The following is a 57,671-nucleotide window of genomic DNA, read 5'->3' on the forward strand; positions in this document are numbered from 1 at the left end:
AAGCAATTAACGTGAGAAATAAAAATTTTTTCCAACTCTGGAATTATTTCAATCATATCCTTACTTTCCAATTCTAAGTCTTCAATAAAACTTTTTTCTTCTCCAATATTTTTATCATCTAAGATACTCTACCTAACTTCAACCTACCGACTTTTATCATTATTCTTCATCTTCAAATAATTCATACAAATCTCTTAATATTTCGGCTTTATCACCTGATGAATTCTTCATACATTCTGCTATTTTTTGTTTACATTGCAGCCAAATATCCTCGTCAATTTCCCCTTCAATCTCCTCAATAGCTATAAAAGCTTGTCTGCTAACTTCAAACCCACCAGTTACAACTAAGTCAACTAAAAGTGGCAGATAATCTCCAAGATAAGGGCTAAATTCTGATAGCACATAAATTAATGTCCCTCGGTGATTGATTGTTTTGGGAGCTACAAGCAATTGTGCAATTACAGGTATTGCTCTTTTATCTTTAAAATCTAAAAGTGCAAGCGCAACCTCATTTCTAATTCTATGATTTTCTGTTGTTTTAAGAAGATTTCTTAAGTATGGGACGACCCATTCAGAATGTGATTCAAGCAACTTTTTAATAGCAGGAATCATAGCTATACTAAGAAATATCGATATCACGAAATTCCCAAAATATATCTTTTTCTTCAGGAGTCGGATCGGGTAGATGATAAAACTCGCTATTTTCTGTCGAAATATATTCTTTGTACCCAGAGTGTTCCACAATATATTCCTGACCGGGTATTACATGAGAAATCGGTAGCCAAATGCTTCCCTCGATTGCAGGATTTTTTCCTCGAAATCCAATTGTTAAAAAAGGTAAAGTCAAGTTTGACTCATTTCTAACTAGTATTCTTACATCTCCATCATTGCTAAATCCAATTTTTCGCCATTTTATCTTTTTTCTTGCTTCAACTATTTCAAGTTCTTTATCATTAAATGAATAAGGATTATTTTTTATTCTGTCCCATTCCAAATCTGTATAAAAATTGCGAGCATCTTCACATCTTTTCACGATCCAGTTATAAAAACTATCAGCTATTTTTTCAAGATTACATTCTTCATCATCTCCAAGAACTGGTAATTCGCTTTTGGGTGACGTGCAAGTAGATTTGAAGAAAGCTCGTGAATCATCAAAGTGTCCAACCATGAGGAGCTTTTCACCATTTGGAAAAGTTATTTCTTCAGGGGGACAAAGTACACCTACTTCATAGTAGCTTCTTTTCTTATAAAGTTTGACGCTTCCAAATTTCGAAACAAATTCCAAATATGAATCAGGAAGGTACGGATATTTTTTTTGCAGAGCACGCAACTCGTCGTCTTCCAAACCTGAACCTAAGGAATGAATTGTTTTAACTTTATATATTAAATACTTCTTCCTCTAGCCATTCGTACACAGATATTACCTCCATACTTAACTACTGATAATTTTCCAAGGTAGATAAATCATATTTAACAGATAAGACTCACCTAAACAGTACGATATTGCACAAATTGCTTACACAGGATTTGAATGGACTGAAATATCAATCAGTAAATACAGAAAAATCATCCAAGTGGTTTGCTACACCTTCTAGAAGTTTTCCAATCTTTGCGACGTCAGCTTTTTCTCCCTTTTTGAGTATTTTTACTACTCCTTTGAGAGCAGAACCCAATGCTGGAACGAAACCGATACCATTCAGAGAAGGAAATTGTGTTGCGATCTTCATTTAGTAGATCTGAGTCCCAGAGTTGATTCATGTACCTATTCAAGGAATATTGCACTTAATTATCAATATTGTTGAGAATATTGCATTCTTATTGATTCTTGCGTTTACCCTATCAAGAAAGATTTAAAAAAACTGGTTCGGGAGAAGGCTAATTCTAAAATTCTCGATGTCTTATTATGTGTTGTTTTTCCTTTTCTACTCCTTGAGAGTTTTCTTCAAAAAATTCAAAACTATACTTAAGATTATTAGCTTCTAAAGTAGCTGCTATTTTTTCTAGTAGACTCTGTACCTTATCTAAACCACCTTGATGTAAACCACTAACTAGATAATCATAATTGCCCTGCGTATATTCTTTTGTTTTAGCAATATCATCTTGAATAAAAATATCGAAATCAGCATCTTCTATATATAATTCACTCATGTTCTCAAGACTATAATCGCAGTTTTGAAAAAGTTGTTTAAAAATACTATCCAACTGATTCATATTTGTATTGGCAATTATTCCACACATGTGCACATCAGCCATATTTACTTCACCTCCAAAAATGGTTTGAGGTCAAAATCGCCTCCTTTTGTCATAATGGAAATCGCTTCAACATTAAGTTCTCCATATTTCATACTTATATTTTTTCTCGCTGCTTTAAGTGGTTTGAGAATATCAGATTTTGAGCTAATAATTTAGACTTATCCTGTTGTGATTTTTCTGGAGTGTTAGCTTGCTTGGGCGATAAGTTCTGCACCATCTGTGGGTTCTAAAGCATCGGACTTGAGACTTACATCCCCTTGTTCTTTTAAATTTTCTTGCTCGCTCTCAAGTGGACTTTCCTTAGAACGACTGTTCAAAACAGATTTCAAAAAAACTGGTTCAGGAATTTCTTCAGGAATTTCTACAGGAATCTGCTGCTCTGGTGGAGTAAAGCCACGGGATGAGAATAAAGAAGACTTGGGTTTTGAACTATTCCCCCATGTTGACGACTTTCGTCTGACGAATTCTCCATCCACTTTTTTACTCCCACCAAATAAATTCCTGTTCTAACATACAGTAATTCTGTTGGTATTAAGCATGAAGTTGCTTGCAAGTAAATGTGAATTTTGTTGAAAGGCTCGTAATTTGTAATTGTACTTAAGCGATCGCACCCTAGCTTTGAATCGTTTCCAGAATCTGATGCTGAGTCTCATCTAAAACTAGATAGATAAATGAGAAATTTATAAATAGGGCTGTTAAAGTCGAACCGGAAACTATTAAAGGCATTATCAATTTTTAAAATTTGATATTCCATAAATGAGGCATGATATCAGCGAAATCATCACAGTAATGAATGATGGTACTAATCGACTGTTTAGAACTCACTAATAATAATTAAACTTTAAATAGGCGCATTCCATTAAAAGTAACCAACAAGGAACTTCCCGTATCAGCTAAAACTGCAACCGCTAAACCCACAAAACCAAAACTTCCTAATAGCAAAAATAAAGCTTTCGTAATTAAAGAGAAAATAATATTTTGCTGGATAACTGAAACAGTCTTACGACTCAAACTAATTGCATAAGCAAGTCGTCTCAAATCATCTGCGACTAAAACTACATCTGCTGTCTCTAGTGCAATATCCGTACGACCTATCGCAAAACTTATGTCTGCAGATGCTAAAGCAGGAGCATCATTAATCCCATCTCCTACCATTCCTACAATTCCCTGTTCTTGTAATCTTTGTATTTCTAGAAGTTTATCTTTCGGTAGTAATTCGGCTCGATAGTCAAAAATTCCTAGTTGTTCTACCATCTGTTGAGCAACAGATTTAGAATCTCCCGTTAGTATCACTACTTCTTTTGGTCCTGCTGTCTCAATTAACCTTACTGCTTCCCTTGCTTCCAAGCGCAAACCATCTGCTAAAGTAATGATGCCAATTAAGCCTCCCTTTGTCCCAACTAATACAGGAGTTTGACCGAGGTTGCTAATTTCAGCAAGAAGCGAACTCACCTCGGGAGGAATATTGGTAAATAAGCGACGATTACCCACCATGTAAAATTCTTGGTTGAGATGGGGTAACAAATGGTTTTTACCTAAAAGAGAAGCAACTTGAGGATCTTGAACGCCACAATCTAATTTATCGCTCAATTTTGCTTGAATACCTTTCCCTGGTATCGCAACAAATTCATGGGGTGTTTGCAAAGTTAATCCTTGTTTTTTGGCTTCAGCAATAATTGCTTTAGCTAGGGGATGTTCCGATCTCTGTTCTAAACTTGCAGCAATTTGCAGTATTGAGCTTCTTTCTTGTTCTCCCAAACTATAAATGTTTAGTACTTTTGGTAAACCTTCTGTCAGAGTACCAGTTTTGTCAAAAGCGAGAATATCAATTTTTCCTGCGGTTTCTAAACTGTTACCACCTTTAAATAAAATTCCTTTACGAGTAGCAGCACCAATAGCACTAACAATAGAAACAGGAGTAGAAATAACTAAAGCACAAGGACAAGCAATCACTAACAGTACTAAGGCATGATAAATCCAAACCTTCATATCCTGGGAAAAAAACACAGTAGGGATAATTGCGATCGCTATAGCTAAAAGAATTACTAATGGTGTATAAATTGAGGCGAATTTGTCCACCCATTGTTGACTTCTGGCGCGACTTCCTTGAGCTTCTTCAACCAAATGAATAATCCGTGCCATGGTGGTTTCATTTGATTTACGAGTGGTCTTAACTTCTAAGTATCCGGTTTGGTTCAAAGTTCCACCAAACACATCATCACCAGCTTCTTTATCTACTGGAACTGATTCTCCTGTAATTGGGGATTGATCGACAGCACTAATTCCGTAAATAACCTTACCATCAAGAGCAATTCTTTGACCCGGACGAACCGTAATAATTTCACCGACCTCAATACTGGAAATGGGAACATTTACTTCTTCATCACCACGTTTAATTGTTGCTATCGGTGGTGTTAAGTCCATTAAATCCCTAATTGCGTTGCGAGTACGTCCCAAGGTGAAGCTTTGTAGTGTTGTTCCTAAAGAAAATAGAAACACTACCATTGCTCCTTCCAAGAAATCCCCCAGCAAGCAAGCACCAACTCCAGAAATCATCATTAGTAGGTTGATATCAGCTCGACGGGATTTGAGTGAAATCAAACCTGCACGGGCGATCGGGAATCCCGCTAAAACTATTCCTATGCAGTAAAAGCTGGTTTGGATCCATGCAGATAACCCCATACTATGGGCAATAAATCCTAGGACTAAACCTGTTCCCGACAAAATCACCCTTTGTCCTCGGCGGGTTGTAAGCCAAAACTTCCAGGGACTAGACAGTGAATCTATTTTACTTTTTTGATTTTTTATCTTGGCTGATTCAGTTGTAGATGGAGAATTTTCTTTGCGAAAAATTGATTCAATTTGGTAACCCAAGGCTTCTACACGGCGAAAAATATCTTTTTGGGTAATTTTTTCTGGGTTGTAGGTCATATTAAGCTTACCGTTACCAAAATTGAGAGCAACCTCATTTACACCTGTTAGTTGATGTAAATTTGACTGAACTGTTTGAGCACAACTAGGACAATCCATCCCATGAACTCGTGCTTCTATAGCCTCAATCTTTGAAGCTTGCTGCATATAAATAAATTCTCCAGTTGAATCCAATAATACTTGCTTAATAGCCAAACCTAAACCGAAAACCCGATCAAAAATTACTTGGATACAGCGTTAGCATCACAAAATTTTAACGCGAATACAGAAAAATATTAATATCATTAATTACTCATATCATTCAATCGGTGAGATAACATTCAAAATAACAAGTGATAAAAACGATTATCATGTCGAATGCATTTAATGTTGTCAAAAATACATTATCTACTATGGAATTAACGGAGAGTTCAGATTTTTAAATTAAAATTTATTTTGAGGGTGAACACTGTATTTAAATTAGTATTCTAAGTTTTTTATTTATATATAGTTTTTTGATTTTCGATTTTTGGTTTTTGGTACTGAGAGTGCTACAAAAGAATAAATTTAGACAATATGATTCCAGTCAAGAAAGGATTTAATCTATTAAGCAGTTTCCAAAAAATCGCCACGCCAGTATAATCACTCGAAGTGATGAGCCGTTAGTCATATTCGTTTATTTTTATTGCTAAAGTAGATTTGCTAGAACCAGCACAACCCATCATAATAGCCACTCTCTTTGTCGGCTGGTACTTCATTTAATAGGTGATTGACAGTAGTTGATTCTTAGGTCTTTTTGAAGATTTTCGTAAGGTATTTCGGGGTTAAAGTTTTTCGGAATTAAAATGTAAGTTATAAAGTAGCTCAATATCAAAGCTATAAGTTTCTATAATATCTACTTTCTAGTCGAATAACACTTGCAGTTGACTAATATTTCATCCCTGGAGAAAACATATGCAATCTGAAGATAAATTTGCTTTACTAATCATTGGTCTTCCCATCGCAGGGTTACTCTATTCTGGATTAGGAATAGCTTTAATGGTAAATAGCTCTACCGTAAGACATTATCCTTTAATTTCTGGAGGAATCTTTGTTCTAATTCCGTTTCTTACTGCTGTATTTCTTTGGACTCGAGCTTCTGCTAAAGCCTACAAAAAATAGAGTTTTTGTTTTCCTGCACTGTCAATTATCGTAGTGTTTTCATATAGCACTACGTACAGTTGCATTGCAAAAATAGGATTAAAATATTGAAAGTATAAAATTCCTTATTTAAAATTTATTTTTTAAGCAGCAATTCCAAACAAATAATTAATAAATTTTATTTGACCCAAGATATTTCTTTTTTTAATTCCCTTCACCTTACAGCAGCCACTATACCTGCATCACAATTACAACTCACTCAAGGTTACATCACTATCTCTAATTCTTGTCACACAACCTTTTTATATATAGTAATCCTGATTGAAATGTGAGAAAACACATAAAGAATAAAGACGTATGTACAAGGGTTTCAGCGATTTTATTTTTCATGAATGATTTCGGATTGCTATATCTATTTTGCAACGTTAAAGCGTCGCCACTTCAGTGGTGAAAAATATACTTTTTTTTGGTAATCGCGCGTATCAATATATACTTTTGTCTTGGTAAAAATTTATTGTTCCTCTTTCTAAAATAACGAACCTTTTCAGTAAACCCTAATTATGGGATTTTACTAATCAACTTCTCAGGAAAATCTCATTTATTTATCAAGTATTTCTCAGATTACTAAGCCAAATTAAAGACAATTAAACTTTTTAAGAAAATAACTCAAAGAAAATTAATGCGTCATGTTACTTCTGTTTTTGGTAAAAATATTTTCGCAGCTTACTAATAAACCACAGGTGGTTTAGAACATTCTAAATATTTTATACGGAGATAAGTCGCATCATCTGAGATGTGCTTTTAGTCCTATAGTTCACATATTCGCTATAGATTTAATACATATGACTCTTACAATATTTGATTGTCATGAGACTTTTTAGTGAAATAACTAATACCTAATAAAAGCACTGTAAGACAGCAAGCACATGACAATACTCCTTACACTCGCCATTGTTGTCTTGGCATTAATTTTATTTGTTGCGGAATGGTTACCATCAGACATCGTTGCTATTATTACTACACTACTTCTAACAATTTTTGGTTTAGTAACCCCTGAAGAAAGTATAAGTGGTTTCAGCAACTCTGCTACTATTACTGTGATGGCAATGTTTATTCTTAGTGCTGGAATCGGACGCACCGGAGCCATTCAAATTGTTAGCGAACTCTTACTAAGGTGGGGTGGTAAACGTCCCAGTCAACAAATTTTTACTTTGGGGCTGATAGTGGGTCCAACAACAGCATTTATTAACAATACTGCCGTTGTTGCCGTATTCTTACCTATTGTTGAAGAATGGTGTAGAAGACAAAGGATTTCAGTCTCTAAGTTATTAATTCCGTTATCATTTGCTGCTATTTTGGGTGGTATGATCACGGCGATCGGAACTTCTACGAATGTTTTAGCGAGTGGTTTAGCTCAGCAACTAGGATATAGATCGTTCAACTTATTCGAGTTTACTAAGTTGGGGTTAGTCACATTTACTGTTGGTCTGATTTATTTAGCCCTTGTAGCACCTCGACTATTACCAAACCGTAAAAAACATACTGATGAGATTTTCAACCAAAAACAGGGTATAAAGGATTATGTTAGTGAAATTTTAATCCCACCTGGTTCTAGTTTAGTGGGAGAAACCTTAAATTCCAGTATTCTCAAACATAAACTTGATGTAGATGTATTAGAAATTATTGCCGATGATACCCATCTCAGTCAGCCTTTAGAAAATAAAAAACTACAAGCCTGTTCAGTACTTTTAGTTAGGAGTAGTCGAGAAGATTTACTGAAGATTAAAGATGAAGAGGGTATAGAAATTCTGCCCGAATTTATCCGAAATAAAAAGTTTTTACAGACACAACTGACCTCGGAAGATGAAGGTATAGCAGAAATTCTAATTACTTCTAATTCCAACCTTATTGGTTCGACTGTTAAAGAAATTAATTTTCGTCAACGCTATAACGTTACAGTATTAGCAGTCCATCGTGGAGAAGAAACTACTCGAGAGCGTCTCACCCAAATCCGATTAAAGTTTGGTGATGTCCTCTTGGTACAAGGTCCAAAACCAAGTCTTTTGGGTTTGCAAATCAATCGAAACTTATTGGTTCTGACCCAGCGAAATTTGGAAACACTCAGACGTGATAAAGCCTCCATAGCAATTGGTATTGGTTTAGGAGTTGTTGTTGTAGCCGCATTTAATTGGTTACCTATTCTTATTAGTTCTCTGGTTGGTGTGGTATTGATGGTTTTAACAGGTTGTCTCAAACCCAGAGAAATATATGATGCAGTACGTTGGGACATTATCTTTCTGCTTGCTGGGTTAATACCCTTGGGTATCGCAATGGATCGCTCTGGTGCGACCCAATGGTTAGCGAATAATCTAGTTGCAATTGGGGGAAATCTTTCGGGTTACTGGATACTGACATTTTTCTTTATCATTACTTCTATCCTCACGGAAATGATTTCCAATAACGCCGCAGTAGTTTTAATGTTACCCATTGCAGCTAATGTTGCAGAAAAACTAAGCTTCAATCCTTTTGCTTTTATGCTCGCTGTTGTTTTTGCAGCATCTAACAGCTTTATCACACCAATTGGTTATCAAACCAACACAATGGTTTACGGAGCAGGTGGATATAAATTTACTGATTTCATGCGTGTTGGAACCCCACTAAACCTATTAATGACAGTAGTTGTACCACCATTGATTATCTTCTTCTACGGTTTGTAAAAGGGTTTGCGATATCGTAACTCTTGATTTGAATTCTTGACTCATATTTTCTATTCAAATTCTGCACTTGCACAAATCTATGTTCTATCAAACAATTTTCAATTTAATTAATCGTTCTCCTCCTGTTTTGATTCCTTCACATACGGTTAACTTAATCTCTAGAAGAGATTAGACCAAATCCAATTTTTAAAACCCCTTTATATTTTTTGGGATTTCCCCCCATACTTCCCACACCTCCCACACTTCCCTCTCTCATTCTTAAAAGGGGTAATTAGCCCGGACTTAGTATTAAACCTCTCACCTCTCAGTTAAAATTTTTGAACTCAATAGTAGGAGTAATAACATGTCTCAAATCGAAGCTTTAATTCAACCCCACGGTGGTAAGCTTATTAATTGCCGCTTGCAAGGAGAAGCAAGAGAAGAAACTCTGTCGAGAGCAAAAAAATTACCAATTCTTACCCTCTCTACACGCAATCTTGCTGACCTAGAGTGTATCGCTACAGGAGTTTATAGCCCTTTAAATGGCTTTGTTGAAGAAGAGGAATATAATTCCATTGTTAAAGATATGCGCTTAAGTAATGGTTTAGCATGGAGTATTCCTGTTACTTTGCAAATTCCTGAATCTGTAGCAGATAAATACAAATTAAATTCTGAAATTGCTTTAGCTCATCCCAATGGAGATATACTTGCAGTGATGAATGTTACTAGCAAGTTCAAGCCCGACCAAAATTTTGAAGCACGGCAAATTTATCGGACTAATGACAATGCACATCCCGGCGTACGAGCTATGTTCAAGGAAGGGGAAATTTACCTTGGAGGTCCAATTCAACTAATCCAAGCAATTCCTCAGATGGATTTTCTAAATTATCGTCTTATTCCAGAAGACACTAGAGCAGAGTTTGCAAAACGTGAATGGAATAGTGTCGTAGCATTTCAAACTAGAAATCCTATCCACCGCGCCCATGAATACATCACCAAAATTGCTCTAGAGGTTGTTGATGGATTGTTCATTAATCCCTTGGTCGGTCAAACAAAATCTGATGACATTCCAGCTCGGGTACGGATGCAATGTTATCAGGTTCTAATGGAAAAATATTATCCACAAAACCGCGTATTCTTGGGTGTATTCCCCGCAGCTATGCGCTATGCAGGACCTAGAGAAGCAATTATGCACGCGATCGCTCGTCAGAACTACGGTTGTACCCACTTTATCATTGGACGCGACCATGCAGGAGTTGGTGACTACTATGGTACTTACGATGCACAGCACATATTTGATGAATTTACCCAAGATGAATTAAATATTACTCCTTTAAAATTTGAACATGCTTTCTATTGCACTCGTACCCAGTCAATGGCTACAGCCAAAACCAGTCCTAGCACAAAGGGAGAAAGGATACACCTATCTGGAACAAAAGTACGGGAAATGTTGAGAAATGGTCAAACCCCACCACCAGAATTTTCTCGTCCAGAGGTTGCAGAAATTTTAGTTTCTTCAATGAAGCTAGCCACAGTTTAATTTTACTCGCCCATGTATGGGGTGCATCTCAATACCTGTAGGTAAGAAATCAAACAACAAAATCTATTCCTAAAAAAGAGAGGAGAATCATGAGTTTAGCTGATACTATTTCTATCATCGAATCAGACATTACCCAATTACAATCCGAATACTCACAGAAAAGTCCTCAAGATATTCTTGCATTTGCTCTCAAGCAGTTCGATAACATTACTATTTCCTTTAGCGGTGCAGAAGATGTAGTGTTGATAGATATGGCATCAAAAATCAAAAGAGATATTCAAGTATTCTCAATTGATACGGGTCGTTTACATCCCGAAACCTACCGATTTATTGATCGAGTTAGAAAACAATATCGAATAAAGATAGATGTAATTTCCCCTAATACTGCGGAAGTTGAAGCATTAGTTAAAGAAAAGGGATTATTTAGTTTTTATGAGGACGGTCACAAAGAATGTTGTGCAATTCGGAAAGTTAAGCCACTACGTCGTAAACTTGCAACCATCGATGCTTGGATTACTGGACAGCGTAAAGACCAAAACCCTGCAACCAGAAATAGTGTTCCGGTAATTCAAGTAGATACTGCTTTCTCTACAGAGGAGAAGACATTAATTAAATTCAATCCCCTTGCAAATTGGACTTCTGCTCAAGTGTGGGAATATATCCGGAAAAATAACGTTCCCTACAATAAACTACACAATCAAGGTTTTATTAGTATTGGTTGCGAACCTTGTACCAGAGCAGTTTTACCCAATCAACACGAGCGTCTCGGTCGTTGGTGGTGGGAAGAAGCTGCTGATAAGGAGTGTGGTTTCCACGAAATAAATTTGACTCAAAATAATGCTTAGCTTGCTTCAAGAGACTACCAATCAAACAATAAATAAATAACTTTTAGAGACGTAGCACTGCTATGTCTCTACAAAGGAATCTGATTCCTAATTGTAATTATAAGTATTTCAAATTCATCTCGATTTATCTCAAATTCATCTCCAAACTACTTCAAAAGTATCTCAAAATTATGGTTATTAAATTAGTTCAAAAAATTAAATTAGATGGTAATCCCTGTCGTAAATCTGCAAAAATTTTAAACAGCCTGCATGAATTAAATTTAATAGACAAAATAGATGCAATTATCTCAGCAGATGAGCGTAATCCACATAATAATGAAGGATTTATTTTAGCTAGTCAATATCAAGTATCATCTGCACCTTTTTTTATTGTTGAGAATGATGAAGGCGAACCAAAGATTTATACCGCATATTATCGCTTCATGAAAGATATTTTCAATATCTCAATTCCTGAGAAGGAAGAAATCTCAGAAATTATGGCTCAAAATCCAGAGTTAGATTATATCTAAGCTTAATTGAGACGTTAAATAATATATTGACTCGAATAATATATTAAGTCTCTATATATTTAAAGCAAAAAAATATCCAAATTGAAATGATTAATAGCATTTACTTATAACCTTCATAATGGATAATCCACCTCAAAAGTTTCAAGTCAAATTAACCAAAATATTTCCAATTTCTAGCATAATACCAGGTTTATTATTAACTGGTGGAATTGCTATTCTTGCAGAATCTCTAAAAAAACTACCATCACTTTCACTATTTAGTTCCCTAATCGTAGCAATCCTGTTAGGAATTATAGTTAAAAATACAATTGGAGTTCCTCAAATTTTTCGTCCGGGAATTACCTTTTCTTTAAAACGTATTTTGCGATTGGCTATTATTCTCCTAGGATTGCGATTAAGTTTACCTCAAATACTTGCAGTTGGCCCCATTGGTTTAGTAATTGTTGTAGCAACCTTAGTCAGCACATTTGTTTTTACTTGTTGGTTTGGGAGACAAATTGGAGTCAATCCAAAACTAACAAAATTAATTGCTGCGGGTACTTCTATTTGCGGTGCTTCTGCTATAGTAGCCACAAATGGTGTAGTAGAAAGTAAAGATAAAGATGCGGCTTATGCTGTGGCAATAGTAACAATTTTCGGTACTATTTCCATGTTAGTTTATCCTTTATTATCTGGTTTACTTCAAGTCACACCCGAACAATTTGGAATTTGGTGTGGTGTTTCCATTCATGAAACAGCTCAGGTAATTGCAGCAGCATTTCAAGGTGGACAAACTAGTGGTGAGCTAGCAACTGTTGCTAAATTATCGAGAGTTATATTTTTAGCTCCAGTTGTTTTAACGTTGGGAATTTTATCACCACCTGCAAATAATTCATCAAAAGAAGGTAAGTCGAGAAAATTACCGATACCTTGGTTTGTATTTGGATTTATTGCTCTAATGCTACTCAATAGTGCAAATATATTTCCTGATAGCTTCAAAAAATCAGTGACTGAATTTAACCACTTACTACTAACAATTTCAATGGCGGGAATGGGTTTGAAAACTAGCATTATTGATATTAAACAAAGCGGCTTAAAACCTCTTTATCTAGGTGCTATTTCATGGTTATTTATTTCTATTCTCAGTTTTGGTATGATTGAGGCTTTTTATTAATCTAGTGTAACGTTTTCTGAGCTAAGATTGCTTTAAATTCAAGGTAAAATTATCATCCCACCTTATTTTTTAATTATTGGAGGTTTGCAATGAAGAAAATTTTATGGAGTATTGCTGCATTGGGCTTATTGGTTCTTCCTGCTTATGCTACTCAAGGGATTAGAGAAAATTCAAAAAATGAAATAGCTAGGAATAATAAAGCTACTCAAGAAATTCGGGAAAATACTAATAAAAATGAGATAGCCAGAACTCATAGACATGGTGCAAGAAGAGATGGAATTGTAAGATTCAAGAGTAATTATAGTGTAGAAGAAACAGTCAAACGCTTTCAATCCATCGCCAAAGAACAGGGTTTAAATATTGTTACCACAGTTAATCATCAAGCTGGAGCCGAATCTGTTGGTTTAGAATTAAGACCAACTCAAGTAATCATATTTGGTAATCCTCGTGCTGGTACTCCACTGATGCAGTGCAATCAAACTGCAGGAATCGATCTACCACAAAAAGCACTTATTTGGGAAGACGAACAAGGACAAGTATGGCTTGGTTACAACAGTCCAAGATATTTATTTATTCGTCACAGATTGAGAGGTTGCGGTGAAGAAGCATTAGAAAGAATCGGTAATGCTTTAAAAATGTTAGCCCAGAGAGTAACCCAGTAATATTGTGTTCGCTTAGTTACTTTTCATTAAGTACGCAGGGGGAAGAGAGGAGGGTGCAGATTGAGAGAGGATTTCCAGTTTTTTACACATGTGCAGGAATCATAAATAATTTACCGAACATGATATAAAAACTGTAGAATCTCTACAAATACGCAGGATACAATTTGCATGTCTGCTCAATAAACTTCCCTTTGATAATGTTTTGATGAAATAATATTAGGTAATAGGGAACTGGAAATAGAGAATAGGGAAAAAATATACGAATTTCATCTTTTTGCATGGATAATTTCTGCACTGTAATCATGTAGATTATTTTTATCCTAGATTAGGATGACATAGCTTATACGAATGATTTATTGTTGTTATTTATACGAAAATATAACTTCCTAAGTTTCCCAACAATGTGATGTTTTGAAGGTTTTGTTACCTCCAAATTATAAACTAACACCACCATCCAACGCTTTTAAAACACTTAAGAGAAACGCGCTTACACTATGGGGTGGAAAAATTATCCCATAATTCTTTAAAACTTTTATTAAAATGTCATCCAAGTAGACAAATATGTCTACTAAAATTAGACTAAATAATTGAACGATACCAAATAATTAAGCTAAATTATTATTATTCTGCATTCATAAAAGCAACTAAAGTCTCACGAGCGTATTCTGCTCCTTCGGGATTACCTTCAATACTTGCCATTAAAATTGAACCACTAACTAAAAGTAAATACTGTTGAGAAAAAACTTCAGGTTTAGGAATACCAGCTTCGAGAGCAAGTTTAAAAATGTAAGTTCGCATTGATTGTCTGACAGTCGCGCAAATTTGCTTCACAGAATGGGAAGTATTTGCAAGCTCCACAGCGGCTTTAATAAAAGGACATCCCTTAAAATCAGGACTTACATACCATTCACGTAAAACATCAAAGCTTGTTAATATTTTTTCTCTAGGACTACTCGCTCTTTGGTCAAGAGTTTCTTCAAACCATTTCAGCCATCGTTTGGCTTGAAAGCGCATCACTTCGATAATCAATTCGTCTTTTGATGGAAAATATCGATAAAATGTGCGTCTAGCAACATCTGAATTTGCAATTACCTCATTGATACTAACTTGATTGAAGCCTTTGCACTCAAACAATTCCGCTGCTGCAATCAAAATTTTATCCCGTGGCTCCCGTTTTTTCAGAGAACCCAGCGAAATGGAATGATTCTGTTGATATTCATAATTATTGTCACCACTCATAAATCAATCATGTAGACTGTGGTGTCTACTTTGTAGTATCTTAAAATGCAGCCTTATGTATTTATCAAACTAAGGCTTCCGAGATTTAACCGTATATAAAGTGTTTCATTTTTGTCTGTATTTGACAATAGTCTACAGAATTAAGAACCAGGGAGCGAGGGATGATAAAAGAAAAGCGGCTTGAAATCGGATTGTTTGTCATGCGTTTAAGCCTTGGAATCTTGTTTTTAGCTTTAGTGATGCAAAAATTTATACTAACTAAAGCAACACAAGGTATGTTAGAAGGATTTCATTCTTTTGAGTTATCGATCGCTGCATGTTATCTACTATATTTTGTTGCAGTGATTTTGATATTAATCTTCCTTGCTGGTTTATATAAAACATTTTCTTACGGTACTTTGTTAGGTATGCAGTTAGTATCAGTTATTTCTATGCACAGGGAAATGTTCGATCCTAACAAGCATCATTATGTTTTATCTTGGGAAAGTATTCCAGTAATAGGAGCTTTGACTGCATTATTTTTATTGCGGGATAAAGATTATTTTTTAACTTTCCAGCAGATAGCAAACAATAAACTAGATTCATTAAATAATAATTCTTGGAAGTACCAACAAAGAACTTTAGAAATTTTGTCATCTCTGAGTCATCGTACGGGTGACTTGAAAGTCTATTTAAAAGAGATTGCAAAAGGAGTTAGTGAATTAATTAGTGTTGATTCTTCTGCAATTACTATTTGTCAACAAGGTTTTGGTCAGTTATTAGCTAGTAATATCGAACATCATGAGGATAAGAGAACTCATTCGCTACACGGTCAATTAACTGGTACTGTTGTTAATACTGGTCAATCCTTGGTCGTTGAAGATACAGAAAATTGTACCGAATATGGTGAAGCTCCACCAGGATGTCGTGCATATTTGGGAATACCTTTACGTACACCTCAAGGGGAAGTAATAGGTACAATTTGTTCTTTTCATCAAAAACCTCGTAATTTTTCTACTCTAGAAATCGAGATTGTTGAACTCTTTGCAGAACGAGCTGCAACAGCAATTGATAATCACTATCTTTATCAACAACAAAGACAATTTAATCAATTTTTGGAAAAAGAAGTAAATCTCAAAACAGAAGAGTTACAAGCCACTCAAACTAAACTTATTGAACGGGAAAATTTGGCTGCGATCGGTGAATTTGCAGCTTCGATTGTTCACGAAATTCGTAATCCCCTTTCCACAATAAATTTAGTTTTAGAGTATTTTAGTAAATCTGATTTATCTGAACAGCTGAGAAAGCGGTTAAATTTGGCATTAGATGAGGCAAAGCGTTTAGAAAAATTATTAAAAGAGATATTACTTTATGCAAAGCCACAAATCTTAGATATTTCAGAAATTAATATTAATAAATGTATTCAAAAAGTATTAGAATTACAGCGAAATTTGCCAGATACAATCAATAAAAGCATTGAATTTGAGTATGGGAACGTCGAAGTCAGCATACAGGGTGATGAAGATAAAATTAAACAAGTATTAATTAATATTATACAGAATGCTTGCGAAGCAGTAGTCTCTGGAGAAAAAGTTAAATTACAAGTAAACATTAACCCAAGATTGCAAGAAGTTTGCATTCAAGTTCGCAATGGTGGAGAACCTATACCACCCCACATATTACCATTGTTGACTCAACCATTCTTTTCCACAAAATCTTCTGGGACTGGATTAGGACTTGCAATTACTAAAAGGATTATAGAAGCACATAACGGAGAATTGTCTATCGAATCTAATGCTGAGGAAGGGACTTTAGTAACAGTAAGATTACCGCTATTTTTAGCATAAAAGTATCAATTAATTATCAAAAATATTTTAAATAGCCTGTTTTGATTTATTGTTTAATTTTATTTATTTGATTTTGGTTGTTTGATTTTGTAAATTAAACCAGCAAATAGAGATATTTGAAAATGTGGAGATTAGGTTGTGAGCGAACATATCCTTCTGGTTGAAGATGAAGTCAATCTCGCTGAATTTTTAGAAATGGAGTTAACTTCTGAAGGTTATATCGTCAGTGTTGCTCATGATGGGGTAACAGGATTAATGTTAGCACGAAAATCAAATCCAGATTTAGCAATTTTAGATTGGATGCTCCCCAGCTTAACTGGGTTAGAACTTTGTCGTCGTTTGCGAGCAACAAAAACTAAAATTCCGATTATTTTACTCACAGCTAAACATGAAGTAAGTTCTCGGGTTATGGGTTTGGATGCAGGAGCTGATGACTATCTCATAAAACCTTTCAAACTTGAAGAACTTTTGGCGAGAATTCGCGCTCATTTACGTCGAAGCGTAGAAAAAGATAAACGTCATTTATTAATATTTGAAGATTTAATTTTGAACCGTAAAACTCATGAAGTGTTTCGCGGTAATCGAGCAATAGAATTAACTGTAAAAGAGTTTGACTTACTAGAATATTTGATGAGCAACCCCCATCAAATATTTACTAGAAACCAAATTTTAGAACAAGTTTGGGGTTACGACTTTGTTGCTGATTCCAATGTGATTGAGGTATATGTACGTTATCTGCGTCTTAAACTTGAAAAAAATGATGAGAAACGTCTAATCCATACAGTTAGGGGCATAGGATATGTATTAGATGTCTCCAAGCATTGAGAACATCAGTCTGATGGGATTTTATTCGCAAAAAATTCTTCCTTATCTTCACGTAATATGAAGCACAATTTGTGAGAAGCCATTTTTGCTGCAATATAGCTCTCTAACACCCACACTACCATTGAAGTGAGATCCGATACTCTAAGTAAGTAGGCGAGAAAAAAGTAAACTATGTAAATAAATATAAAATATCTGTATTTGGCTTGTAATAGCGCTTTAGCGCTAAAGTGCTACTACAAACAAGTTATTATTTTCTTACTAACACACTTAAATCTATTAGGTACGAATTGAGAAAATTTATGCCCAATTCCCTGAATTTGATATGTCTCCAAAAATTGGATTATCTAGGTAGATTATTTACAAAGTCGATTTGTGCACACAACTAATATCTAGTTGATAGTGATTGCAAAAATCTGACTACTGCTGTTGCAAAAAATTTTAAGTGAATTTATGAAACATAATCCATAAAAGAGCACTGGGAACAACACCACAATCTTTGTTAATCAAAATTAGCAACCTAGTCAACACTATGTAAACAAAAATTAATAATATGTGATAATAGTTACATGAAAATCAAGTCTACTTGTTATATATTTATTCTTGTTGATAATAGTTGTCGTTAAACCATTGTTTAAATCAGATTACTAAATCAGATGCTACGTATACAGCAAGTAGGCGCAATGTAATTGCGTTGAACTTGAAACTAAATCTCAAATATGAAATCTCTAAGATAAAATCTCGAAAACTTCGGGGTATCTGGAGTAACGATGACCGGGAGTGACAGTATATATATCTTGTTTGGGATTATCAAAGGTGACTAATTAACTGGGACATTGGCTAGAGTTAAGAATTTGCGCGTGTGAAGATCCTGCATGTAAAATCTCTACAAATTGACCGGATAAGGCTAATTGTTTTACTGGAGATGTAGCTAATTATGCGAAAGTTTTTTTTGTTGGGGTTAGTGACTGTTGTCACCGGAGTTGGTATATGGGGATGTTCGCAAGGTGTTAATGAGAATTCAAAAACTCTCGTTGTTTATTCTGGTAGAAACAAAAAGCTGGTTGGTCCTTTAATTGAACAAGCGAAAGAGGATTTAAATCTAAATATTGAAGTACGTTACGGTAAAACCTCTCAACTGGCGATCGCACTTTTAGAAGAAGGTGATAATAGTCGTGCAGATGTCTTTTTTGGACAGGATGCTGGTGCTTTAGGGGCTTTGGAAAAAAACCAAAAAACTCTACCAATCGAGTCGAAAATACTAGAGCAAGTAGATTCTCGTTTTCGTTCGCCGGAAGGAAATTGGTTAGGGGTTTCTGGAAGAGCTCGTACTGTTGATTACAATACTAAATTGGTCAAAGAAAGTGATTTACCAAAATCGATTTGGGACTTAACTCAACCCAAATGGCGTGGTAAAGTTGCTTGGGCACCTACTAATGGTTCTTTTCAATCATTTGTAACTGCAATGCGGGCAATTGAAGGTGAAGAAAAAACATTAGAATGGCTTAAAGCGATGAAAGCCAATGATGTGAAAAAGTATGGCAATAATGTAGCAATTGTTAAAGCTTTGGGAAGAGGTGAAGTTCATTTGGGGTTGGTCAATCACTATTATTTACCCCGCTTCAAGAAAGAAAATCCTGATTTTCCGGTAGCTCACCACTATACCAATAAAGATGCAGGTGCAATGGTGAACGTTGCTGGGGTAGCAATGATGAAGACTACCGACCAAAAGGAAGATGTGCAAAAATTTATCAACTATATGGTTAGTTCAAAAGCACAAAACTACTTTGCTTCCAAAACCAATGAGTATCCTTTAAGTGAAGGAGTAGACGCACCTACTTTGCAAGTATCCCTCAAAGAACTTGACCCTCCAGAGATTGATTTGACTAAATTATCTAGTTTAGAAGAAACTTTGAAGCTGCTACAAAAAGCTGGAGTTGTTTAATTGGGTAATTAGTGATGTATTATAATGACAATTATATTCATTAGAATATCTAATGTTTATAGGGTGTGTTAAGCATAAGTTTTAACGCAAATCTTCTTGGTAAGCCTCTTTATAGGGGCAAGTGAAAAATGATGGTTTTGCATAATTAGTTGTTTAATTTTTGTGATTCCTTTATTTGTCTGACCCCTGTAAAGTTTAAGGCAATTTTTGCACAGTAAACTTGCTGTGATGGAAAATTGTGCGCCTATTTAGATGATGACTTTTTTGAACTCCTGAATTCTATTTGTATCCGAAATTGATTTACCGTCGAGTCCAATACAAGCCTGATGAACAAAGGGAAATTTACCCGAAAAATATATCAATTAAGTATTGGAATCAACTAAGTAGAGACCTAGGATGTGATATCTCTACGAATCAATTTAACTACCTGAGACATATAGTTTTTAATGGAGTCAGCAGTCTATGAGAAACATAAGACGGAAGTTTGTTTCCCTTGGATTAGCAGCCGTTGCAACTGGTTTGAGTTTTGCTAGTTGGGGTTTGGGTACAGAAACAGCTCAAGCACGTCGCAAAACTTTGGTAATTTATTCCGGTAGAAGCGAGAAGTTAATTGGTCCGTTAATTAAGCAGGCTAGAAAAGATTTAAATTTAGATATTAAAGTACGCTACGGTAAAACAGCTCAGTTAGCGATCGCGCTTTTGGAAGAAGGTAGAAATAGCCGCGCAGATTTATTCTTCGCTCAAGATGCTGGAGCTTTAGGTGCAATAGAAAGAAGAGGGCGTACTTTACCTATCTCATTCCGACAATTGAATAAAGTACCTGCTCGTTTCCGTTCCCCAAGAGGAAACTGGATGGGAATTTCCGGACGTGCTCGTACTATTGACTACAACACTAAGTTAGTTAAAAAAAGCCAATTACCAAAATCAATTTGGGAATTAACTAAACCCAAATGGCGTGGTAAAGTCGGCTGGGCTCCTACAAATGCTTCATTCCAGTCATTTGTAACTGGTATGCGAGTAATGTATGGCGACAAAAAGACATTAAAATGGCTCAAAGCTATGAAAGCTAATGGCACCAAAAAATACCCCAAAAATACTCCTATTGTTAAAGCATTAGGACGTGGTGAAATTCACCTCGGGTTGGTAAACCATTACTATTTAGCTCGGTTCCAAAAAACCAATCCTAAGTTCCCTGTTGCTCATCACTATACCCGCAGAGATCCAGGTGCAATGATCAATGTGGCTGGAGTATCAGTCCTGAGGACTACCGATCAAAGAAGAGACGCGGAAAGATTTATCAACTATCTACTCAGTCGTAAATCTCAACAATACTTTTCTTCTAAAACCAAAGAGTACCCCCTACGTAAAGGGATTGCATCTCCCAAAGGACAAGTACCTTTGTATCGACTCAGAGCGCCAAGAATCAACCTAACCAAATTACACACTCTCGAAGCAACCTTGAAGTTATTACAAAAAGCAGGAGTTATCTAAATGTCAAAAGCGGTTCGCCCCCCATTATTTCTCACAATAGCGGCGGTGGTGGTGGCGACCGCCATCGCCCTACCCCTAGTCTATTTAACGATCCGCACGGCATTTATTGGTGGGGAAGATTTATGGGAGTTAATTACTCGCCCCCGCAATTTAATGATTCTGGTCAATAGTGTCACCATGATGGCGATTGTGGCATTATTATCTGCAATTATTTCGATACCTTTGGCATTTTTAACGGTACGGACAGACTTACCTGCTCGGCGGTTTTGGTTAATAATGACAACATTACCATTAGCTGTTCCTAGCTATGTGGGTAGTTTTGCCTTGATTGCTGCTTTTGCACCCCGGGGAAGTTTTCTGCAGTTATTACTACAACCTTTTGGTGTAGAAGAATTGCCTTCTATATATGGTTGGCCGGGGACAATGTTAGCATTAACTTTGTTTACCTACCCATACATGTTACTGAGCATACGTTCTGCTTTGCAAGGTTTAGACCCTTCATTGGAAGAAGCTGCTCGTAGTATGGGTTATAACAGCAGACAAGCTTTCTTCCGAGTAATATTACCGCAACTAAACCCATCTTTAATTGCTGGGGGGTTATTAGTTGCTTTATATGCTTTGCGAGACTTTGGGACGCCATCCCTAATGCAGTTTGATACTTTTACACAAGCGATTTTTGTCCAGTACCAAGCCAGTTTTGACCGTGACTCAGCAGCAGCTTTATCTTTAGTATTGGTTGCAATTGTATTATTTATGTTGTGGCTGGAAAATCGCACCCGTTCCCGTGCAGGTTACTACACCCGGGGTTCAGCATCTTTGCGTCCAGCGAAAATGGTTAAACTGGGAAAATGGAAATTACCAGCCCTGATTTTTTGTGGAATCATAACTTTTTTGGGCGTATTACTACCTATAATTATCACTGCATTTTGGTTGATTCAGGGATTAAGCACAAATTATGAATTTATCGATCTGCTTTCACCAGCCCTAAATTCAATTACTGCAGCAGGACTAGCTGCAATTATTACCACACTGTTTGCTCTACCAATTGCCATACTGTCAATACGCTTTCCCTCAAAAGTTATCGCCATTATTGAACGTTCTACCTATGTATCTTTTGGGGTCCCTGGCATTGTAGTTGCCTTGTCTTTGGTGTTTTTCGGTGCTAATTACTTGCCCATACTGTACCAAACCTTACCAATGTTGCTCTTCGCTTACTTGGTGTTGTTTTTGCAACAATCAGTGGGAGGAGTACGTACTTCCTTGTTGCAAGTAAATCCCCAAGTAGAAGAAGCAGCACGTAGTTTGGGAAATTCACCTTTGCAAACTTTGAAAAAAGTTACGATTCCCCTAGTTAGCCCAGGTATTTTAAGTGGTGCAGTATTGGTCTTTTTAACTGCAATGAAAGAACTACCTGCAACCATGCTATTAGCACCAATAGGTTTTGATACCCTAGCAATGGAAATTTGGAAAGCTACGGAAAATGTTGACTTTGCTGATGCTGCTGCTGGATCCCTAACAATATTATTGGTATCAATGATTTCGACTTTCGTTGTCCTATCTCAAGAGAAAGTCAAAAGTAAAGCAAAGGTGTAAAACTATCTTGGAAATTATTATTTTGGAAGCAGAAAATAAGGAATTTCAATTTTTATTCTACTCCCCAATCTTTAGTTCCTAATCGCCAATCATGGAAAAAGTAATTCTAGAGTTAAAAAATATAACCAAAAGATTTTCTGAAAATCCGATCCCTGCTGTTAATGATGTATCTTTAACATTGCAACAGGGCGATATTTTAGCACTGCTAGGTCCTTCTGGTTGTGGTAAAACAACATTATTGCGAATGATTGGTGGTTTTGAGGAAGCATCCCAAGACGGAACAATAGAAATTGACGGACAAATAGTTTGCAGTTCTGATACTTGGATTGCGCCAGAAAAACGCGATATCGGGATCGTTTTTCAAGATTATGCACTTTTTCCCCATCTGACTGTTGCTCAAAATGTTGCTTTTGGTTTGAAAAATCTCAATAAGGAGCAAGTACAAAAGCGAGTGACGGAAGTTTTAGATTTAGTCAGCCTAAAAAACTTAGAGGAACGTTACCCCTACGAACTTTCTGGAGGACAACAGCAACGTGTAGCCCTTGCTCGGGCTTTAGCACCCCAACCAAAGCTGATGCTTTTGGATGAACCCTTATGTAATCTTGATATCCAAGTTAGATTAAGATTGCGACAAGAAATCCGGGACATTCTTAAAGCTGCAGGAACTTCAGCAATTTTTGTCACTCACGATCAAGAAGAAGCTCTTGCAATTTCTGATGTTGTTGGCGTCATGCGTCAAGGAAACTTGGAACAACTTGGTACTCCGGAAGAAATTTATACATGTCCGGCATCACGATTTGTTGCAGAGTTCGTTACCCAAGCAAATTTTCTACCCGCTACCCGTAAAGGCGAACTTTGGGAAACAGAAATTGGTTCTTTTCCTGTAGAAAGAGGTCAAATCCAAGATTCTGTAGCAGACACAGGAGAATTAATGATTCGTCAAGAAGATTTAATTTTGAAAGCAACCCCAGATGCTTCGGTAAATATTCGCAGTCGAAGATTTTTGGGACGGGAATACCGTTATTGCTTAGAAACTCTTTCTGGTAGAGAAATTCACGCGCGGACATTAACCCATACAGTTTTACCGGAAGGTGCATCGGTAGAACTTGCGATCGCGGATAATGCTGTACAAATATTTCCAGATTAGATTTCTCCAAATTACATTTTTGAGCTTCACATCCTCCCCATCCGTTTACTAAATTAATTCGGGTGGGGATATTAAAAAGCTTCTTCATTTGAGATTCGGCTTTAACCAGCAAATCATAATACCAATTTGGAAAAATAATGAGACAGATAGATTTCTGTAGAGACGTTGCAGAGGCTAACGCCGACGCCGCAGGCTCTGCAACGTCTCTACCGGAGAATCTGTTGCAATGATTTATCGAATTGGTATAACTTTCTTGAGCAGGTACACCAGAGTTATCATCGACAAATAAGTCACAATTCCTCTCATTATCAGTGCTGTACCAGAAAGATTCTTGTGTCATTTATTGATTGAAAATTCCCTGACCAGGAGTCAGAATATTTTTGGGATCGAGGGATACTTTTTGCCGTCGAAATTTATTCCAGCTTCGAGCAAAGTGTTCTATCCAGTCTTGTGGGCTGAATGGAAATGCGCTAATGCGGTAGCTCTTACCTCCTTGGTCTCGTGCTTGTTCAAATAAGGAGCGATTGGCAGCCACCATTGCTTGAACAGTATTTGGATCATCGGATGGAGCAGTGCGAAGAATACTGAAAAGATAAATGATCTCCTCAGACGGAACTTTAATAAAGGGACGGGTTAACTTACTGCGCAGAAATGGATACAACAAAATTGGTCCATTTACATCTGTGGATTTTAGATTTTGCAGCACTTGGTGAATATAAGATTCCACTTTTGAATTAGGAATGAAAAGATCTAGCCAAGGATGAGGAAACTGCCAAACACCACTTTCTTGTAAAGCAGCGACAAGCGGTGCTAGGCGATTTTGCCAGTCGAAATAACTAAATTCATCAATAGTCGTTCCACCATCAGGACTCAAGCCATCTAGCAATGAATCGCTGGGAGCTTGGGGTGGGGTATAGTAACTGGCAGCCTCTAAGAGATAGGTCCAGCCTGTTGTAGATGAAGGGTTTGCAATTACTTGCCCTTCGAGATAGTTAAATCGACCATCTGTGACAGCTTGATTTTGGTCTGCGATGTACTGTTGCAGACTTGTATAAGAAAGTTGATAAACTCTGGCATGGGTAGGAGCCCCAATTAGAGGTAGAGTTGTTTGGGTGATAATGCCAAATTGACCTAGACCTCCAATAAGTGAATTAAATAAACTAGGCTTTTTGTTTAGGGAAGATACAGTTGAAACACCTTTGCCAAGTATTGCTTGCACTTCTAATACGTTGTCGGCAAACAAACCAAACTTTTGTGTATGCCCTCCAATACCACCAACCTGTAAAAGCCCTCCTACAGATAGTCCAAGGTAATCAGGAAACACCTTAGGAGTTAATCCTTGAGCTAAAGTTGCCTTCAAAAGATCCAGTATCAGTACACCTGGTTCCACAATGACTTGTGTGGAACTAATGTGATGAATCTTATTTAAGGTTTTGGAGTCAATGACCACACCAGCATCAACTTGAGCTTGACCATAAGTGGTGTGTCCTTGTCCTCGCATTGCAACTTTGATTCCAAATCTGTTGGCGTAACGAATTATTTTTGCAATATCCCTTTTAGAACCTGGTTGTAATACCGCCATGGGGGTTTTTTTAATGATATGACCGAAATCATCAGCTACAGCAGCTAAAGATTCAGGGTCGAGTAAAAGTTGACCATCTAAATTAGGAATGGTGATTGAACTGGTAGATTGGGCTTGTACGTCAGTAATCCATAATTTCTCTACCGGGTCAAATGCTATGACACCAATAGTTGCCGTTGTTCCTATTAGTATGTCTCGACGCTTAATCCTTCCAGTATTCATGTTTAATAAAGTCTTAATACTAAAATAGTTTTAAAAAATTCCAACAAACAGGCGTGTAACTCGATCAAAAATCTGCCTGGATTGTAAATTTACCAAATCTCCAATTTCAAGAATTTTCCATGTAACTTAATGAAAGAAATGAGGTAGTAATTTCCATGTAGTGAAACCTAAATATTAATTACTTAGTAAGTTGGTAATTTGAAAGAATGTACTTATGAATTTGCTAAACCTTGACTTCGATAAAATGCCACTAAGGATTGGAGCATTATGTGGTTTCATAATCGCTGTTGGAATTTTGTCAACCGGTCAAAATATTTTTGCAACATAAGCAAATACATTTTATACAAGCTTTTCAATAGATATCAGCTAAAAATGGATAAACTTCGACCGCAGCGCGTAGCGATCGCAGTTAATTTAATCATAATTATAGTTAATAAGTATATAAACTCATTTACATTTATTAATAAAAATTCGCTATACTCTGAAATGTAAATTAACAAATTATGTTTTCTCCACTTTGGAGTCGCTATTATGCAAGATACAACCAAAACCGCAACTTCCGAACCCGGTAATAATGCTTGGCGTTGGGGCTTTACTCCCCAAGCTGAAACTTGGAATGGTCGTTTGGCAATGCTAGGCTTTTTAGCTGCTGCTTTGATTGAAGTATTCTCTGGTCAAGGTTTTCTCCACTTCTGGGGTATTCTGTAAGTCTTAATTTCTATAAGTCTTAACTCAGACAATATCAGACAGTAGATGAAGGGTAGTGTTTAATTATAATTACCTTTCATCTATTTACAAATATCCCTAAGAAGTTTAATTATTATTTTGCTACAAAATAACATAAGAAAGCACAACTTGTAGAATTGTTTTATAGATCGCTTTGATAGGCTTTTATTGCAAGGGTACTGAACACAGCAGTCAGTAAAAAACTCCATAGCAAAGCTTTCAAGAGTTCAACTGTCACCGACCACCAGAGGAAAGAGTACGAAGCGCCTGAACTGCAGAAGAAACCGGATTAAATTCTACAAAGCCCTGAAGCCATTCTGGAAAACCTTCTTTTGGTACATAACCGATACTCAAGAAAGTAAGAAGCAGCAACCAAGGAATCATCACATCTTGAATCGCCTCTGCAGTTATTGCGTACTGTAGGTATTACTTTTAAGCGCGAAGCGCAGGCTACGCCAACAAAAATCAAATATGAGTCCTATATGTTGTCAATAAAAGATTGTGAATAAATATCTTTATTATAGGAATTAGTTTTTTATTTTGTTGCAACTATTGAAGAGTCTAAAATTATTATCGTCAGAAATTCCTATTAATAATTTGATAACTTCAATCATCTTTATGTTACCTTAAACAAATAATGTTGGTTCTAATGGAAATTAGCCATTAGAGGTAACGGGGAAAGTTTGGTGTAATTCCAACACTGTCCCGCAGCTGTGATGAGGTCAGTTAAATGAAATCTTGTTTCATTTAATCTCTAGATCAAAATCTCTGAGTCAGAATGCCCGCCAACAAAAACATAACTTAGCTACAGTCTACGAGGTATAGATGGAAGCCCAACATACTATGTTTGTCTGCACCACCTGCGCCAGTGTATGGGAAGATGGAAAACGCATCGGTGAAAGTGGTGGCGAAAAATTATTTCAGCAATTGCAACGAGAACATCAAAACTGGGAACTAAAAGGAAGCTTTGCGATCGCACCAGTTAAATGCATGAGTGCATGTAACCGCTCCTGTACAATTTCTTTTGCTTTTCCAGGGAAGTCAACATATCTTTTCGGTGACCTTTCCTCTGAGCTATCAGAACAAGAAGTTGCAGGAGTGTTTGAATGTGCTAGCAAATATTACGCTCATACAGAAGGTTTGTTACCTTGGGCACAGAGGTCTGAACCTCTTAAGAAAGGTATTTTAGCAAAAATTCCAGCGCCAGTAGTAACAGCGGTCGAGGAAGCTGAAATGAGCGTAACAGCATAATTTATTTTTGATTTATTCTGCCGGTTCGTAGTTACGCTCTAGTGCTCTAGGGTAAATCCTAAGTAAATGAGTACTGTCTACCCTAGAGATAGTTGCAGCTGTTAACTGCATATGAAAAGCTGATAGCAGCTATGAACCGAATCTGAAATGAATATTCCCCGAATAGAAACCAAACGATTAATATTGCGCGGTTTTCAAGAAAAAGATCTCGATCCATACACCGAGATGTGCAATGACTCCGATGTGATGCGTTATATCGGTACAGGAATAACTCTATCTCGAGCGGAAGCTTGGCGCAATATGGCAATGATTATTGGTCATTGGTACCTACGGGGTTATGGTTTGTGGGCTGTAGAAGAACGTCAAACCGGAGAAATGATCGGTAGGATTGGTTGTTGGAATCCCGAAGGCTGGGTTGATTTTGAAGTTGGTTGGATGCTACGTAAAGCTTATTGGGGTAAAGGTTTTGCCACAGAAGCCGCTCGAGTTGTAATGGACTATGCTTTTACAAGTTTGCATCAGCCTCGAGTTATCAGTTTAATTCTTCCTGAAAATCTGGCTTCTCAACGCTTAGCTCTAAGACTAGGGGAAAAATTGGAAGGAAACACAGAAATATTAGGCAATAAAGTCAGAATTTACGGAATTTCCCGAGAAAAATGGCAAGCGATTAAAAGTAAGAATTAAGAAGTAAGAATTAAGAAGTAAGAATTCAAAAGTCAAAAATCTTTCTTCTCTTGATATCTCATGAGAACCCAGTCTCTGGAGTTCTGGGTTTATTTCTTCGATCAACAATCAATGACCAATTACCAATTACCAATTACCAATGACTATTTAACCAATTGTTCAGAAATTTTATCTGTTTTTGCAGCCATCACAAAATCATTTTGATGGAGACCACCAATATCATGGGTCCACCAAGTTACTGTGACTTTACCCCACTCAGTCAGTAAAGCTGGGTGATGTCCTTGATTTTCTGCTTCCTCACCAACTTTTTGAGTAAAAGCCAAAGCTTTCATAAAATTAGAAAACTTATAGCACTTTTCTAAACGTTTTTCTCCATCTTGTTCTTTTATTTCCCAATCTGTTACTTGTGCTTGATATTGTTTTATTTCTTCGTCATTTAACTTGGAACTATTTCCCGAACAAGCAACACATTTTTGTTGTGAGAGATCTGCCATTGTTTTAACCTCGATTTACTACCTAGTGAGATTGGGTATCTCACTTTGAGAATTTATACTTTTACGATTGATTCTGCAATCTCTCTGTAGTCACAAATTAGCGACTGCTTACCAGTAAGAAGGGATAAAATATTTGTCAGCTTTCGGTTCAGAAGCCAAAAAAATTATCCATAAAAATGGATAATTAATCTTACGGTTATAGGATTTGATTTACTTATAATCTAGCTATAAGTTTATCAACTATATTTTTATATTCCATTTGTTCGCGTGCGTAATCGTTTTTTAAAGCAATGAATTTTATAAAGTTGTGATAGCACCTACGGATATTATCCTGTGCTACAAAATTGGAATACTTCCCTTTACTCCCAAGAAAATATTATGCAACACAAGTGGCTGATTGACTTGAAGTTAATGTTAGACTTGCGACGCTATATTTGGCACAAGTAATTTTTTCTGTTGCATTACAAGCGGCTTGTAAAGTTATACTTTTGAAATCATCTTTTACCAACTTTGCTTTAAAAGTATGTAGGGATTCATCTGGCTTTTCAAAACTTAGTCTAGCTTGGAAAATACAACCATCGGGACTTTCTTTTAAGATTTTAGCTTCAACTTTGTAATTGAACCAGTCCCACCCATGAACAAGCATTAATTCTCTTTCTAAAACTTGAATTGGTCTTGGCAAAAATCCCCAACCTCGATAAACTTTAATTAAATTTTCAATCTCGCCACTACGGGTCAAAATAGATTGAAATGAATTTAAGTCAAGTTTGCCATAGTATCTACCATCGGGTAGATCTATCATAGTTGGTGCAAACCTATGTCCTCCAAAATGGCTTGATTTCCAAATTCTCACATTTTTCAAGCCCATTTCGGTAATTTTATTCGATGCATGGAAGTAAAATCGACCACCATACCTCGCACAACATTTGTCATGGCTACCATGAGTACAAATGAGAAAATCTCGGGTGATATCCGTACTTACTTCATATCTGGAAGGTTTTCCCTTTAACCATTTTTTTATGGTTGTTGCCGCTTGCTCAATATTTTCTAATTTAAATTCTCGTTTGCTGTAACCGTTCCCTAAACCTTTATTACTTTCATAAATTAAAAGCGTAGTAGAATCTACTTTATGGGATATATTATTAGCAATCAGCAAAAATCGAATTGGTAGTTCGGCTTTCTTACATTCTTTAACTAAAACACTTAAATTCTCAGGTACCCATTTAGAATGAAAAGCTGATGACATCCAAGGCTGAGGACATTCAATCAAAATATAAGTTTGATTATTGGTTGCAGTTCCAATCAGTTCTTCTCCTTGTTTTCGTGAATTATCAGCACAAAAGAAATTGCTCATTTTTACCCTTTGAAATTGAATAAGTTATGTCTAAACAAACAAAAAATTAAAAATTCACTACAAATCTGACTAATTATAGTATCCTTAGATTATGTAATTAACTTCAGGCAAATAGGGTAGAATTACATAATTTATTGACCAAAATTACTTAAAAAATTCACTACCAATAAGCGTTCCTCCTGCATACTTTTAGGGAAAAGGATAGAAGGTTATTTAAATACAATTTTTCTAAATAATTAGTATTAGGTTTTTTTTTGAAATAATACTCATAAAATGTTCTTTTGATAAAGCAGATTATTTGCTTCAATAGATGCTTGACAGAAAATTTATTGGGTTTGTGCATAACAGCCTTTTGACAATCGGTCAACCCAATACTTGGGGTATCTGAATTTTCGTCCTTTCGGTATAACCCTTATCTTCCAAGTGCTAACGCTAATTTTCTTTAAAAAGAGAAAATACGTTAAACTCAAAAAAGTAATGTGGAGATTTGAAGGGGCAACACCAAAATAATGAGCCCAAGTTTCTATTACCATCATAACTAAATCTTTCATAAATTAGATATTTTTCTCAATTAACGTTGTGGCTGTTTATCCACTTCATCATCTATTTGTGCCTTATTATCACTGGCTGCTTTTATTAGGGTTACAAAACAGCATTTATTTAAGTGATATTATTTAATGCTAGTTTTTGTCAACTGTATCGCGAATGATTCTTGGTTTAATTTGTACGTAGGTTATACTTTTCAAAGTTGATAGTAAAAATTTTCAATTATTTACCGATCCTGGGTCTTTTATATATCCAAAGCTTTTGAGTAAAAATGCCTAATGGTGCAACAATTAGAGTGAATAGAACGCTCACTCAAAAAATATTATCCTTCTAAATTCGTCTTACCCCCTGAAACTCTATTGATAATTATTATCAATTTTTTCTGCCAAGAACCTGGTAAATTAAAAATTCCTATGGAATTTAGCAGTATTGATAATTTCTAGCTTTTAATGCTGCAATATCGATTTTTTGTTGTAAAAGGCTAAATTACTTAAAAAATCGATTGTTAACTTGGGTGTTCACCTCCTTTCTTATGCTAATTTATGGAGTATTTGGCAAGTATAGTAGATGAGAAAGATTGTTTTAGTTATATATTCAACTTTTTAGTCATTCTGACATTGATACCCAAAACCGGAATTAATACTAGTAAAGTCTTTACTAGGTATCAACCATATGACCGAAAATAATGGGATACAAGCCCCGTCCTTAAGCGGACAGCTTTATATTTCTTCCAAATTCTTCTATTAACTCGCTAACACTAATACCACGCCTACTTGCTTCTTCCTTCATGTTTCCCCAAACAGAATGAAAAGTATGGTTAGCCCATATTTGCTAATCAACAGAAAATCTTAGTTTCAGTCCAAGAAATTAGTCTTATTCCTATAAGAAGTTACCCAATTGAGTGAAAGGGGGAGTGTGGGAAGAGAAGGAGGCGTTTTTGTGGGAAATCACCTCGATCGCTAAGAAGAAATTCAAAAAATATAGTTTAATTTAATATCCTAGTTGCGCAATCTATGTAGGAAAGCATAAAAAAATGTATGGGTCGTCAAAAATGCACCTATACAGATACATGGGTTCAAAATCTTAGTAAAAAGACGCCAGTAACAAAATCGGCTTTCTTGTGGCTACCATGTTTCATAAATTGTCTAACTTACCCAGTTTATACATTACAAGTTGTGTTCTTGTTAAAAAAAAATTTATTGAGAACACACAAAATAATAAGATGCTAGCTCAAGGAACTATGGTTACCACATCAAGATATTGGAATATTTGCGTCATTAGCCCTCCAATGTATGAAAAAAGTAGAGTGAGAGGTGGTTATAAAGATGTCAAGCTAAATTTAGCAGAAGAATTCTTTAAAGTTCAGTTTCCGGACTTAGCTGTCTTAGAAAATCTTCCTAGTGAAGATGAAAGATATGTCCAAAGGATTTTGTGGCAAATTTTCTATCATGGCGAGACTATTAGAGAGCGCGCTTTAGCCGGATTATGTCTCAGGTGCTATATATCCCAGAATATCTTAATTGCTTGTCGTAAAATCGCAGCTTATAAGCCCGGAAATGAAAGACCGTTTACGTACGTCGATTTACTCCCATTCGTCCTCAACGATGATGGTAAGACCCTCATCGTTTTGGACAGAGATGGGAAAAATCAAATCATGTTAGGTGCTAATGGGGAATCTCGCTTACTGGAAAAGGAAGGAAGGTTTTTTAGTGTTGAGATTATTCGAACATATAATCCCGAACTGAGCAAAAGTCAAAAGCTAGATAATTGGGTAATGAGACGGACTCCCCAGTGTCTTGAATTGAAGAAATATCTGTGGAGTTTTGGATATCGTACTCCTAGTGATTGGGCATTACTATGTAGGGATATTCCTAAGACCCTTGAGCCTCTTTTAGAGGTTAGCGATCGCAAGATTGTAGAAGTTTTTCATGCTGTTTATCGTCGCGACAGACTAAACTCGGGAAAGCAAGGATTATCTTCAGAACCGACAACAAAACAATTGCAGGAAATGATCCATTTACTGGGTCGTCAGGATCTTGTTTTTTCTACCCAAATACTTATTTATAATCTCAGAAGAATCGCGGATATTTTACGTCAAGATAAGCTTTCCAAAGAAACAGGAAGTCCGAGAACAGAATCAACGGAAATACCTGAGTATTCGGGTAATAATTTTATGCTTAATCCAAGTAATTATATACCCAACCCAAATTTACCACCTTCTTATAGTAACGATCCTGAAAAAATGGAATATCAGGATTTGCAAAATCTCTGTTCTGACTTAGCTATAGAAGTTTTATCTCAAGCAATCGCCCAAAAAATTGAGCAGAAAAAATTATCTTTAGCAAAAAGAAAAAAATACGCCTATTTTGCAGAAAAATTCCCGGAAGGACTACGGCTATATTACCAAGAAAAAAATCCTCGCAACTTAGGTGAAATTGCAAAATTATGGGGTATTGAATGGCATAAAGCCCGCAGAATTTTTAATTTAAGAGAACTTTTGACTGATATTCAATATTTAAGTGAGGAAATTTTTATGAATAAAATTATCCAACAACAGATAGATTCGCGTTTACAATTGGTATCCCAAGACCCAGATTATCTTAAGGAGGTGGCTGAGGCAATTAGAGGTTTTATCTACGATCTCGCTTTTGAAGAAGCATTTTCTGAAATTTTTACCCCTAAAAACCAAAGTAGAAATAGTTTATTTGCCCAATTGTTACGACAGTATCTCGACAATTCCAGATATTAATTGATAATCAATTAATTAATATTATTAACCACCAAAGAAGATTCATTTACTGTATATGAGAAATAAGGAAAGGAATATGATAAAATCATCGTTACCAATTCCCAGAAAACTAGCATCGCGACTAAAAATTATTGGTTTAGAACCAGAGGATTTTGAGAAAGCGAGAGAAATAAGTCAGGAAGTTAATGACGAACGATGTCGATGGCAAACTTATTTAAATGCATTAGCCTTATTAGGCTTTGCTGAATGGTTACAAGGGCAAATTCCAAATGTAAAAATAAATTCAGATAAATGCTCAGTATTACAACCTGAATGTACAACTAGCAGTAATACTATTTATCACCTACAAGTCGGTGCTTTTAAATTATGTTTAATCGTTGTTTATGAATTAAAGCATGAGTCTTTGAAGATAGCTCATGAATCAATTCAAGAAGTTAATCTAGCTTCACAATTTTATGTGTTAATTGAAGTTTTAGAGGAACAAGAAGAACTAATAGTTCATGGATTTATACGTTACGACGAAATTGCAAAATACCATCAATCGCTCCAGGGAGAATTAGAGGGAGTAAATTATGGTAAAGATTTCAGTGTACCCCTCTCTTGCTTCGATCCGGAGGTAAATAATCTGTTGCTATATACCCGGTTTTTGAAAGTAAATGCGATTCCTTTACCGGGGTATGGGCATAGTATAATAGATGCCACAAACAAGAAAATCAAGTCTTTGGTTGATATTGGTAAATGGTTGGGCGGAATTTTTGATGAAGGTTGGCAATCTTTAGAGGATTTTTACCCTCCTAGTTTATATTGGGAGGAACGTAAATCTTTATCTTGGGGACCTGCTCGAAGTAAATTCAAAAGTACTCAAAATCTTGAAATAACAGGGAGTAAAAAATACGATTTAGGGCTGAAATTAAAAAATAAAAAAGTCGCTTTAGTGATTCGCGTAAAACCTGATGATGAACTTAAAGATGAGAAAGATGTAATCGTACAGGTTTGTCCTGATGAGGTGCAGCAATATCTCCCACAAAACTTGAAGCTCAAAGTCATACTTAACCCAGATACTGAAAACTCAGACACTGAAGAAGTAATTGCAAGAAGTTCTGATAATTTTATTCAACTAGAGTTTAATGAATCTCCAGGGAAACAATTCAAAGTTGAAATTAGTTATGAAGAACTGGCTATAGTCGAGCAATTTGTGTTGTAACAATTACTTTTAAGTCAATTATATTAATTTGTAAGGATTGGTAATGGATAATTGGTGGTAACGCATGACCGATCCCAATCAAAAGCTGTAGTAGATCGCAAATAAGTGAGGTAAAGTTAAGCCCCAAAGGTAGAGATCGAGTGGGTTCAAAGAGTGTTCTACTCCTGACTCCTGATTACTGTTAGCAAAGCGGGGCGCGACCTAGCGTAAGCGTACTGTAAGTATTGCGCATAATTTAGCGGTAAAAGTTAACTTCACCACATAAATATCGCTCGTTCTCATTGACATCAGGATTGTTTCGCAGATACCCACGTATTAAGTTACATCCTTCGTCAATCAAATCTACTAGATCGAAGTTCCATAGCATCACTTTACCGTGACTTGATGAAGAAACAATTGTTTTGCCGTCGGGAGAGAAGCTGACGCTACGAACCCAACTGTCATTTCCTTTTAGGGCTTTGATTTCCCGACCGGTCTTTGCATCCCACAGTCGCAACTTACGGTCAGCAGATCCAGAGGCAATAATATTACCATCTGGGGAAAAGCTGACGCTGATTACCTTGTCGGAATGTCCTCTGAGGGTTTTAATTTCTTTACCTGTGTGGGTGTCCCAAAGTTTTATTGTGTTATCAACCGCTCCAGAGGCTAAGATTTTACCGTCGGGGGAAAAGCTAAGACTTCTAACTTCCCCTGAATGTCCTTTGAGGATATGAATTTCCCTTCTAGTGGAAAGATTCCAAACTCTAATGGTATTTTCATTAGAATTAAATGCGATAGTCTCACTGTCTGGGGAAAATTCTAGTGTTCTTACCCTTGTAGCTTGACTTTTATCGTTCTTAATTTGTTCCGGAATTAAAAGATTCCATATTTTGATGGTTCCATCCCTATTCCATATCGTTACGCTACCATCATCTGTACCAGAAGCAATCATTTTTCCGTTGGGGGAAAAGTTAACAGTATTTACTCCGCTAGCATGTTTTAAGGTTCTAATTTCTTTACCTGTAGAACTATTCCATAGCCTCACGGTGCGATCGCAAGATGCAGAAGCAATTATTTTTCCGTCGCTGGAGTAATCAATATCATTGATGGAACTGGAATGAAGCTTGATGTTTTCTTTTCTTCCCCCACTTTCAACATCCCGCAGTTTGACGCTACCATCACGGGAGGCAGATATAATATTTTTTCCGTCAGATGAGAAATTAACACTGGTAATTGTTCTATGGTGTCCTCTAAGACTTCGTATCTGCTTTCCTGTGGAGGTATCCCATAATTTTACTGTTTTATCCTTGGACCCAGAAACTATGGTTTTACTGTCTGGGGAAAAACTAAGGGTAGTAACTGAACGAGAATGTCCCCCAAGAATTTGAATGTTTTCTCCTGTGTTCGAATTCCAAAGCTTAATGTTATTATCTGTCGAACCAGAGGCGAGGATTTTACCGTTGGGGGAAAAACTGAGGCTGGTAACTGGGTGAGAATGTCTTTTAATCGTTCTGATATTTCTTCCCGTATTGGGATCCCACAGTTGGATTGTGCCATTTTGTGAACCCGAAGCAACAATTTTCCCATTGGGGGAAAAACTGACACTACCAATTCGGTGAGAATCTCCAGTCAAAGTTTTAATTACTTCGCCTGTGTTAGGGTTCCAGAGTTTAATAGTTTGGTCAACAGAACCGGAAGCAATTATTTTGCTGTTGGGGGAAAAGCTAATGCTGCTTACTTCTCCTGAATGTCCTTTCAGGGTTTGAATTTGTTTTCCTGTATCGGTGTCCCAAATTTTTATGATATTTTCGTCAGAAATTGAGGCAATAATTTTCCCATTGGGGGAAAATCTAATTTCTCTAATGGGGCGGTCATGGGCTTTTAGAGTCCGAATTTCTTTCCCCGTAATCATTTCCCAGATTTTAATTATGCCCTGTTCTGTTCCAGAAGCAACTATTTTTCCCAATCCTTGGGAAGTTTCTACATCGACGGGAGATAAGCTAAAACCTCTAATTTCACCGGAATGACCTTTGAGGGTATGAATTTCTTCTCCTGTGTTCCGGTTCCAAATTTTCAGCATCCCTGCACGAGAACCGGACGCAATACCTTGAGCTAATCCCTGTGGTGTTGAAATGTTGATGGGAGAAAAACTGACACTAATAACTTCATATTCATGTTTTTTAAATTTTTTTCTTTTTTTAAGAATATTATTGTCAATAGTATTCCAAATCCTGATTGTACCGTCAATGGAACCAGAGGCAATAGTTTTACCATCGGGGGAAAAACTGGTGCTTCTGACTCGATTGGAATGTCCTTTAAAAGTCCTAATATTTTCCCAATTTTTAGTATCCCACAGTTTGAGAGTATAGTCATTGGAACCAGAAGCAATGGTCTTACCATCAGGTGAAAAGCTAACGCTATTAATTGCACCCCTATGATGTTTAAGGGTTTGAATTACTGTACCGGTATCAACTTCCCAAACTTTGATTGTGCGATCGCTCGAACCAGAAACAATTAATTGACCATTGGGAGAAAAGTTGGCATCAATTACTCCCCCCCTATGACCTTCCAGGGTTTTAATTTCTCTTCCTGTGGCTACATCCCAAAGTTTTATCGTGCTGTCACTCGAACCCGAAGCTAGTTTTTGACCATCGCTTGAGAAATTAACACTATAAACTTCATGTAAATGACCAGTGAGGGTTCTAATTTCTTCTCCTGTATCCACATCCCATAGCTTGACAGTAGCATCACTAGAACCCGAAGCAATAATTTTACCGTCTGGGGAGAAAGCAACACTAATAACTCTTGATGAATGACCGGTAAAAGTCTGGATCGTTTCTCCGGTTTCAACATCCCAAAGTTTAATTGTACTGTCAGCAGAACCAGAAACAATTGTTTTACTGTCTGGGGAAAAAGCAACATCAATTACCGCACTTTTATGACCAGAGAGAGTTTTGATTTCTTCTCCCGTATTCGGATTCCAAAGCTTGATGGTGAAATCTCCAGAGCCAGAAGCAATTAAATTCCCATCAGATGAAAAGTTAACACTAATAATATCCCTTAAGTGTCCCTTAAGGGTTTTAATTTGATACCCATAAACGGTTTGATTTAATGTGGATATTACCTGCATGCGGGTTTCAGAGGGGATCCACGGTTTCAAGATATTTTGCTGGAGTAATTTACCTGCTTTGATTGCTTCCGTTAAAGCTGCTTCGTGGTCATTCTGAGTGAATAACTTTTCCGCAATACTGCTTATTTTCTCAACTTCAGCATCAGTCCTACGAATTTCACTGATACCAGCAAAGGTGGAAACTAACATCAAACCACTAACCAATCCAGAAATAGTCAGGTGTCGTCCGCGTTTGTGTTTGCGTCGTTCTTTATTTCTTTGTCTGACACTAGCACAGATAAAATCTTGCTCTACTAACGTCAATTCCTCAGGACGTTGTTTTAACCAATCTTGAGCGACCGCCAATCGAGTACCTTGTAATAAGGCTTCTGGATCGTACTTTTTATTTTCCCATTGGCGTACTTCCGGTTTCAAACGTTCTTGCCAAATTCGAAACTCACGGTTGCGTTCGATCCAATCCCGTAAGGTCCCCCACTCCCGAATCAAGGCTTCATGGATAATTTCTACGGTTTCAACTTGATTTGTTTTATCCCATCCAGTTACTACTAAACGGCGATCAGCTAAGCATTTGACTAGATTCCAGTTATTTTCTCCTACTTCTGCACGAGTCGCCATCCGTTTGGTATCTTCCGTACCCTCCCCAGGACGTAGCAATTGAATAAATATCCGTTCGGCTTGTTGTTTTTCTGCAACAGATAGGGGCTGTAATACTGAATCTGCATATTTGGCTAGGGCTTTATCTAAACCACCAATTTCCCCATAAGCGCGATGAGTAAGATACCATTTATTTGGTTTTTGCCAAAGTTGCGTCAGGGTGAACTCCAACAAAGGTAAACGCCCTGGCTGCTTTCCTAGATCGTCAATTAACTTACTAGTTAACCCTTGTTCTAATTCTACCTTCATTTTTTCTGCCGGTTTTTCTATTGCTACCCGCAATTCAGAAGGTTTCATGGGGGTAAGTAACATTGGTGGGTATGTCTGCAAATTTTCACCCATTGGTTGATAATCCAGTACTTTCCCCATGAAATCAGCCCTGAGGGTGAACACTAAAGTAAAACCTGGAGTAAATTTAATTGCATAAAGTAATGTATTTAAAAACTTTTGACGCTGTTCTTGTGCAGCCAAAGTATATATTTCTTCAAATTGATCGGCAATTAATACTAAGCGTTCCAATGGGCTGGAGGTACTAGAATTGACGATGTTTTCCACAATTTTGCGTAATTTTTTCTCATCGTCATGCAGATCGATTTCCAATGCCAATTCCTTTAACCTATAACTGTTTCCTGTGGTGGTGTCCTCCTCTTTACTATGTTCTGGCTCTTGGGATTTATAGTGGGCGCTCAGAGCTACAGCTAGTGCATCAAAAGGATTTTTCCCCGGGCGAAAAGATACAATCTTCACTCGATGGTTATTTTTCAACTGAGGGACTAAACCCGCAAACACAACAGAAGATTTACCACTTCCAGAAGCCCCAACTACAGGAACTAAAGGTTTATTCAACACAGCTTTAACTAAATCTGCGATAAACCGATCTCTACCAAAGAATAATCCTGCATCTTCTTCTCGAAAAGCAGATAGACCCTTATAGGGAGAATCGGGAAGTTTACCGGTAAGTCCACCCAAATCTTCCCAGGTCGGTGGTGGTTCTGTAGTATTTTGACAGATAATCGGTAACCAGTTTACTCCTGGAAGTTGGTTTTTAGTATCTTCAATATCTTTAAGTTCTTGGAGTTTGATCCTTGCATCTCGCATGGAAGCAAATAAAGACTTACCCCGAGCAAAAGAAACCAGAAAATACTCGAGAAAATATTGAGCAATTTTATCTGGAACGGCTTCCCGCCAAACAATAATGTAAGGTAATTTCAAATCTGACAGTTGTTCGGCTAAACCAAGTCCATCGCAAGAATTGAAAATTGCTAATTTCAAACCTTTGGTATTCGATGCACCCGTAGGACTGATCGCTTCACGGAAAGTATTCCTAATTTCTGCAATACTTAAATTTTCTCGCTGATTAATTTCAATAGAAGCTACCTGATTTTTTCGATCCGTTTGACTATGGCCACTATAAAATAGAATATCGCAGGGTTCATCCCATAGCTGAATTAATTCTGGACGTTTTGGTTGTGAGAGCAAAATTAATTCTGCTCCCCGTGGCTTTAACTTTTCAATTAGTTTTTTATCGGTATCGATATCTATATTGCGACCATCACCAAAAATGCTGGTAATCCTAACTCTTCTAAATACTTCCTCATGTTTCTGGCTTGTAATTTTATGTTCTGATTCATTTAAATATAAAGCAACTTCTACACAGTAATTGCCTGGAAAATAGTCCCATTCTCGCCAGGGTAACCGATGCAAAATATCCTTGGTTAATTGAGATGTAATATCCTGAGTATTGATATTAAGTATAGTTTCTGAATCGAAATTTAATTCAATTAATGATTTTAATTGTAATTTTAGATTTGAAAGCCAATCATTTAATTGAAAACGTAAATCTTCGGCAAGTTGATCGCATTCTTGATATTCGTCAAACCAGGAAAAGTTAGTAGTTTGCTTAAGCTTAAAACCCATTCTCACAGGATTAACTAAGCTGGTGTAGCTGTTTTTCCATTTTTGATATGATACAGGGATTTCAGGTGCTGGAGGGAGTTGAATTTGTCGTGTGGTAGATTCGCTATTACTACTAATTATCTTTACAATGTTAATATTGTTACTAAAACCTCGTTCAAAACAACCATCACCAAACTTTAAACTTACTAAGTTTTGCATTTTTACATCCCTACTATCATTAATTTTGCACAAATCTTACTTTCGTCCCAAAGGTAGAATGTATTATCAGTGCAAGTTTGTTTTTTTACGTTTGTTTTTGTTAAAATAACTCGTCAGTGTTTGAATTATCACCAATAAATAAAGAATAGAATTTTAATTTATTATCCTAATATAGAACAGCTGTTTATTTACTTACTTTATGTTAACTATAGATAAAATATAATCTCCATCTAGTTGTAAAAATTAGACATGAATTAAACAAAAAGGAAAAGATAGTGACCTACACAATAAACTAAAAACTCAAGAGGGTAAATTATCTATCTCCAAACAAATGCAAGTGTATACAAATTTAGCCATTGAAAGACAAATCTAATTTAATGCTGCAGATAAATCAAATATTAATCTTATATCTCTGAAAAATATTACTAAATATTTAGATAAATAGAGACAAAATATCATAAATAAAGAAGGAAGAAGGTCAATTAGTTGGGGTTTTAAACCCACTTAGCTCAAGGAAGAAAGTATTTGGATGCGCCCGCAAGGCGTTCACGTAGTGCATACAAACGATTGTGGTATTTTTATTAAGTTTAATTCTTTTTACTAACGTAACCCTGGGCTAATATATTCCTTCTTCCTTTCGCCGTTTGCACGCAGCAAGCTGTTCACGTAGTGCGTCCAAACACGCAGTGCGTCCAAAGGCAGATAAACAAAGCTCGTATCCCTAATCCTAAAGTCGAAAATATCAAGTCAACATCGGAACCAAAAAAAAGCGCAGTGAATATGAGAAAAAAGGATTTAAAGTATAGTAATCTTATTTGCCAGTATTCTTGGTTAAGTAAATAAGGACTAAAATTTTCAACTAACTAAAATTTTCAACTAACTAAAATTTTCAACTAACTAAAATTTTCAACTAACTAAAATTTTCAACTAGATTAAGATTGTCAGTCTAAATCTCAAATTCTAAATCCCAAATACTTAAGATAAATCAAGATATAGGAAGATTTAATTAATAGGATTATATTATATGACGATAGTCGCTACTTTTCTAGATAGTCGTTTATGTCAGAATATGAATCTGGTGTAAATTCATCCACTTCCGAGCAAAAGGGAAATTTTTTTGTTGTCGGTATTGGTGCATCAGCAGGTGGACTCCGCGCCCTAGAGGAGTTCTTCGAGCATATGCCAACGGACAGCGGAGCTGCTTTTGTAGTAGTTCAGCACCTGTCACCAGACTTCAAAAGTTTGATGAAGGAATTACTAGAGCGACGTACCCGTATGGAAATATATCGGGTAACAGAAGGAATGAAATTGCAAAGGAATTCAGTGTATTTGATTCCTCCGGGTAAAAATTTAGTCTTAAAAAATGGAAAGCTACATTTATTAGAGCAAGAAGAGCGCAACCGTCACGGACTGAACTTTCCCATCGATATTTTCTTAGAATCTTTGGCTAAAAACTATGGGGAAAGAGGGATTGGTGTGATTTTGTCGGGGACTGGTAGCGACGGAACAAAGGGTTTAAGGGCAATTAATGAAGCAGGAGGGTTTGCAATGGTACAAGAACCCACAACTGCTGAATTTGATGGCATGCCTCGAACAGCCATCGCTACGGGAGTAGTAGATAGAATTTTATCACCCCAAAAATTAGCTCAGACGATCTATCAGTTGGTACAATCGCCTAATTCGCCAGATAAAAGTGATACTAACCCAGTAGGATTGTTCAAACCCCATAACTTGGAACGTATTGCCAATATTTTGGCACAGCACGAGCAAACCGATTTTTCTCATTACAAAACTAGTACTCTCTCTCGACGGATCCACCGCCGCTATTTGATAAGTGGTTGTAACAATCTAGATGAGTTTATTCATCTGTTAGAAAACTCCTCCCAAGAACGGGCAATTTTACGGCACGATTTGCTGATCAGCGTAACTCAATTTTTTCGCGATCCACTGGCGTGGAATTTTTTGGAAACTGAGGTGATTCCCCAATTAATAGCTAAAGCCAATCCTCAAGAAGAGTTACGTTGTTGGGTGACTGCTTGTGCAACTGGGGAAGAAGCCTATTCTCTGGCAATGTTGCTTGATGAAGCGGTTACTAAATCCAATAAACCAGTAAGATTTAAAATTTTCGCCACTGATATCGATAAGACAGCATTAGAAAAAGCTACCCAGGGTATTTATCCCCAAAGCATTAGTAACGACATTAATCCCCAACGATTGGAACGTTATTTTTTGCGGAAGGATAATTGTTTACAAGTAATTCGTAAACTAAGAGAAAAATTATTATTTGCACCCCACGATATTACTAAGGATGCCGGGTTTACCCGGATGAATTTAATTAGCTGTCGCAATGTATTGATATATTTGCAGTCAGATTTACAGCAACAAGTATTACGCAATCTTCATTTTTCTTTGGTATCTAAAGGAGTTTTATTTCTGGGAGAAGCAGAAACTTTAGGTCACATCGAACCAGAATTTCAGCACCTAGATAAAAAAAACAAAATTTATCAAAAACGGCGAGATGTCAAACTGAATATACCCATTAGGGGTGTTGAAAAAATATCCCGTCAACTACTTACTTATGTTCCATCAAAAAACCAATCGGAAAATCATCTCGAACCGATTTTGGATAGAACCTTGAGCGCTTTTTTAGAGAAATACAAGGCTACCTGTTTTTTAGTAGATCGCGAACATAAGATGTTTCATTCCTTTACCAATGATGGTATTAACGTTCTGAAGGTACCTTCTGGGAAAACGACAACTGATATTACTAAAATGATCGTTCGCGATCTACAATTGCCTTTAATTACAGCTCTTCATCGTGCAAAGCGAGAGCGATCGCCAGTATCTTATACGGGTATTAAAATAGAATTAGAAAATCGGGAATGTAGCCTGAAACTGGAGGTCACTTATCATGAAAGCAATAAATTAGCCTCGGATTTTTTTTCCATTGTCATTCAGGAAGATGAAGTCTTCCATCAACCTTCAGGAGAGAGGTTTGAGGCTGATGCTGAAGCTTCCCAAAGAATTATAGAATTAGAGTATGAGCTACAGCAAACCCGTGAGAATCTGCAAGCAGTAATTGAAGAACTAGAAACTACTAACGAAGAACAGCAGGCTACCAATGAAGAGTTGACAGCTTCTAATGAGGAGTTGCAAAGCACTAATGAAGAGCTACATTCAGTGAATGAAGAACTATATACGGTTAATGCAGAATATCAATCAAAAATCGGCGAATTAACTGAATTGAATAATGATATTGATAATTTGCTGCGGAGCACGAATATCGGGGTGGTATTCTTAGATCGAGATTTAAAAATTCGTAAGTTTACTCCCGCAGCTACTGTTGCTATTAATTTAGTTGAAGCAGATATTAATCGTCCCCTAAAACACATTACCCATAATCTTAACTGCCCTAATCTGCTCGAATTACTCAAAGCAGTCATTGAAAGCCAAAAAGGTTTAGATAAAGAAGTTAAGTTAGTGGAAGAGGATTTTTATTTATTGATGCGAATTAATCCCTATCTGCTCGAAGATGGTCATTTAGATGGGGTAGTAATTTCTTTCATTGATGTTGACGAACTCAAAACCATTCAGCAACAAATTTACTTAGTTAATGAAGAACTCAAAGAATCTCAACTACAATTACGTCAACTCAATCAAAAATTAGAACAAAGAGTAGAAGAACGGACTCAAGCTCTACAAAAATCAGAAGTGAGATTAAGAGCAATTTTAGCTACAACTTCTTCGATGGTTTATCTCAAGAATACCCAAGGGCGATATTTACTAGTTAATCGACAGTATTTGGAATTACTGAATCTAACCGAAGAACAAATTTTAGGTAGTAGTACTCGCGATATTTTTCCCGAGCAGATTGCTGATGTGTTAAACGCTAACGACCGGCAAGTTTTAGCTGACAAATCAGTTTTACAATTTGAAGAAGAAATTCCTGTGGCTGACGGTAGCCTTCGCACCTATATTTCTAATAAAGCACCTTTAATTGATAATAATGGCGAAGTTTATGCTATTTGTGGGATTTCTACGGATATCAGCGAACAAAAACATACCGAATTAGAATTAAGGGAAGGGGCAGCCAGAGAAAGAACTTTGCTTAGTTTAGTTGAAAAAATCCGCCAAACTCTAGATTTAGACGAAATATTCCAGACTACAACCACAAAAATACGAGAAACTTTAAAATGCGATCGCGTTGCCCTGTATCAATTTAACTCTAATTATGGTGGGGAGTTTGTTACCGAATCAATGGCTAATGGTTGCATTCCCCTTATAGGAGGAGATCTATTACAAAACCCTTGGAATGATACCTATTTGCAAGAAACCGCAGGGGGTAGATATAAGAATCACGAAACTTGTGCTATTGATAATATTGATGAAGCCGATTTTAGCGATTGTCACCGCGAAATTTACCAACAATTACAAGTAAAAGCCTTTTGCATTGCTCCTGTTTTTCAAGGCGATACACTTTGGGGATTGCTCGCGGCTTATCAAAACACATATCCCCGTCAGTGGAAAGATGGAGAAGTTCGTCTGCTAACTCAAACTGGTATTCAATTAGGTATCTCCATCGCTCAGGTCGATCTATTTACCCAAATTCAAAACCAATCCTTACAATTACAACAAGCCAAAGAAACAGCGGAAGCGGCGAATCAAGCTAAAAGCGCTTTCATTGCTCATACTAGTCATGAATTACGAACTCCTCTGAATGCAATTTTGGGATTTGCCCAAATTCTCCAACAAGAAATAGGTTTTAATGCAAAACAGCAACGAGGAATTGAGGTGATTCAGCGTTCTGGTCAACATTTGCTGACTTTGATTAATGACATTCTCTATATTGCCAAAATTGAAGCAGGAAAACTCAATTTAGAATCAACAGATTTTATTCTGTCTTCGTTTTTAAATAATTTAGAAGCAATGATTCGTATTCGTTGTCAGCAAAAGGGAATTGAATTTGAGCATCTTATTCTTTCGGATTTACCCCCAATAGTACGAGGAGATGAAACTCGTTTGCGTCAACTCCTACTCAATCTTCTGAGTAATGCAGTTAAATTTACCCCTAGAGGAAAAGTCACTTTTAGCGTCGGCTATGTTCGAGATTTTACTAAAGACAACCGGGATGCGATCGAGACAGATAACGCTGATAAAATTCGTTTTCATATTGCAGATACAGGAATAGGTATTCCCTCAGATAAGTTAACAGAAATCTTTTTACCTTTCCAGCAATTAGACCATCATCAATCATCTCAAGAAGGTACAGGACTTGGTTTGAGCATCAGTCAAAGTATTGCCGAACAGATGGGTAGTAAAATTTACGTTACCAGCACTTTTGGAGAAGGAAGCGAATTTTGGTTTGACATAAATTTTGCTCATGGGCAATATTCTGTAGAGTCGCTAGCAGATAAGACTAATAATCTTAAGATTACTGGCTATCAAGGAGCAAAGCGTAAAATTTTAATCGTAGATGATTTAGATAATAATCTAGAAGTTTTAGTTAGTTTTTTGACACCTCTGGGCTTTGAAGTCATCCAAGGGAGTTCGGGAACTGAGGCGATTGCTAAAACCGAAAAGCATCAGCCAGACTTAATCATTTTAGATTTGATAATGCCTGAAATGGATGGTTGGGAAGTAACCCGAATCCTGAGACAAGAATCAGCTTGGCAGGGTTTACCCATTATTATGGTTTCTGCCAGTACCCTTTCTGCCGATGAATCCCAATGTTACCAAGCAGGAGCAAATGCTTTCCTCGCAAAACCTTTAAATTTTGAAGAATTACTGAGACTTTTAGAACATTATCTCAAGCTTGAGTGGACAACTCAGGATGGTTTAACGCGGTCGCTCCTTAGTTCAAAAACTTCTAGTTCGGAAACTTCCAGTTCAAAAACTTCTAATTCGGAAACTTCTAATTCAAAAACTTCTAATTCAAAAACTTCTAATTCGGAAACTTCTAGTTCAAAAACTTCTAGTTTGGAAACTTCCCAAATAAAAGCTAGCAACGATTCGGAATCGATAGTTATCCCTACAACACCAGAATTGAAACAACTGTTGGAACTGACAATGGAAGGAGATATCCGAGAGGTATTATCCCAAATAGAACAATGGGAACAAAATCAATCTCAATTGATGCCTTCAATCCAACAAATACGACATTTAGCCCAAACTTGTCAGCTGAGAAAACTCAAAGAATTACTCAAACAATATCTCAAACGGTAGTAAGTAGGTTAGCAAGAAAAATCATAACTTATTTGTAATAGCGTTTTGGCGCTAAAGCGCTACTACGAGCCAAATACAAACATTTTATATTTATTTACATAGTTTACTTTTTCTCGCCTACTTACTTAAATTATTTTATTCAAATTTTGCATAAACTAAGTCTCTAATCAACGGCGTCCTTAAACCAACATATTTTGAGAGAGTTTGACTATCTTCTGGACTAAGAGAAGATACTTTTTCAACTTCATCAATTAATTTTTGGATTAATTCACTATCCGAAAGCTTCAAAAGACTTCCAGGATTTGATGTCTCTACGAAAGCCCAGATCATACGGATAATCTTTATGTCTACATCCATTTGTGTAACAAGGAGCAATATAAATATAATAAGCTCAAATCTTAAGAAATACTTAAGAAAGTGTCATTACTTAAATTATCGTGCGTATGAATTAAGCCTTAATATACTAAAGATATAAAGTATCATCTATCTAGAGATATAATTTACATTGCAGCATTATAAAAGCAAGACTTGTTCTAGGTACAGCTGTAGAGCATCCTGATAAGATTTAGGTGAAGAAGCTCCTGGAAAATTTTGAATCAGATCGAACTACTCAATCGAATAACTCGCAAAATCAGACAGTCCCTAGAGTCGCAAGACATCTTAGATGCGGCAGTAACAGAAGTTCGAGATTTTCTCAAAACTGACCGAGTGAAAATCTATAAATTCGATGAAGACGGTAACGGTCAAGTAATTGCTGAATCTATAAATGGCGATCACCTCCCATCGCTCAAAGGGTTGCATTTTCCTGCAGGAGATATTCCACCTCGGGCACGAGAACTATTTCTTAAGGCAAGAGTTCGTTCTATAGTTGATTTGGAAGAACAACAAATATGTCTAAGTCAACCAGATAGGCTTCCATCTACAGCTACCGACGAATTAACGGTAGAACAAGTGCGTCAATCTTTTCTTGACAATCTACTGCAACGTCCTGTAGATCCCTGTCATGTGGAATATCTCACGCTGATGGGTGTTAAGTCCAGTCTAGTGGTTCCCCTGGTATGTAACGAGGAACTTTGGGGCTTACTCATTGCTCATCACCGTCGTGCTAAAGCTCTTTCTAAGAGCCATCTAAAAATTATCCAAATTGTCAGCGAACAGCTAGAAATGGCGATCACTCAAGCCAATTTATTTAATAAGGTTCAACAAAAAGCCCAACGAGAAGCTTTAATTAATCAAATTTCTCAACTCCTACATTCTCCCTTAGAAAACGACAAAATTTTACCTACGGTACTATCAAAAATAGTTCCTGCAATTGGTGGAACAGGGGGTTTATTATGTATGAATGGTGCCGAAAAATCGGAAATTAGCTTCTACCAATATGGTTCTTTACCAAACCTTTCTACATCCGATTGGTTACAACTGCAAGGTTTAGCTCTGAACGACACAAAAGTCAGAGTAATTGATAATATTGAAGAACAAAAATTAATTAAAACTTTATTACCTGCTCTTAAAAAAAATAAACTCCGTAGTTTACTTTTAATGACCCTACGTTACAAGCAAGAAACTTTGGGCAATCTAGCTATTTTTCGTCGGTCGATAGATACGGAAAAACTGTGGGCAGGTAATTATCAAGATGATGAACGACAACAACGTCCCCGTCAATCCTTTGCAGAGTGGAAAGAACTCACCCAAGGAAAAGCTCAACCTTGGAAGCTACATGAGATGGAATTGATTGAGTCCCTCGGTAACAACTTGGGCATAGCAGTCATGCAAGATCGACTTTACCGTCAGGAACGAAAGCAGCGCTTGTTAGTAGAAATGCAAAACCAAGAGCTAGAAAATGCTCGTAGGGAAGCAGAAAAAGCAAGTAGTCTCAAATCTGCATTTTTATCTTCTTCAAGTCACGAATTACGGACTCCCCTCGCTTCAGTTCTTAACTACCTTAAACTTCTCAAAGAAGGCTTCTATGATAATGAAGAAGAATTATTAGAGTACATTGAAACTGCTCATACTTGGGCAGAAAATCTTCACTACATTGTTAATAATATCCTTGATATTGCCAAAATTGAAGCAGGAAAAATGGAAGCCGATCTGGAAATAGTTGAACTTAAACCCTTATTAAAGGAACAATATAAACTTTTTCAATCTGAGACTATACGACAAGGTATTGAATTGACCGTGGACTGTCAAGTAATAAGTGTTTGTGCTGATAAAATCAAGCTAAAACAGGTTTTGGGCAACCTTTTAAATAACGCTTTTAAATTTACTCAGCAAGGAGAAATTAACCTCAAGGCTATTAGCAAAAGTGAAACTACATCTTCGAAGGAAAAGTCTTTAGTAGAAATTTCTTTAGCCGATACGGGTATTGGCATTGAACCCGACAAACAAACTAATATTTTTGATGCCTTTGTTCAGGAAGATAGCTCAATCCACAGACGTTATGGGGGTACAGGTCTGGGGCTAACCATCTGCAAAGAATTAGTAGAACTCATGGGAGGTGAGATTTTACTCTTCAGTGAAGGTAGAAATCGAGGAACAACAATAACTGTTACCTTACCGCGAGCAGAAGAATAAGCAACCCACGGCTAAAAGTCTGTGGGCTTCAGCCCAGTTTAAAGAAGTTAGTCGGGATAATATTTAACTGTCCTTCCTGCTGAGAACCAATCACCGGACTTCCGGGCTGGCTTACGAACAGCCCCAAAGCTGCAAATGAGAAAAAATATGAAAAGTTTAAAAATTTTATTGGTAGAAGATAATTTAGCATTAGCTAAAAGCACCGCTAAACTGATTAAACGTATTGGCGGACATCAGGTTCAGCTAACTGACGAACCTAAGACTATCTTTGAACTGTGTACGGCAGGGGAAGTAGATATAATACTAATGGACATCAATCTACCGGGGGCATTTTGGTGTGGAAAAGAGGTCAGTGGTACTGACTTATCTCGTTTACTAAAAGCCAACAAAGAAACAGCTACCATTCCCATTATTCTTTTGACAGCTTATGCCACGTTAAGGGAACGCGAATCACTTCTAGCTGATTCCGAAGCGAACGAGTTCTTTGCTAAACCAATCAACGATTATGCTGCTTTAATTAAGGCAATAGAACTACTAGTTGACGCTTCCCTTTAATGATGGGATTCTTAGCTAACGAGATTCCAACGAGTGCTTTACAGATTGTTCAACTTCTTAAAATAGTAGGAGATGTAGCTAAAATTTGTGCTCCTTGTTCCATGACTTCAATATCTGAAATTGACCAATTACGAGGTGCTTGACAATGGTGAGCAACTAATAATCCCCACAAGCCCTTGGGGGTTAGAACCGGTACCACTAAATTTGCACGAACCTGTAGTTCTCGAAGGAATTCACGGTGACACTGGTGAATGGATGCGGTTTCAATATCATTTATTGCTCTAACCCGGCCTTGCAAATACATAGCGGCATATTCATCATTAAATGATTCATCCGGACCTGTGGAACCAATAATTGAGTATTTGCTTTGATTCAAAGATTCAAAAGTTACTTGTCCGCTCCACTGATTATAAAAATAATATAAGACTACGCGGTCAACTTGAAGTGATTCTCTAAGTCGATCAGTTGTTTTGATAATTAGCTCATCTCTTTCTATTCTTTGTTTAACTTGTTGTAGTACCTTTTCTAAACCTACATCTTTATAGCTATTATCCTTGGGTTGATTAAAGTTTTGCATCGTCACTCGGTAAATTAAAGTTTAGTGAGTTAATAAAATAAAAGGTCGATTTATGAAAAAGACAAAATAATCCGATCCAATTTTCAGACAAATCAGTTGAAAATCAGATCCACTGTATAGATATAGAAAAAGAATTAGATATTTATTTAAATTATGCAATGAAGCTAAATTTTTGCTTCAGGTTCTGGGTGTCAAGTTTCAATTTCTTTGCTAGTACTATTAAATTCTGAAATTTTTGTTGTCATATTTGTGACAAGTTAAAACAACATTATTTTTGTAAATTAGTAATTATAGCTGAAATGACCGCTAAACTTTAATCTTTGTAGAGTATCAAAAAGTGAGCGAGTAGGGTGATACTAACGAAAATACAGTCATTTTTTTAGAACATCTTCATTCACAATTTCCAGGGGCTAAATCTTTAATTTAATTACATGGGATGGCGACCAGAGAATTCTACTTTTTCTGCCATTATTTCTCTGTTGTTATAATTTTATTTAAGTTGCCAGTCAATAGTAAAATTTTTAACATTATGAAATCAAATTTCGTATGGTATTTGCCCATGAATCAATCTGGATAACTATATTTCAGTTAATGAAAATTGTTATATAATTTAACATCAAGGAACAATAACATTCGATCAAAAAATTTGAATTCTGGCTTTTGCTCTTAGACTTATGCCTTATCGTCAACAGCTATTGTCCAAATCGGTAAAAACTTTAGCCAAGTTAATGGGGAGTTCATCAGGAGAAGGTTCTGGCGAGCAAAATCAGGAAAGTGGCGAACTAGAAAAGTTTTCCCAAGCTAGTGATTGTTTTGTCACCGATTATCAAGACGGCGAAGCAAGAGCAGAAGTAGACGAGAAAAAGACAAACTCAGAGGTCATTTTAATCGTAGACGATAGCCCCGATAACCTACTAGTATTATTTTCCTACTTAGAAGAAAAAGGGTTTAAAGTCTTGTTAGCTGAAGACGGTGAGAGCGCTTTACAGATTGCTCAATCTAAAACCCCGGATTTAATTTTGTTAGATGTTTTGATGCCTGAGATTGATGGTTTTGAAACCTGCCGTCGACTCAAAGCGAAACCTTCCACGAGAGAAATACCCGTAATTTTTTTGACTGCACTTTCAGAAACTGTCAATAAAGTTCAAGGATTCAAATTGGGAGGTGTAGACTATATCACAAAACCTAGCGAACAAGAAGAAGTTCTAATACGCATTCAAACTCATCTTAATCTGCAAAGAATGCGCTCTACCCTAAGCAAGCAAAATCAGGAACTAAAACAAAGGTTAGATTTTGAAGCCTTGGTACGCCGTATCACCGATAAGTTGCGCGACAGTCTTAATGAAAGCCAGATACTAGAAACTGCTACCCAGGAGCTAGCTCAAGTCCTCCAACTCAGTAGCTGTCAAATCGAACTTTACGATTCACAACAGATAACAGCAACTATTGCCTACGAACATAGTATTACTCTGCCCCAGTGTCAGGGAGCCAGGAGAAATATTAAAGATTTTCCTGAACTTTATCAACAACTGTTAGAAAAAATTCCGGTTCAATTAGTAGAAAAAATTCCTCAATTCAATCCTCAAGAGATTCAAGTTAATCGTTTAGCTTGCCCGATTTTTGACGACCGCGGTATTATCGGTAATCTTTGGGGGCTTAGACCGCCAACAGAGCTATTTACGACTTTAGAAATTGAACTGATGCAGCAGGTGGCTTCTCACTGTGCGATCGCTATTCGTCAGGCTCGATTATACCAAGCTTCTAATCAGCAAGTCGCACAATTGGCTAAACTCAATCAGTTGAAAGATGATTTCCTCAAAACTATTACTCACGAATTAAAGGCCCCTATGAGTAGTATTCAGTTGGCTACACAAACAATGGAAACTCTATTAACCAATCAACAAAATCCTCATAGGTCTCCTATTTTTAAGCGAGTTATCAAGATTTTCCACGAATCATGTCAGCGACAGAAACAACTGATAGACGATTTACTTACTCTTTGCTATATAGACGCAAAATCCAAAACTGTACAACTAGAGTTAATCAATCTAAATCAGTGGATTCCCTATGTTGTACAGTTACATTTAACACCCGTTCGCAATCAGCAACAGCAATTAACTCTAGATTTAGCTGAAGAAGAATTACAGATTGCGGCAGATCCAATGATGTTGGAACGGATCGTTCGAGAATTATTGCACAATGCTTGTAAATATACTCCAGTAAATGAAATAATTACAATTCAAACTGAAGCTAACAAATCAGAAATTTCCCTTCGTGTTATTAATACGGGTGTAGAAATCCCTGTAGAAGAGCAGGAATTAATTTTTAATCAATTTTATCGCATCCCCAATAACGATCCTTGGAAGTATGGTGGTACTGGGTTGGGATTAGCATTAGTAAAAAAACTAGCACAGATTCTACAAGCAACTGTTGATGTAGAAAGTAGAAATCAGCGGGTTATTTTTTGTGTTAGATTTCCGGTGGTGCATCACTCTTAGGATTCGTGATAGCGTAGGGTGAATCCTTAGGAGCGAGCCTGTCACTAAAGCTTCGACATTAGCCTAGACAGTGTTCCCAAGCACTCAAGAAGTTTAAGCCAAAGATGAAATGTATCTGTTTTTTATTCATGCTATTTTTGTATGAGCGTAAAGCCTATTTTCCATATAAAAGTGAAAAATATTTTAGCGCTTGATTTTGGTGGTACTAAGCTAGCTGCAGGATTAGTCAGTTATGCCTCAAAGGAGTGGCTGAATTACAAACGTCGCTTATCTCCTACAAACGCAGATGCTAATACTGACCTGACCATAATGTATGAATTAATCGACTCGGTATTGGAAGGTCAAAAACCCGACGTTATCGGTGTCAGTTTTGGCGGACCTGTAGATGCAAATACTGGCACAGTCAGACTTTCCCATCATGTCAAAGGTTGGGAAAACATAGCTTTAAAACAACTGCTTGAGGATAAATTTGGTGTTAATGCAAACGTAGATAACGATGCAAATGTTGCAGCTTTAGGAGAATATCGTTTTGGTGCGGGTCAGGGTCATAACAGTTTATTTTATATTACTGTCAGCACCGGTGTTGGTGGTGGATGGATCCTAAATGGTCAACCCTGGCGCGGTTTTGAAGGAATGGCTGGTGAAATTGGACATGCGATCGTAGATCCTGACGGACCTTTATGTTTATGTGGGAAACGGGGATGTGTGGAAAGGTTAGCTTCTGGTCCTTATATGGCGCAGGACGTAAAGGAAATATTGAGAAAGGAACCAAAAAAAGCAGAAATATTGAGGAATTTAGTAGAAAATAACTTAGATTTAATAACGGGCAAAATTATCAGCGAAGCCGCAAATCGTGGGGACAAGTTAGCGCAAGAATTTTTATTTCGGTCTGCTTGGGCTTTAGGTGTCGCTATTGGTAATGTAGCGAATGTAATTAATCCCCAACTATTTGTATTGGGTGGTGGGGTAACAAAAGCAGGGAATTATTTCTGGGAAGTTCTACAAAAAACAGCCCGAGAAACTGCTCTACCAGAGATAAATTTTGAAGTTTTACCAACAAACTTGGGAGACGACGCACCTTTATGGGGTGCTGTAGAGCTAGCGCAGATGGGGATTGGGAATTAGACTGGGGACTAGTACTCCGCCACATAAGTTCTGAGGGGTTTGTAGTTGGGCTTTAGCCCCGGCAAAGTCTTGATATTAAAGCGCTAAAGCGCTACTACGAACCTTAATTTACCTATCAAAATTAATGTGGTGGACTACTAGGTATTGGGGATTAGGGATTGGGGATTGGGAAAGTGTGGGGAGTGTGGGAGGATGGGGAAGACCAAATTACCAATTACTCGTTACTCACTACTGTGCGCTGTCGCGCCCCGCAATACCTATAGCTGCGCTACCTTGCGGATCCGGTACGCTACCGCTGGGCGCTAACATTACTCATTACTCATTACTTATTACTCATTACTCATTACTTATTATTCATTACCAATCGTCAAATATTTACTCCAACGGGATCCAGTCCAATCTGGGAATTAAGAAACGTCCACATCGTCAAATCATTGAAGTCGTAAACAGTCATAAATACACCCATTTCCAGCATTTTTATTGGTTCGCCAGTTGAAGCTACACCAATTGTCCGGATTCCAGCACCAAGCGCCGAAGTAATTCCACTGGGAGAATCCTCGAAGGCGATCGCATGTTCGGGACTAACCCCTAACCTTTCCAAACCTACTCGATATGGTGTGGGGTCTGGTTTTGCTGCTGCTTCTTGTTCCGCAATTACGACAGTATGAAAAATTTCTTCTAACCCCAAAATATTGAGCATAAATCTAGCATTTTTGGTCGGTGCGTTGGTAACTAGTGCTCGCTTAAGATCGTGTTTTTCTGTCATTGCGATTAAGCGAGAAAAACCATCAATAGGTTTGAGTTCGTGAGCTTTATTCCGAAATCTTGATTCTTTTTCCTCTGCCAACTTCTCACCTTCTTCCGGTGATAAATTGGGTAACATATCTTTGATAATTTCTGGATTTAGCCTACCAGTAAAACGAGATTTGTAAATTTTTTCATCAATTTCTACGTCATACTCGAGGAGAATATCCCGCCAAATCTGGTAATGAATTGGGTCTGTGTTGATGATTGTTCCATCCAGATCGAAGAGAATTGCGCTTAACATGCCTTCTTTTTAAGAGCTAAATAGCAGTTAATGTAAACAACAGTAAACATTATCTTTAGATATTTTACATTTTCTTGTTTCACTTCGTAATCATAACTGCAGTATTTTAGACAAACATATATAAAATTGGATTATCAGCACGTGTCAAAAAAGAATGCAAATAATTTATACATTGAAATATGTCGAGTGCTAAAAAACTTTTTCGCATCAATGAGTTAAATGTACGAGTTTATAATTCTGATACTGAACTAGCAAAAGATGCAGCCCAAGTAGTTCAGAAAACTTTAGATAGTACTCTCAAGGTTAGGGAAACAGCTAGAGTAATATTTGCCACAGGTAACTCTCAACTTAAATTTTTAAATGCTCTGACTAGTTTAAATAATATTGACTGGTCGCGGATTACTTGTTTTCATTTAGACGAATATCTAGGGATTAATGCTGAACATTCTTCCAGCTTTCGCTGCTATTTGCGGGAGAAGTTAGAGAAAAAAGTTAAGCCACAAAAATTTCATTACATTGAAGGGGATACCTTAGAACCTTTAAAGGAGTGCGATCGCTATACTCAATTACTCCATTCTCAACCCATTGATTTATGTTTGCTGGGGGTGGGAGCAAATGGACATCTAGCATTTAACGAACCATCAGTTGCTGACTTTCAAGATTCCTATATGGTAAAACTAGTAAAGCTAGATACTGTAAATCATCAACAACAAGTGACCCAAGGGCATTTTCCTAATTTGGAAAGCGTACCAAAATATGCCTTTACTTTGACCATTCCTACAATCTGTTCTGCCAAAAAAATACTTTGTCTCGCACCAGGACAGCATAAAGCAGAAGTTGTAAAGCAAATGTTATTTGGAGAAATTACAAAAAAATTTCCGGCTTCTATTCTTCGTCAAAAACCCCAAGCAACTTTATTTTTAGATGGAGATTCTGCGACTTCACTTGATATGTAACGGATTTACAACTTAGACTAACTATTTTCAAGCAAATATCTATTACCTGATAACCAAACACCAATACCTAATTCCCAAATAGTAGAATAAGGTACAGGTTTAAGCTGTAGGATGTGGAGGAAGGCAAATTGGATGAACTAAGGACAGCTCTAGAAATAGCTACTGAAGAGGAATTGCAGGATTTGACCGCGATTTTGTTCAGTCGTAAATTTAATCCTCTAGATTATGTGAATACACCCGAACCAATAGAAATCCAAAGCCAAGATCGTAAAGCTTGGTTAGATTCTCTTGAAGAACGCTTCCGGTTTTTAGCCGCAGATGGAATTACTGTTTTACGTGGAAAAACCAAACGAGTAACTTACCGCGAAGCAATAATTCAGGTCTGCAAGCACCTGAAAATTCCTTATTCAACTGAACTAACAACCATTGATTTGGAAGCTGAAGTATTTTTACACCTCCTAGGAAAAGTATGGAGGAAATTACCTAAGAGCGAGCAGCAGCAAATGACACTCCGCATCCAACGTCATTTGGCGCAGTCGGAACTCAAAGAACCTTTACCTTTGACATTGCAACGCGACCCCTTAGGCTTGATTTTTAAAGCTGGTAGCGCACTTGCTTTAACTTCTGTGGTACAACCATTTTTACTCAAACATATTGCCCGTCAATTTGCTGCACATTTTGCAAGTTATCATATCGCCAGACAAACTGCGATTAAAGGTTCTGCGGCTGCTGTAAGTCAATTTAATAATTATGTCACTTTGCATATGGCTCGCCGGGGAATGGCTCTGAGTGCTGCTCGTTATGGCGCTGTTCGCAGTACATTAACTTTTTTAGGTCCGGTTATGTGGATGTGGTTTTTTGCGGATTTGGGTTGGAGAGCGGTCGCAACTAATTATGGTCGTATAATTCCGACTATATTTGCTTTAGCTCAAATTCGTTTGACGCGCACAGAATGCTGGGAATTAGCTTAAAAAACCCTTTTCGACATCCAAACCCTCGTTTGCAGTTCTCCTGGAATTGCACTCAGTTAGGATTACTACTGTTACCTTTGTTTCCAACTCTAGGAGCTGTTACCCTGGGTTTGGCACTATTGACTGGATTAAGACAATTTCAGAAGATTGTAAACCGCCCAATTAATCAGGGCTTTGCTCTGCTGGGTATTATTTTAATAATTGTAACTATTTTCGCCCAAGAACGAGTAGTGGCTGTGTTGGGCTTATTTAATTTGTTGCCATTCTTTTTGGCATTTATGGTCTTTGGAATTATAATTCAAACGACTATACAACTTCGAAAGTTATCTTGGATCTTAGTTACTACGTCTTTACCAATAGTCTTGATTGGTTTTGGACAATTATTTTTTGGTTGGTCTACCCCAGCAGAATGGGAAAATATTTTTGGATGGACAATCATCGCAGGGGGAAATCCTGTAGGACGTATGGCTTCGGTATTTATGTACGCTAACATATTTGCCGGTTATTTGACGATTGTGTTTATTTTGGGTTTGGGTTTGTGGTTAGAATATTTGCAAAGTTTAAATCTTCAAAGTTCAAATCTTCAAAGTTCAAATCTTCAAAGTTCAAATCTTAAAGAAGTTAAACCAGAGTTAATAAGACGTATTTCGCCAAATTTTATTTTTCTAACAATTGCAGTCATTA

Annotated in this window: 41 protein-coding genes and 1 riboswitch (1 of these 42 running past the window's edge); of the genes, 26 read left to right on the top strand and 15 right to left on the bottom strand. The window is 36.8% G+C overall.

Annotated elements, in window-relative coordinates:
- Positions 1-159 precede the first annotated feature (159 nt).
- From BC008_RS26430 to BC008_RS26455, 6 genes are all read right to left on the bottom strand, one after another.
- Complete coding sequence (locus BC008_RS26430; RefSeq protein WP_153009497.1) at positions 160-612, bottom strand: HEAT repeat domain-containing protein; 453 nt, start codon at positions 610-612, stop codon at positions 160-162.
- A 7-nt stretch (positions 613-619) separates the two neighbouring features.
- On the bottom strand, positions 620-1,168 hold the full coding sequence (locus BC008_RS26435; protein WP_153009498.1) for a hypothetical protein: 549 nt from the start codon (positions 1,166-1,168) through the stop codon (positions 620-622).
- Positions 1,169-1,544: 376 nt separating this feature from the next.
- Positions 1,545-1,727: a hypothetical protein gene (locus tag BC008_RS26440; RefSeq protein WP_027846915.1), complete on the bottom strand. Its 183-nt coding sequence runs from the start codon at positions 1,725-1,727 to the stop codon at positions 1,545-1,547.
- 154 nt (positions 1,728-1,881) lie between these two features.
- Entirely contained in the window at positions 1,882-2,253 is a 372-nt protein-coding gene (locus BC008_RS26445) for a hypothetical protein (protein WP_027846914.1), read from the bottom strand.
- 185 nt (positions 2,254-2,438) lie between these two features.
- The gene (locus tag BC008_RS26450) at positions 2,439-2,729 is read right to left on the bottom strand and encodes a hypothetical protein (RefSeq protein ID WP_058182949.1); all 291 of its coding nucleotides are present in this window, start codon (positions 2,727-2,729) and stop codon (positions 2,439-2,441) included.
- Between the two features lie 358 nt (positions 2,730-3,087).
- Positions 3,088-5,331, bottom strand: a complete 2,244-nt coding sequence (locus BC008_RS26455; protein ID WP_027846157.1) for a heavy metal translocating P-type ATPase — start codon at positions 5,329-5,331, stop codon at positions 3,088-3,090.
- 786 nt (positions 5,332-6,117) lie between these two features.
- Between BC008_RS26455 and BC008_RS26460 the strand changes: the two genes are divergently transcribed.
- The 7 genes from BC008_RS26460 (at position 6,118) to BC008_RS26490 (ending at position 13,708) form a co-directional block, all read left to right on the top strand.
- Positions 6,118-6,324 carry a hypothetical protein gene (locus BC008_RS26460; RefSeq protein WP_027846158.1) on the top strand — a complete coding sequence of 69 codons (207 nt, stop codon included), beginning with the start codon at positions 6,118-6,120 and terminating at the stop codon, positions 6,322-6,324.
- A 905-nt stretch (positions 6,325-7,229) separates the two neighbouring features.
- Entirely contained in the window at positions 7,230-9,020 is a 1,791-nt protein-coding gene (locus BC008_RS26465) for an SLC13 family permease (RefSeq protein ID WP_027846159.1), read from the top strand.
- 343 nt (positions 9,021-9,363) lie between these two features.
- Positions 9,364-10,539: a sulfate adenylyltransferase gene (sat, locus tag BC008_RS26470; RefSeq protein ID WP_027845814.1), complete on the top strand. Its 1,176-nt coding sequence runs from the start codon at positions 9,364-9,366 to the stop codon at positions 10,537-10,539.
- A gap of 89 nt (positions 10,540-10,628) precedes the next feature.
- The gene (locus BC008_RS26475; protein ID WP_027845815.1) at positions 10,629-11,384 is read left to right on the top strand and encodes a phosphoadenylyl-sulfate reductase; all 756 of its coding nucleotides are present in this window, start codon (positions 10,629-10,631) and stop codon (positions 11,382-11,384) included.
- Positions 11,385-11,554: 170 nt separating this feature from the next.
- Positions 11,555-11,893 (top strand): hypothetical protein, encoded by a 339-nt coding sequence (locus tag BC008_RS26480; RefSeq protein ID WP_027845816.1) that lies wholly within the window; start codon positions 11,555-11,557, stop codon positions 11,891-11,893.
- A 118-nt stretch (positions 11,894-12,011) separates the two neighbouring features.
- Positions 12,012-13,046 (top strand): YeiH family protein, encoded by a 1,035-nt coding sequence (locus BC008_RS26485; protein WP_027845817.1) that lies wholly within the window; start codon positions 12,012-12,014, stop codon positions 13,044-13,046.
- 89 nt (positions 13,047-13,135) lie between these two features.
- A complete protein-coding gene (locus BC008_RS26490; protein WP_058182950.1) occupies positions 13,136-13,708 on the top strand; it encodes a DUF302 domain-containing protein in 573 nt (190 codons plus the stop codon).
- 621 nt (positions 13,709-14,329) lie between these two features.
- Here the strand turns inward: BC008_RS26490 and BC008_RS26495 are convergent.
- On the bottom strand, positions 14,330-14,947 hold the full coding sequence (locus tag BC008_RS26495) for a TetR/AcrR family transcriptional regulator (RefSeq protein WP_082650448.1): 618 nt from the start codon (positions 14,945-14,947) through the stop codon (positions 14,330-14,332).
- Between the two features lie 161 nt (positions 14,948-15,108).
- On the opposite strand from BC008_RS26495, the gene BC008_RS26500 reads away from it, so the two are divergent.
- From BC008_RS26500 to BC008_RS26525, 6 genes are all read left to right on the top strand, one after another.
- A complete protein-coding gene (locus tag BC008_RS26500) occupies positions 15,109-16,773 on the top strand; it encodes an ATP-binding protein (RefSeq protein ID WP_082650449.1) in 1,665 nt (554 codons plus the stop codon).
- Positions 16,774-16,911: 138 nt separating this feature from the next.
- Positions 16,912-17,598 carry a response regulator transcription factor gene (locus tag BC008_RS26505; RefSeq protein WP_027845821.1) on the top strand — a complete coding sequence of 229 codons (687 nt, stop codon included), beginning with the start codon at positions 16,912-16,914 and terminating at the stop codon, positions 17,596-17,598.
- Between the two features lie 934 nt (positions 17,599-18,532).
- Positions 18,533-19,540 carry an iron ABC transporter substrate-binding protein gene (locus tag BC008_RS26510; RefSeq protein WP_027846271.1) on the top strand — a complete coding sequence of 336 codons (1,008 nt, stop codon included), beginning with the start codon at positions 18,533-18,535 and terminating at the stop codon, positions 19,538-19,540.
- 462 nt (positions 19,541-20,002) lie between these two features.
- Positions 20,003-21,031, top strand: coding sequence for an iron ABC transporter substrate-binding protein (locus BC008_RS26515; protein ID WP_058182951.1), 1,029 nt, complete (start codon positions 20,003-20,005; stop codon positions 21,029-21,031).
- Positions 21,032-22,624, top strand: a complete 1,593-nt coding sequence (locus BC008_RS26520) for an ABC transporter permease (RefSeq protein ID WP_027846269.1) — start codon at positions 21,032-21,034, stop codon at positions 22,622-22,624. It begins immediately after the preceding gene.
- Between the two features lie 91 nt (positions 22,625-22,715).
- A complete protein-coding gene (locus tag BC008_RS26525) occupies positions 22,716-23,771 on the top strand; it encodes an ABC transporter ATP-binding protein (RefSeq protein WP_027846268.1) in 1,056 nt (351 codons plus the stop codon).
- A 340-nt stretch (positions 23,772-24,111) separates the two neighbouring features.
- Here the strand turns inward: BC008_RS26525 and BC008_RS26530 are convergent, their stop codons facing one another.
- A complete protein-coding gene (locus tag BC008_RS26530; RefSeq protein WP_027843557.1) occupies positions 24,112-25,575 on the bottom strand; it encodes an FAD-binding protein in 1,464 nt (487 codons plus the stop codon).
- 531 nt (positions 25,576-26,106) lie between these two features.
- On the opposite strand from BC008_RS26530, the gene BC008_RS26535 reads away from it, so the two are divergent.
- Positions 26,107-26,283 (top strand): chlorophyll a/b-binding protein, encoded by a 177-nt coding sequence (locus BC008_RS26535; RefSeq protein WP_027843558.1) that lies wholly within the window; start codon positions 26,107-26,109, stop codon positions 26,281-26,283.
- A gap of 252 nt (positions 26,284-26,535) precedes the next feature.
- Here BC008_RS26535 and BC008_RS49700 read toward each other — a convergent pair whose 3' ends face one another.
- The gene (locus BC008_RS49700) at positions 26,536-26,688 is read right to left on the bottom strand and encodes an ABC-2 transporter permease (protein ID WP_161938058.1); all 153 of its coding nucleotides are present in this window, start codon (positions 26,686-26,688) and stop codon (positions 26,536-26,538) included.
- Positions 26,689-26,925: 237 nt separating this feature from the next.
- Positions 26,926-27,105, top strand: a riboswitch (cobalamin riboswitch).
- A gap of 21 nt (positions 27,106-27,126) precedes the next feature.
- On the opposite strand from BC008_RS49700, the gene BC008_RS26540 reads away from it, so the two are divergent.
- Both BC008_RS26540 and BC008_RS26545 read left to right on the top strand, forming a co-directional pair.
- On the top strand, positions 27,127-27,552 hold the full coding sequence (locus BC008_RS26540; protein WP_027843559.1) for a DUF1636 domain-containing protein: 426 nt from the start codon (positions 27,127-27,129) through the stop codon (positions 27,550-27,552).
- Between the two features lie 147 nt (positions 27,553-27,699).
- Complete coding sequence (locus BC008_RS26545; RefSeq protein WP_027843560.1) at positions 27,700-28,236, top strand: GNAT family N-acetyltransferase; 537 nt, start codon at positions 27,700-27,702, stop codon at positions 28,234-28,236.
- A gap of 143 nt (positions 28,237-28,379) precedes the next feature.
- Here BC008_RS26545 and BC008_RS26550 read toward each other — a convergent pair whose 3' ends face one another.
- Both BC008_RS26550 and BC008_RS26555 read right to left on the bottom strand, forming a co-directional pair.
- Positions 28,380-28,730, bottom strand: a complete 351-nt coding sequence (locus BC008_RS26550; protein WP_027843561.1) for a 4a-hydroxytetrahydrobiopterin dehydratase — start codon at positions 28,728-28,730, stop codon at positions 28,380-28,382.
- Between the two features lie 376 nt (positions 28,731-29,106).
- Positions 29,107-30,084 (bottom strand): sucrase ferredoxin, encoded by a 978-nt coding sequence (locus tag BC008_RS26555; protein ID WP_027843562.1) that lies wholly within the window; start codon positions 30,082-30,084, stop codon positions 29,107-29,109.
- A 1,786-nt stretch (positions 30,085-31,870) separates the two neighbouring features.
- Here BC008_RS26555 and BC008_RS26565 point away from each other — a divergent pair.
- Together BC008_RS26565 and BC008_RS26570 are read left to right on the top strand one after the other, a co-directional pair.
- Positions 31,871-33,379: a hypothetical protein gene (locus tag BC008_RS26565; RefSeq protein WP_153009499.1), complete on the top strand. Its 1,509-nt coding sequence runs from the start codon at positions 31,871-31,873 to the stop codon at positions 33,377-33,379.
- Positions 33,380-33,455: 76 nt separating this feature from the next.
- Positions 33,456-34,583, top strand: coding sequence for a DUF1822 family protein (locus tag BC008_RS26570; RefSeq protein WP_027843563.1), 1,128 nt, complete (start codon positions 33,456-33,458; stop codon positions 34,581-34,583).
- Between the two features lie 235 nt (positions 34,584-34,818).
- On the opposite strand, the gene BC008_RS26575 is transcribed toward BC008_RS26570, so the two are convergent.
- Positions 34,819-40,461, bottom strand: a complete 5,643-nt coding sequence (locus BC008_RS26575) for an nSTAND1 domain-containing NTPase (RefSeq protein ID WP_058182954.1) — start codon at positions 40,459-40,461, stop codon at positions 34,819-34,821.
- A 1,059-nt stretch (positions 40,462-41,520) separates the two neighbouring features.
- On the opposite strand from BC008_RS26575, the gene BC008_RS26580 reads away from it, so the two are divergent.
- Positions 41,521-46,683, top strand: a complete 5,163-nt coding sequence (locus tag BC008_RS26580) for a chemotaxis protein CheB (protein WP_058182955.1) — start codon at positions 41,521-41,523, stop codon at positions 46,681-46,683.
- Positions 46,684-46,818: 135 nt separating this feature from the next.
- Here BC008_RS26580 and BC008_RS26585 read toward each other — a convergent pair whose 3' ends face one another.
- Positions 46,819-47,040, bottom strand: coding sequence for a hypothetical protein (locus BC008_RS26585; protein WP_027845933.1), 222 nt, complete (start codon positions 47,038-47,040; stop codon positions 46,819-46,821).
- 234 nt (positions 47,041-47,274) lie between these two features.
- Between BC008_RS26585 and BC008_RS26590 the strand changes: the two genes are divergently transcribed.
- Positions 47,275-49,257: an ATP-binding protein gene (locus BC008_RS26590; RefSeq protein ID WP_036267756.1), complete on the top strand. Its 1,983-nt coding sequence runs from the start codon at positions 47,275-47,277 to the stop codon at positions 49,255-49,257.
- Between the two features lie 147 nt (positions 49,258-49,404).
- Positions 49,405-49,812, top strand: a complete 408-nt coding sequence (locus BC008_RS26595) for a response regulator (RefSeq protein WP_082650450.1) — start codon at positions 49,405-49,407, stop codon at positions 49,810-49,812.
- Between the two features lie 49 nt (positions 49,813-49,861).
- On the opposite strand, the gene BC008_RS26600 is transcribed toward BC008_RS26595, so the two are convergent.
- Positions 49,862-50,389: a GAF domain-containing protein gene (locus BC008_RS26600; protein ID WP_027845931.1), complete on the bottom strand. Its 528-nt coding sequence runs from the start codon at positions 50,387-50,389 to the stop codon at positions 49,862-49,864.
- Positions 50,390-51,063: 674 nt separating this feature from the next.
- On the opposite strand from BC008_RS26600, the gene BC008_RS26605 reads away from it, so the two are divergent.
- Positions 51,064-52,887 carry a hybrid sensor histidine kinase/response regulator gene (locus BC008_RS26605; RefSeq protein ID WP_036267753.1) on the top strand — a complete coding sequence of 608 codons (1,824 nt, stop codon included), beginning with the start codon at positions 51,064-51,066 and terminating at the stop codon, positions 52,885-52,887.
- 171 nt (positions 52,888-53,058) lie between these two features.
- Complete coding sequence (locus tag BC008_RS26610; RefSeq protein WP_027845930.1) at positions 53,059-54,012, top strand: ROK family protein; 954 nt, start codon at positions 53,059-53,061, stop codon at positions 54,010-54,012.
- A gap of 367 nt (positions 54,013-54,379) precedes the next feature.
- On the opposite strand, the gene BC008_RS26615 is transcribed toward BC008_RS26610, so the two are convergent.
- Complete coding sequence (locus BC008_RS26615; protein WP_027842917.1) at positions 54,380-55,060, bottom strand: HAD family hydrolase; 681 nt, start codon at positions 55,058-55,060, stop codon at positions 54,380-54,382.
- 179 nt (positions 55,061-55,239) lie between these two features.
- Here BC008_RS26615 and BC008_RS26620 point away from each other — a divergent pair, with 179 nt between their 5' ends.
- The 3 genes from BC008_RS26620 to BC008_RS26630 form a co-directional block, all read left to right on the top strand.
- Positions 55,240-56,016, top strand: a complete 777-nt coding sequence (locus tag BC008_RS26620) for a glucosamine-6-phosphate deaminase (protein WP_027842916.1) — start codon at positions 55,240-55,242, stop codon at positions 56,014-56,016.
- A gap of 128 nt (positions 56,017-56,144) precedes the next feature.
- A complete protein-coding gene (locus tag BC008_RS26625) occupies positions 56,145-56,987 on the top strand; it encodes a YaaW family protein (protein ID WP_027842915.1) in 843 nt (280 codons plus the stop codon).
- On the top strand, positions 56,969-57,671 hold the 5' portion of the coding sequence (locus tag BC008_RS26630; RefSeq protein ID WP_027842914.1) for an O-antigen ligase family protein. It continues 656 nt past the right edge of the window; the window shows 703 of its 1,359 coding nt (coding positions 1-703); its start codon is at positions 56,969-56,971; its stop codon lies beyond the right edge, outside the window. Before BC008_RS26625 ends, BC008_RS26630 begins: the two co-directional genes overlap by 19 nt.

This window comes from Mastigocoleus testarum BC008 (assembly GCF_001456025.1).
Lineage (GTDB): Bacteria > Cyanobacteriota > Cyanobacteriia > Cyanobacteriales > Nostocaceae > Mastigocoleus > Mastigocoleus testarum.

What these genes read in the sequence shown, in the direction of transcription:
- BC008_RS26430 (WP_153009497.1), bottom strand. Translation starts at nt 612, where the DNA reads ATGATTCCTGCTATTAAAAAGTTGCTTGAATCACATTCTGAATGGGTC.
- BC008_RS26435 (WP_153009498.1), bottom strand. Translation starts at nt 1,168, where the DNA reads ATGGTTGGACACTTTGATGATTCACGAGCTTTCTTCAAATCTACTTGC.
- BC008_RS26440 (WP_027846915.1), bottom strand. Translation starts at nt 1,727, where the DNA reads ATGAAGATCGCAACACAATTTCCTTCTCTGAATGGTATCGGTTTCGTT.
- BC008_RS26445 (WP_027846914.1), bottom strand. Translation starts at nt 2,253, where the DNA reads ATGGCTGATGTGCACATGTGTGGAATAATTGCCAATACAAATATGAAT.
- BC008_RS26455 (WP_027846157.1), bottom strand. Translation starts at nt 5,331, where the DNA reads ATGCAGCAAGCTTCAAAGATTGAGGCTATAGAAGCACGAGTTCATGGG.
- BC008_RS26460 (WP_027846158.1), top strand. Translation starts at nt 6,118, where the DNA reads ATGCAATCTGAAGATAAATTTGCTTTACTAATCATTGGTCTTCCCATC.
- BC008_RS26465 (WP_027846159.1), top strand. Translation starts at nt 7,230, where the DNA reads ATGACAATACTCCTTACACTCGCCATTGTTGTCTTGGCATTAATTTTA.
- sat (WP_027845814.1), top strand. Translation starts at nt 9,364, where the DNA reads ATGTCTCAAATCGAAGCTTTAATTCAACCCCACGGTGGTAAGCTTATT.
- BC008_RS26475 (WP_027845815.1), top strand. Translation starts at nt 10,629, where the DNA reads ATGAGTTTAGCTGATACTATTTCTATCATCGAATCAGACATTACCCAA.
- BC008_RS26480 (WP_027845816.1), top strand. Translation starts at nt 11,555, where the DNA reads ATGGTTATTAAATTAGTTCAAAAAATTAAATTAGATGGTAATCCCTGT.
- BC008_RS26485 (WP_027845817.1), top strand. Translation starts at nt 12,012, where the DNA reads ATGGATAATCCACCTCAAAAGTTTCAAGTCAAATTAACCAAAATATTT.
- BC008_RS26490 (WP_058182950.1), top strand. Translation starts at nt 13,136, where the DNA reads ATGAAGAAAATTTTATGGAGTATTGCTGCATTGGGCTTATTGGTTCTT.
- BC008_RS26495 (WP_082650448.1), bottom strand. Translation starts at nt 14,947, where the DNA reads ATGAGTGGTGACAATAATTATGAATATCAACAGAATCATTCCATTTCG.
- BC008_RS26500 (WP_082650449.1), top strand. Translation starts at nt 15,109, where the DNA reads ATGATAAAAGAAAAGCGGCTTGAAATCGGATTGTTTGTCATGCGTTTA.
- BC008_RS26510 (WP_027846271.1), top strand. Translation starts at nt 18,533, where the DNA reads ATGCGAAAGTTTTTTTTGTTGGGGTTAGTGACTGTTGTCACCGGAGTT.
- BC008_RS26515 (WP_058182951.1), top strand. Translation starts at nt 20,003, where the DNA reads ATGAGAAACATAAGACGGAAGTTTGTTTCCCTTGGATTAGCAGCCGTT.
- BC008_RS26520 (WP_027846269.1), top strand. Translation starts at nt 21,032, where the DNA reads ATGTCAAAAGCGGTTCGCCCCCCATTATTTCTCACAATAGCGGCGGTG.
- BC008_RS26525 (WP_027846268.1), top strand. Translation starts at nt 22,716, where the DNA reads ATGGAAAAAGTAATTCTAGAGTTAAAAAATATAACCAAAAGATTTTCT.
- BC008_RS26530 (WP_027843557.1), bottom strand. Translation starts at nt 25,575, where the DNA reads ATGAATACTGGAAGGATTAAGCGTCGAGACATACTAATAGGAACAACG.
- BC008_RS26535 (WP_027843558.1), top strand. Translation starts at nt 26,107, where the DNA reads ATGCAAGATACAACCAAAACCGCAACTTCCGAACCCGGTAATAATGCT.
- BC008_RS26540 (WP_027843559.1), top strand. Translation starts at nt 27,127, where the DNA reads ATGGAAGCCCAACATACTATGTTTGTCTGCACCACCTGCGCCAGTGTA.
- BC008_RS26545 (WP_027843560.1), top strand. Translation starts at nt 27,700, where the DNA reads ATGAATATTCCCCGAATAGAAACCAAACGATTAATATTGCGCGGTTTT.
- BC008_RS26550 (WP_027843561.1), bottom strand. Translation starts at nt 28,730, where the DNA reads ATGGCAGATCTCTCACAACAAAAATGTGTTGCTTGTTCGGGAAATAGT.
- BC008_RS26555 (WP_027843562.1), bottom strand. Translation starts at nt 30,084, where the DNA reads ATGAGCAATTTCTTTTGTGCTGATAATTCACGAAAACAAGGAGAAGAA.
- BC008_RS26565 (WP_153009499.1), top strand. Translation starts at nt 31,871, where the DNA reads ATGGTTACCACATCAAGATATTGGAATATTTGCGTCATTAGCCCTCCA.
- BC008_RS26570 (WP_027843563.1), top strand. Translation starts at nt 33,456, where the DNA reads ATGATAAAATCATCGTTACCAATTCCCAGAAAACTAGCATCGCGACTA.
- BC008_RS26575 (WP_058182954.1), bottom strand. Translation starts at nt 40,461, where the DNA reads ATGCAAAACTTAGTAAGTTTAAAGTTTGGTGATGGTTGTTTTGAACGA.
- BC008_RS26580 (WP_058182955.1), top strand. Translation starts at nt 41,521, where the DNA reads ATGTCAGAATATGAATCTGGTGTAAATTCATCCACTTCCGAGCAAAAG.
- BC008_RS26585 (WP_027845933.1), bottom strand. Translation starts at nt 47,040, where the DNA reads ATGGATGTAGACATAAAGATTATCCGTATGATCTGGGCTTTCGTAGAG.
- BC008_RS26595 (WP_082650450.1), top strand. Translation starts at nt 49,405, where the DNA reads ATGAAAAGTTTAAAAATTTTATTGGTAGAAGATAATTTAGCATTAGCT.
- BC008_RS26600 (WP_027845931.1), bottom strand. Translation starts at nt 50,389, where the DNA reads ATGCAAAACTTTAATCAACCCAAGGATAATAGCTATAAAGATGTAGGT.
- BC008_RS26605 (WP_036267753.1), top strand. Translation starts at nt 51,064, where the DNA reads ATGCCTTATCGTCAACAGCTATTGTCCAAATCGGTAAAAACTTTAGCC.
- BC008_RS26615 (WP_027842917.1), bottom strand. Translation starts at nt 55,060, where the DNA reads ATGTTAAGCGCAATTCTCTTCGATCTGGATGGAACAATCATCAACACA.
- BC008_RS26620 (WP_027842916.1), top strand. Translation starts at nt 55,240, where the DNA reads ATGTCGAGTGCTAAAAAACTTTTTCGCATCAATGAGTTAAATGTACGA.